The sequence below is a fragment of the Salinivibrio sp. PR6 genome (genome assembly GCF_001995955.1).
GTDB lineage: Bacteria > Pseudomonadota > Gammaproteobacteria > Enterobacterales > Vibrionaceae > Salinivibrio > Salinivibrio siamensis.
The window spans coordinates 170,128-227,798 of record NZ_MUFA01000006.1 but is presented as its reverse complement, the minus strand read 5'-3'; the positions used below and the strand labels follow the sequence as shown (position 1 = coordinate 227,798).

At 52.4% G+C, this 57,671-nt stretch carries 50 protein-coding genes and 1 pseudogene (2 of these 51 only partly in view); 21 read left to right on the top strand and 30 right to left on the bottom strand.

All coding sequences use genetic code 11. The features are described 5' to 3' along the window. Window positions 1-152, bottom strand: partial view of a glutathione-regulated potassium-efflux system ancillary protein KefG gene (kefG, locus tag BZG72_RS07045; RefSeq protein WP_077578268.1) — the 5' end (the start) only. It extends 430 nt beyond the left edge of the window; 152 of the gene's 582 nt are visible here — the first part of the coding sequence; its start codon is at window positions 150-152; its stop codon lies off the left edge, out of view. Window positions 153-349: 197 nt separating this feature from the next. Between kefG and BZG72_RS07040 the strand changes: the two genes are divergently transcribed. From BZG72_RS07040 to BZG72_RS07010, 7 genes are all read left to right on the top strand, one after another. Next, window positions 350-2,278 (top strand): ABC transporter ATP-binding protein, encoded by a 1,929-nt coding sequence (locus BZG72_RS07040; protein WP_077578267.1) that lies wholly within the window; start codon window positions 350-352, stop codon window positions 2,276-2,278. Between the two features lie 8 nt (window positions 2,279-2,286). Next, entirely contained in the window at window positions 2,287-2,763 is a 477-nt protein-coding gene (locus BZG72_RS07035) for a TIGR02444 family protein (protein ID WP_046074776.1), read from the top strand. Beyond that, entirely contained in the window at window positions 2,747-3,763 is a 1,017-nt protein-coding gene (locus BZG72_RS07030) for a hydrolase (protein ID WP_077578265.1), read from the top strand. Before BZG72_RS07035 ends, BZG72_RS07030 begins: the two co-directional genes overlap by 17 nt. Window positions 3,764-3,871: 108 nt before the next feature. After that, on the top strand, window positions 3,872-4,090 hold the full coding sequence (locus tag BZG72_RS07025; RefSeq protein WP_077578264.1) for a YheU family protein: 219 nt from the start codon (window positions 3,872-3,874) through the stop codon (window positions 4,088-4,090). A 56-nt stretch (window positions 4,091-4,146) separates the two neighbouring features. After that, a complete protein-coding gene (locus BZG72_RS07020) occupies window positions 4,147-5,016 on the top strand; it encodes a phosphoribulokinase (RefSeq protein ID WP_046074773.1) in 870 nt (289 codons plus the stop codon). 249 nt (window positions 5,017-5,265) lie between these two features. Beyond that, window positions 5,266-5,898, top strand: a complete 633-nt coding sequence (gene crp / locus BZG72_RS07015; RefSeq protein ID WP_002535199.1) for a cAMP-activated global transcriptional regulator CRP — start codon at window positions 5,266-5,268, stop codon at window positions 5,896-5,898. 130 nt (window positions 5,899-6,028) lie between these two features. Next, complete coding sequence (locus BZG72_RS07010; protein ID WP_077578263.1) at window positions 6,029-6,895, top strand: ABC transporter substrate-binding protein; 867 nt, start codon at window positions 6,029-6,031, stop codon at window positions 6,893-6,895. Between the two features lie 67 nt (window positions 6,896-6,962). Here BZG72_RS07010 and BZG72_RS07005 read toward each other — a convergent pair whose 3' ends face one another. From BZG72_RS07005 to rpe, 9 genes are all read right to left on the bottom strand, one after another. Beyond that, window positions 6,963-7,754 (bottom strand): DUF1338 domain-containing protein, encoded by a 792-nt coding sequence (locus BZG72_RS07005; protein ID WP_046074772.1) that lies wholly within the window; start codon window positions 7,752-7,754, stop codon window positions 6,963-6,965. A 10-nt stretch (window positions 7,755-7,764) separates the two neighbouring features. Further along, window positions 7,765-9,246, bottom strand: a complete 1,482-nt coding sequence (gene astD, locus BZG72_RS07000) for a succinylglutamate-semialdehyde dehydrogenase (protein ID WP_046074771.1) — start codon at window positions 9,244-9,246, stop codon at window positions 7,765-7,767. A 1-nt stretch (window position 9,247) separates the two neighbouring features. Continuing rightward, a complete protein-coding gene (gene astA, locus BZG72_RS06995) occupies window positions 9,248-10,270 on the bottom strand; it encodes an arginine N-succinyltransferase (protein ID WP_046074770.1) in 1,023 nt (340 codons plus the stop codon). Between the two features lie 29 nt (window positions 10,271-10,299). Further along, window positions 10,300-11,517 (bottom strand): aspartate aminotransferase family protein, encoded by a 1,218-nt coding sequence (locus BZG72_RS06990; RefSeq protein ID WP_046074769.1) that lies wholly within the window; start codon window positions 11,515-11,517, stop codon window positions 10,300-10,302. Between the two features lie 369 nt (window positions 11,518-11,886). Next, a complete protein-coding gene (locus BZG72_RS06985) occupies window positions 11,887-12,462 on the bottom strand; it encodes an anthranilate synthase component II (RefSeq protein WP_077666446.1) in 576 nt (191 codons plus the stop codon). A gap of 92 nt (window positions 12,463-12,554) precedes the next feature. Next, window positions 12,555-14,897 (bottom strand): ExeM/NucH family extracellular endonuclease, encoded by a 2,343-nt coding sequence (locus BZG72_RS06980; protein WP_077666445.1) that lies wholly within the window; start codon window positions 14,895-14,897, stop codon window positions 12,555-12,557. Window positions 14,898-15,096: 199 nt separating this feature from the next. Beyond that, entirely contained in the window at window positions 15,097-16,110 is a 1,014-nt protein-coding gene (trpS, locus tag BZG72_RS06975; protein WP_077666444.1) for a tryptophan--tRNA ligase, read from the bottom strand. A 60-nt stretch (window positions 16,111-16,170) separates the two neighbouring features. Beyond that, window positions 16,171-16,851 carry a phosphoglycolate phosphatase gene (locus BZG72_RS06970; RefSeq protein WP_046074765.1) on the bottom strand — a complete coding sequence of 227 codons (681 nt, stop codon included), beginning with the start codon at window positions 16,849-16,851 and terminating at the stop codon, window positions 16,171-16,173. A 10-nt stretch (window positions 16,852-16,861) separates the two neighbouring features. Beyond that, on the bottom strand, window positions 16,862-17,536 hold the full coding sequence (rpe, locus tag BZG72_RS06965; protein ID WP_046074764.1) for a ribulose-phosphate 3-epimerase: 675 nt from the start codon (window positions 17,534-17,536) through the stop codon (window positions 16,862-16,864). A 150-nt stretch (window positions 17,537-17,686) separates the two neighbouring features. Between rpe and BZG72_RS06960 the strand changes: the two genes are divergently transcribed. Further along, window positions 17,687-17,875, top strand: coding sequence for a DUF2970 domain-containing protein (locus tag BZG72_RS06960; RefSeq protein WP_046074763.1), 189 nt, complete (start codon window positions 17,687-17,689; stop codon window positions 17,873-17,875). Window positions 17,876-17,898: 23 nt separating this feature from the next. Here the strand turns inward: BZG72_RS06960 and dam are convergent, their stop codons facing one another. The 9 genes from dam to pilM form a co-directional block, all read right to left on the bottom strand. Continuing rightward, window positions 17,899-18,729: an adenine-specific DNA-methyltransferase gene (dam, locus tag BZG72_RS06955; RefSeq protein ID WP_046074762.1), complete on the bottom strand. Its 831-nt coding sequence runs from the start codon at window positions 18,727-18,729 to the stop codon at window positions 17,899-17,901. Between the two features lie 72 nt (window positions 18,730-18,801). Next, window positions 18,802-20,436: an AAA family ATPase gene (locus BZG72_RS06950; protein WP_077666443.1), complete on the bottom strand. Its 1,635-nt coding sequence runs from the start codon at window positions 20,434-20,436 to the stop codon at window positions 18,802-18,804. 11 nt (window positions 20,437-20,447) lie between these two features. Next, window positions 20,448-21,527 carry a 3-dehydroquinate synthase gene (gene aroB, locus BZG72_RS06945; RefSeq protein ID WP_077666442.1) on the bottom strand — a complete coding sequence of 360 codons (1,080 nt, stop codon included), beginning with the start codon at window positions 21,525-21,527 and terminating at the stop codon, window positions 20,448-20,450. Window positions 21,528-21,546: 19 nt separating this feature from the next. Further along, window positions 21,547-22,065 (bottom strand): shikimate kinase AroK, encoded by a 519-nt coding sequence (aroK, locus tag BZG72_RS06940; protein ID WP_025739049.1) that lies wholly within the window; start codon window positions 22,063-22,065, stop codon window positions 21,547-21,549. Between the two features lie 144 nt (window positions 22,066-22,209). Continuing rightward, window positions 22,210-23,952, bottom strand: coding sequence for a type IV pilus secretin PilQ (locus BZG72_RS06935; protein WP_077666441.1), 1,743 nt, complete (start codon window positions 23,950-23,952; stop codon window positions 22,210-22,212). Between the two features lie 13 nt (window positions 23,953-23,965). Beyond that, window positions 23,966-24,478, bottom strand: a complete 513-nt coding sequence (locus tag BZG72_RS06930; protein WP_077666440.1) for a pilus assembly protein PilP — start codon at window positions 24,476-24,478, stop codon at window positions 23,966-23,968. Next, entirely contained in the window at window positions 24,475-25,086 is a 612-nt protein-coding gene (locus tag BZG72_RS06925; protein WP_077666439.1) for a type 4a pilus biogenesis protein PilO, read from the bottom strand. The genes BZG72_RS06930 and BZG72_RS06925 overlap by 4 nt, the downstream gene beginning before the upstream one ends. Further along, window positions 25,083-25,661: a PilN domain-containing protein gene (locus BZG72_RS06920; protein WP_077666438.1), complete on the bottom strand. Its 579-nt coding sequence runs from the start codon at window positions 25,659-25,661 to the stop codon at window positions 25,083-25,085. The genes BZG72_RS06925 and BZG72_RS06920 overlap by 4 nt, the downstream gene beginning before the upstream one ends. After that, window positions 25,652-26,566: a pilus assembly protein PilM gene (gene pilM, locus BZG72_RS06915; RefSeq protein WP_077666437.1), complete on the bottom strand. Its 915-nt coding sequence runs from the start codon at window positions 26,564-26,566 to the stop codon at window positions 25,652-25,654. The genes BZG72_RS06920 and pilM overlap by 10 nt, the downstream gene beginning before the upstream one ends. A 142-nt stretch (window positions 26,567-26,708) precedes the next feature. Here pilM and BZG72_RS06910 point away from each other — a divergent pair, with 142 nt between their 5' ends. Next, window positions 26,709-29,201 carry a penicillin-binding protein 1A gene (locus tag BZG72_RS06910; RefSeq protein WP_077666436.1) on the top strand — a complete coding sequence of 831 codons (2,493 nt, stop codon included), beginning with the start codon at window positions 26,709-26,711 and terminating at the stop codon, window positions 29,199-29,201. A gap of 87 nt (window positions 29,202-29,288) precedes the next feature. Here the strand turns inward: BZG72_RS06910 and oxyR are convergent, their stop codons facing one another. Then, on the bottom strand, window positions 29,289-30,197 hold the full coding sequence (gene oxyR, locus BZG72_RS06905; protein ID WP_046074753.1) for a DNA-binding transcriptional regulator OxyR: 909 nt from the start codon (window positions 30,195-30,197) through the stop codon (window positions 29,289-29,291). A 150-nt stretch (window positions 30,198-30,347) separates the two neighbouring features. Here oxyR and BZG72_RS06900 point away from each other — a divergent pair, with 150 nt between their 5' ends. From BZG72_RS06900 to BZG72_RS06890, 3 genes are all read left to right on the top strand, one after another. Then, window positions 30,348-31,079 (top strand): glutathione peroxidase, encoded by a 732-nt coding sequence (locus BZG72_RS06900; RefSeq protein ID WP_046074752.1) that lies wholly within the window; start codon window positions 30,348-30,350, stop codon window positions 31,077-31,079. A 52-nt stretch (window positions 31,080-31,131) separates the two neighbouring features. Beyond that, window positions 31,132-32,583: a dihydrolipoyl dehydrogenase gene (locus BZG72_RS06895; protein ID WP_077666435.1), complete on the top strand. Its 1,452-nt coding sequence runs from the start codon at window positions 31,132-31,134 to the stop codon at window positions 32,581-32,583. A gap of 161 nt (window positions 32,584-32,744) precedes the next feature. Beyond that, the gene (locus tag BZG72_RS06890) at window positions 32,745-33,017 is read left to right on the top strand and encodes a DUF3624 domain-containing protein (RefSeq protein WP_077640964.1); all 273 of its coding nucleotides are present in this window, start codon (window positions 32,745-32,747) and stop codon (window positions 33,015-33,017) included. Here the strand turns inward: BZG72_RS06890 and BZG72_RS06885 are convergent. The 5 genes from BZG72_RS06885 to argC form a co-directional block, all read right to left on the bottom strand. Then, window positions 33,014-34,480: an alkaline phosphatase gene (locus BZG72_RS06885; RefSeq protein WP_108743031.1), complete on the bottom strand. Its 1,467-nt coding sequence runs from the start codon at window positions 34,478-34,480 to the stop codon at window positions 33,014-33,016. The genes BZG72_RS06890 and BZG72_RS06885 overlap by 4 nt on opposite strands. A gap of 214 nt (window positions 34,481-34,694) precedes the next feature. Continuing rightward, window positions 34,695-36,575 (bottom strand): argininosuccinate lyase, encoded by a 1,881-nt coding sequence (argH, locus tag BZG72_RS06880; protein WP_046074748.1) that lies wholly within the window; start codon window positions 36,573-36,575, stop codon window positions 34,695-34,697. Window positions 36,576-36,610: 35 nt separating this feature from the next. Continuing rightward, on the bottom strand, window positions 36,611-37,822 hold the full coding sequence (locus BZG72_RS06875) for an argininosuccinate synthase (protein ID WP_077666433.1): 1,212 nt from the start codon (window positions 37,820-37,822) through the stop codon (window positions 36,611-36,613). Window positions 37,823-37,876: 54 nt separating this feature from the next. Continuing rightward, window positions 37,877-38,656, bottom strand: coding sequence for an acetylglutamate kinase (gene argB / locus BZG72_RS06870; protein ID WP_077666432.1), 780 nt, complete (start codon window positions 38,654-38,656; stop codon window positions 37,877-37,879). 9 nt (window positions 38,657-38,665) lie between these two features. Then, on the bottom strand, window positions 38,666-39,676 hold the full coding sequence (gene argC / locus BZG72_RS06865; protein WP_077666431.1) for an N-acetyl-gamma-glutamyl-phosphate reductase: 1,011 nt from the start codon (window positions 39,674-39,676) through the stop codon (window positions 38,666-38,668). A 528-nt stretch (window positions 39,677-40,204) separates the two neighbouring features. Here argC and ppc point away from each other — a divergent pair. From ppc to BZG72_RS06850, 3 genes are all read left to right on the top strand, one after another. After that, window positions 40,205-42,838 carry a phosphoenolpyruvate carboxylase gene (gene ppc / locus BZG72_RS06860; protein ID WP_077666430.1) on the top strand — a complete coding sequence of 878 codons (2,634 nt, stop codon included), beginning with the start codon at window positions 40,205-40,207 and terminating at the stop codon, window positions 42,836-42,838. A gap of 184 nt (window positions 42,839-43,022) precedes the next feature. Continuing rightward, window positions 43,023-44,300, top strand: coding sequence for an O-acetylhomoserine aminocarboxypropyltransferase/cysteine synthase family protein (locus BZG72_RS06855; RefSeq protein ID WP_077666429.1), 1,278 nt, complete (start codon window positions 43,023-43,025; stop codon window positions 44,298-44,300). Window positions 44,301-44,364: 64 nt separating this feature from the next. Further along, window positions 44,365-44,913 (top strand): PadR family transcriptional regulator, encoded by a 549-nt coding sequence (locus BZG72_RS06850; protein ID WP_046074742.1) that lies wholly within the window; start codon window positions 44,365-44,367, stop codon window positions 44,911-44,913. A 60-nt stretch (window positions 44,914-44,973) separates the two neighbouring features. Here BZG72_RS06850 and metF read toward each other — a convergent pair whose 3' ends face one another. The 3 genes from metF to metB form a co-directional block, all read right to left on the bottom strand. Beyond that, on the bottom strand, window positions 44,974-45,873 hold the full coding sequence (gene metF / locus BZG72_RS06845) for a methylenetetrahydrofolate reductase (RefSeq protein ID WP_046074741.1): 900 nt from the start codon (window positions 45,871-45,873) through the stop codon (window positions 44,974-44,976). Between the two features lie 261 nt (window positions 45,874-46,134). Next, window positions 46,135-48,576: a bifunctional aspartate kinase/homoserine dehydrogenase II gene (locus tag BZG72_RS06840; protein ID WP_077666428.1), complete on the bottom strand. Its 2,442-nt coding sequence runs from the start codon at window positions 48,574-48,576 to the stop codon at window positions 46,135-46,137. A gap of 61 nt (window positions 48,577-48,637) precedes the next feature. Continuing rightward, window positions 48,638-49,804: a cystathionine gamma-synthase gene (gene metB / locus BZG72_RS06835; RefSeq protein ID WP_077578248.1), complete on the bottom strand. Its 1,167-nt coding sequence runs from the start codon at window positions 49,802-49,804 to the stop codon at window positions 48,638-48,640. A gap of 186 nt (window positions 49,805-49,990) precedes the next feature. Here metB and metJ point away from each other — a divergent pair, with 186 nt between their 5' ends. Continuing rightward, window positions 49,991-50,308, top strand: coding sequence for a met regulon transcriptional regulator MetJ (gene metJ / locus BZG72_RS06830; protein ID WP_046074738.1), 318 nt, complete (start codon window positions 49,991-49,993; stop codon window positions 50,306-50,308). Between the two features lie 94 nt (window positions 50,309-50,402). On the opposite strand, the gene BZG72_RS06825 is transcribed toward metJ, so the two are convergent. Both BZG72_RS06825 and rpmE read right to left on the bottom strand, forming a co-directional pair. Beyond that, on the bottom strand, window positions 50,403-51,656 hold the full coding sequence (locus BZG72_RS06825) for a malic enzyme-like NAD(P)-binding protein (RefSeq protein WP_077666427.1): 1,254 nt from the start codon (window positions 51,654-51,656) through the stop codon (window positions 50,403-50,405). A 254-nt stretch (window positions 51,657-51,910) separates the two neighbouring features. Further along, window positions 51,911-52,126: a 50S ribosomal protein L31 gene (gene rpmE, locus BZG72_RS06820; RefSeq protein ID WP_046074736.1), complete on the bottom strand. Its 216-nt coding sequence runs from the start codon at window positions 52,124-52,126 to the stop codon at window positions 51,911-51,913. Window positions 52,127-52,342: 216 nt separating this feature from the next. On the opposite strand from rpmE, the gene priA reads away from it, so the two are divergent. The 5 genes and pseudogenes from priA to hslU all read left to right on the top strand — a co-directional run. Beyond that, window positions 52,343-54,544, top strand: a complete 2,202-nt coding sequence (priA, locus tag BZG72_RS06815; protein ID WP_158075453.1) for a primosomal protein N' — start codon at window positions 52,343-52,345, stop codon at window positions 54,542-54,544. Window positions 54,545-54,713: 169 nt separating this feature from the next. Next, a pseudogene (gene cytR, locus BZG72_RS06810) lies at window positions 54,714-55,724 on the top strand (DNA-binding transcriptional regulator CytR); the annotation flags it as partial. A gap of 72 nt (window positions 55,725-55,796) precedes the next feature. Beyond that, window positions 55,797-56,354, top strand: a complete 558-nt coding sequence (locus BZG72_RS06805; protein WP_077666425.1) for an SPOR domain-containing protein — start codon at window positions 55,797-55,799, stop codon at window positions 56,352-56,354. A 150-nt stretch (window positions 56,355-56,504) separates the two neighbouring features. Beyond that, window positions 56,505-57,041, top strand: coding sequence for an ATP-dependent protease subunit HslV (gene hslV, locus BZG72_RS06800; RefSeq protein ID WP_069361883.1), 537 nt, complete (start codon window positions 56,505-56,507; stop codon window positions 57,039-57,041). A gap of 2 nt (window positions 57,042-57,043) precedes the next feature. Continuing rightward, window positions 57,044-57,671 carry the beginning of an HslU--HslV peptidase ATPase subunit gene (hslU, locus tag BZG72_RS06795; protein WP_077606822.1) on the top strand. It continues 704 nt past the right edge of the window, so the window shows 628 of its 1,332 coding nt (coding positions 1-628); the start codon lies at window positions 57,044-57,046; its stop codon lies off the right edge, out of view.

The following is a 57,671-nucleotide window of genomic DNA, read 5'->3' as shown; positions in this document are numbered from 1 at the left end:
TATGCAGCGTAAATATCGTGCACGGTGACATGGGTCAGCGGGGTAATGGCCTCAATTAAACGACGATTAGCAACGGATTCATCGGGGTCGGGGTGAGCAAAAATCACCAGTACCTTGGGAAGAGAGGGGCTTTCAGCCTTATCTCGGGGCATAGGCTTCCTTGTCTTATGATTATGGTCAGAACGCAATCTGTTCATTTATTCCGTGTTTTTAACTTTAACACACAAATATGCCCCGTCTGTGTCTGACCAGTAGGATGACGCGGTAGAATTTGGCAATCCCTGTATCAAGCTGGTATAACGACCGCGCAACAATGCGCATCCATCAACCCGAGACAGACTGAGTAATCATGATTCGCTTCTCCGACATTCAACTGCTTCGTGGTGGTAAGCCCCTGCTTGACCACACTTCAGCCACTATCTCACCAGGCGATAAAGTCGGCTTGGTGGGCAAAAATGGCTGTGGCAAATCTAGCCTGTTTGCCTTGCTCCGCCACCAATTATCCCTGGATGCCGGCCGTTGTGATTACCCAAGCCAATGGCAAGTGGCTTGGGTAGCGCAAGAGACCCCCGCACTTGATAAAAGCGCCCTTGAATATGTCATTGATGGCGACAGCGAATACCGCGAGCTCCAACAAGCCCTACGCGACGCCGAAGCCCGTGATGATGGTAACGCGGTGGCGATGTTACACGACAAATTGGATGCCATTGGTGGCTACACCATTGAAGCTCGCGCCGCGAGTCTGCTCGATGGTTTGGGCTTTAGCCAACCCCAAGTCCACTGGTCGCTCACCCAATTCTCAGGGGGCTGGCGAATGCGACTGAACTTAGCACAAGCGCTATTATGCCGCTCTGATCTATTGTTGCTGGATGAGCCTACCAACCACTTGGATCTCAATGCGGTGATGTGGCTGGAAAAATGGTTACAACAATACCCAGGCACCTTGGTGTTGATCTCCCACGACCGGGACTTTTTGGATCCTGTCGTCAACCGGATTATTCATATTGAGCATCAACAACTTAATGAATACACCGGTAATTATTCTGACTTTGAGCAGATGCGCGCGCAAAAATTGGCCCAACAACAGGCGCAGTACGAAAAGCAACAAAAGCAAATTGCCCACATGCAATCGTACATTGACCGCTTTCGCTACAAAGCGACCAAAGCCCGCCAAGCGCAAAGCCGGATTAAAGCGCTCGAGCGCATGGAGAAAGTATTGCCCGCGCAATACGATAATCCGTTTAGTTTTACCTTCTTCACACCGGATGCCTTACCCACTCCCATTTTAATGATGGACAAGGTGGCGGCCGGTTATGATAAGACGCCCATTATTGAAAACATTCGCCTTAACCTGGTGCCGGGGGCGCGCATTGGCTTACTGGGGCGCAATGGTGCGGGTAAGTCGACCCTGATAAAACTCCTCGCGGGCAGCTTACCCGCCATGGCGGGCGAATTAACCTATTCACAAGGGGTGAAAATTGGCTATTTTGCCCAACACCAACTCGATACGTTACGCATCGACGATACACCACTTCAGCACTTAAACCGGTTGGCTCCCACCACCGCTGAGCAAACCTTGCGTGATTTTCTCGGCCGGTTTGGCTTTCAAGGCGACAAGGCGCTCGAGCCTATCGGCCCCTTCTCTGGCGGAGAAAAAGCCCGCCTTGTGCTCGCCTTACTGGTCTGGCAAAAGCCGAACTTATTGTTACTTGATGAGCCAACCAACCATCTGGACTTGGATATGCGCCAAGCGCTGACACTCGCTTTACAGTCCTACGAGGGCGCGATGGTGATTGTCAGTCACGATCGCTTTTTGCTGCGCGCCACCACCGATGATTTGTACTTGGTCGACAATGGCGCAGTGCTACCCTTTGATGGAGACTTGAACGATTATCATCGCTGGCTGACCGATCAACAGCGCGCCGATCGCGCCGAGACCAAAAAACAAGCGGCCGCGGAGAAAACAGCGCCGCAACAAACACAGATGGATCGCAAAGCGCAAAAACGCCGCGATGCCGAGTTACGCAAGCAAACCGCGCCTTTGCGGAAAAAAATTGACAATCTCGACACACAGATAGAGCAACTCTCTGCCATTATCACTGACGCAGAAAATCAGTTGGCGGACCCTGACATTTATCACACTGATAATAAGGCGCAACTCACGGCGCAATTGCAACGTCAAGCGGATGCCAAATCGACGCTCGAAGAGGTGGAACAAGAATGGATGGAGCGACAAGAAGAGCTGGAAGCCCTGGAGGCGACATTCAATCAAAACTAACCCCTGGGATGGCGAACCCCGCCGACCTATGGCAGTTTTGTTTACATCATTATGGCAAGCCAGAGGTGAAGCAAGCTTGCCTCAGGCTCCAAGACGAGCATCAAGGCAACGTCAACCTTGCCTTATTACTCGCCTGGATTGAACAGCACGGCTATGGTCTTGCGCCCGAGAGCCTCACACAACTGAAGCACGCATTGAGCCGCTCTGAGCACTTACTGATTGCTTACCGTCATTTACGGCGTGACATCAAGCCGCGTGTCGGGAGTGGGCAATATAAAAAAATGCTTAACTTCGAGCTCAGCTTAGAAAAATTCCAACAGCAAGATTTAGTCGATGCCCTGAATCGTCAAACCTGGCTCACGGACACCGCCTCTCCTCTCGCCTACTATTGCCGTCAGTTGTCACCATCAGCACGCAACCTATACACATCACTGAAGGTGACACCCGCCGAGGAACAGGGAAGCAACCATGATGACACCGTTTAAACCCATTCCCAGCGCGCGGAATGCGCACCTGCAAACCTTGTTGCCTCGCTTTCTGCGTCGTGCCCCGCTTTTCACCCCTCGCTGGCAGCAATTTGACCTGCCCGATGGCGATTTTGTTGATCTGGCGTGGACGCATCAGCCGCAACCTGGACAGCCGATTGTTGTTTTATTCCATGGCTTAGCAGGCAGTTTTGACAGCCCGTATGCCAACGGCTTGCTCGCGGCCTTCCAACGCCAAGGTTGGTGCGGCGTGGTGATGCACTTTCGCAGCTGCAGTGGCCGCCTCAATCGTGCCGCGCGGACCTATCACTCGGGAGAAACCCAGGACGCACGCGCCTTCTTAACCCATTTGCGTCAAACCTATCCAGAGAGTCAAATTGGCGCAGTCGGGGTCTCTTTGGGGGGAAATATGCTGGTGCGCTACCTGGCGGACTATCACGATGATCCCATCGTGGCCTGTGGCTGCGCCGTGTCGCCGCCACTTGACCTTGCCGCCTGCTCGATGCGTATCCAGCAAGGCTTTTCCCGTATTTATCAAGCCTATTTATTGCGCTCGATGCGACAAATCCTAGCGGAAAAGCTCACACGGCATCAGCAAGTAGGCCGATGGCACGCGGGGGAGCGCCCGGCGATAAACACTCTGTTCGAGTTCGACCAAACCGTCACCGCTCCGCTTCATGGCTTTGACGATGCCCTCCACTATTATCGCGCCTGCAGTGGTTTATCGGTGCTCGACACCATCAAGGCCCCACTGGCGATTATTCATGCCAAAGACGATCCTTTTATGACCGACGCGGTGATCCCTACGTCCCCGTTACCCGCAAACATTGATTACCAACTCACTGAACATGGCGGCCATGTTGGCTTTGTCGCCGGTAGTTGGCGACAGCCACAGTTTTGGCTTGAGCACGCCGTCCCCCACTGGCTTGCCACTTATCTACCCGTACCATCACCTCATTCGGATCGTGTGAGTGACACGCGCACGATCAAGAAAGCGTAGAGAACCACTGCATTACGCGGAATGATCGGGTAAAATGCGAGCCAATTCACAACATTCACATCAGGCACCCTAGCATGCCATCCTGAGATCGATAAAAGGTGATGTAGTATGATGGTTCCATGGCAATCGATTCCCGACGAGACACTCACAGGTTTAATTGAGCATTTTGTGTTACGGGAAGGAACCGATTATGGTGAGCAAGAAGTCAGCTTTGCACAAAAAGTGGAGGACGTTCGCCAACAACTGCAATCCGGAGAAGCCGTGATTGTGTATTCTGAGTTGCACGAGACAGTGGATATTCGTCGTAAAGCAGCACTCAGATCCTAGCATCGCAGTACTCGCCGTATCGCGATACAAATTCAGACTGAATGACAGGGCGCGTCATGTCGGCTAAACATCCAATTATTGCGGTCACCGGCTCGTCAGGGGCCGGCACCACCACCACCTCGGAAGCCTTCCGAAAGATGTTCCAAATGATGAACATCAAAGCGGCCTGGCTAGAAGGGGACAGCTTTCATCGCTTTACCCGTCCCGAAATGGACGTCGAGATCCGTAAAGCGCGTGAGCAAGGTAAACATATCAGCTATTTTGGCCCCACCGCCAACGACTTCCCTCGGCTGGAACAGTTTTTTCGTGAGTATGGTGACCAAGGCACCGGGAAGTACCGCCGCTACTTACATACCTTTGATGAAGCGGTGCCCTATAACCAAATGCCTGGTACCTTCACGCCATGGCAAGACTTGGCCGACAATACCAATGTATTGTTTTACGAAGGGTTGCACGGCGGCGTGGTCGACGGTGACGTCAACGTTGCGCAGCACGTCGATCTCTTGATTGGTATGGTCCCCATCGTCAACTTAGAGTGGATTCAAAAATTTGTCCGTGATACGCGCGATAGAGGCCATTCTCGTGAAGCGGTGACCGACTCGATTGTGCGCTCAATGGATGATTATCTGCACTATATCACCCCGCAGTTTTCTCGCACCCATATCAACTTTCAGCGCGTTCCCACGGTAGATACCTCAAACCCATTAAATGCCAAAGGGATTCCGTCTTTGGATGAAAGCTTTGTGGTGATCCGCTTTCGTGGCATGAAAAACGTCGACTTCCCTTATCTGTTGCAAATGATCACCGGGTCGTTTATGTCGCGCCATAACACCTTAGTGGTGCCGGGAGGAAAAATGGGCTTTGCAATGGAATTGATCATACGTCCATTGATCCAGCAATTGATAGAAAAAGGCAAGATTGGCTGAGGCGTAGCGCATTCATGATGTATTACTTCTCAAGCCGTGATCTTAGCCACGTTTTTGCCAGTTTTTTAGGCGGTTGGCCTAGATCAAAATCAAGAAATCACCAACAAAAAAAGATACACTCTTGTTAACATACAGTGAGCTTGTAGCCCGCGTTCAGACTTCGTATTCTGTGCAATGATCTGATGGGTTACCCCTCAGACAAAGATAGGACGTTGTTGCCGGGCAACACATGCAGAGGAAATAAGTTATATGGTTCCAGGAAAACCTCAAACAGACCCTACACTCGAGTGGTTCCTTTCACATTGTCATATTCATAAGTATCCGTCGAAAAGCACGCTTATCCATGCTGGTGAAAAGGCGGAGACCTTGTATTACATCGTGAAAGGGTCTGTGGCCGTACTGATCAAAGATGAAGAAGGCAAGGAAATGATCCTGTCTTACCTTAACCAAGGTGACTTCATCGGTGAGCTCGGGCTTTTCGAAGAAGACCAAGAGCGCACTGCTTGGGTACGCGCCAAATCACCGTGTGAAGTGGCAGAAATTTCATTCAAAAAGTTCCGCCAGCTTATCCAAGTGAATCCTGATATCTTGATGCGCTTGTCCTCACAAATGGCGCGCCGCTTGCAGGTAACGAGCCAAAAGGTGGGGGATCTTGCCTTCCTGGACGTCACAGGGCGCATTGCGCAAACCCTATTGAACTTGGCGAAGCAGCCTGATGCCATGACGCATCCTGATGGTATGCAGATTAAGATCACCCGTCAGGAAATTGGCCAAATCGTTGGCTGCTCACGCGAAACAGTGGGACGTATCCTTAAAATGCTGGAAGAGCAAAACCTCATTTCCGCACACGGTAAAACCATCGTGGTATACGGCACACGCTAATCGCGCCGCTCTCTGTATCACCAACCGACGCCCTGGCGTCGGTTTTTTTATCTCCATTATCTGGCAAGCACGCGGATTGCTTCTACACTCAAAACGACATGGTTAACATAAAATTAACAAGGTGTCGTTTATGAAAAAACTCATGATTACCCTCACCGCCTTCGCGCTCTCTGTGTTTTCAGTCCATGCTGCGTCCAATACGACGATTGTCCACCCCGAGCCACGCGCCGGCTCGGCGCTTGATCTCTATGCCATTGAGCTCATCGAGTTTCTTGCCGAAAAGTCGGGAGAATCTGTTACCTTACAAGCCTTTGACGGCCAAATTGGCTCTCAATCTCGTAAGGTGGAAATGCTCAAGCAAGGCAAGCTCACCGTCGACTGGCTTGGTGCCGACCGTACACTGGAAGCTGAATTGATCCCCGTTCGCTATCCCGTGTTTCGTGGCTTACTCGGCCACCGCCTGTTTATTACCAACCAAGCCACCGAGCCCCAACTTGCTCAGATAAGTAGCGCGAGTGACTTGCAGTCTCTTACTATGATTCAGGGACAAGGTTGGGCCGACGTCAAGGTGCTTAACTCAGCGGGATTTCGCGTACGTGAAATATCGAGCTTTGAAAACATTTTCAAAGTGGTTGATACGGGCCGGGCCGATCTCTTCCCTCGTGCCTTGATTGAGCCTTTTAGTGAATTAGCCGAGCGGCCGCAATACGGTAACCTGTTAGTTGACCCACACCTGATGCTGATCTATCGCTTCCCAATGTTCCTGTTTGTGTCTCCGCAACATGCTGACGTCGCCGAGATGTTAAATGGCGCTTTTGAAGCGGCGTATCAAGACGGATCATTTATCGAGTTTTTCAATAATGCGCCTTTAGTTAAGGAAACCTTTGAAAAGGCGAACATTGGTGAGCGTACTGTCATCCGAGTCGACAACCCGCATTTAAGCAACGAAACACAAGCGATTCCAGACACGTTTTGGCTCGACATCGAGGCTCAATAGACGATAAAAAAGGGAGCGTATCACACGCTCCCTTTTCCCATGATGTCGATAAGCAATGTGTGACGCACTAATGGGTGCTTTCAAAGATTTTGTCTGCCGAAGCAGCCACAAAACCTTGGTAGAGTTCACCATTGGGCAACACATACCGCTTAGCAAACTCGTAAAAGCCACCCGGGATGGTTTGCGTGCAATCGGAGAAAGTAACGGGCACGCGGTCAGCCATGGTGGAGGATTGCTCCAGATACACAGATGCATCCCCTTTGACTTCCCCACCTGACTCGTTAATCGCAAAGCCATTATCACGCAATCGGTTGTTCACCGAGAGGCAATCATCATGCGCATTCAGCTGATTCACACTCACGGTAAAATGGTTCGCACCATAACCGTGTGCCGCCACCCAAGACGCATATTCACTCTCTTCGGCAAGCGTTTGATAGGTTGCCCAATCAATATCCCATAGGCGGCCCTGATGGAGAAAATCGCTGCCTGTAAGTGACGACGCATCAACTTGTGCCACCAGCTTCTCAACAATCGCCTGAAGCGCGGGCGAGCATTGCTCGACCATCAACTCACTGATAAAGACTTTCGGCATCAAGGGATCGGGGTGCTCAAAATGGCAAGCATTGAGCTTTTTCGCTTCAAAGGTATAGTCACCTTTTTGCTGATACCCCAAGGCGAGAAATGGACGCGCGAGTACCTTTAGTCCAACCTTAGGCAAACCAAATGTCCGTAAGGCAATATGGTCATTGATCAAAGGTTGCCCTTCCTCTAATAAGGCATGCACCTTATGTGCCGAAGGGCACAGGCGGTTGATGTAGTCCTGCCACAGTTTGTCGAATAACGCTTGGCCACTGTCCATGTTGCTCTCCTTAGTCCTGTTGAGTCGGTATACCGGGGGCGAACGTCTCGGGAAGCATCACCTGCTCGCCCTCCATGGATGCCATGGGATAAGCACAATAATCTGCCGCGTAATACGCGCTAGGGCGTAAGTTCCCCGAAGCACCTGGCCCACCAAATGGCGCATCGCCACTGGCTCCGGTCAGTTGACGATTGCGGTTAACAATCCCTGCACGAATATGGTCAAGGAAATACTGCCATTCACCATCGTCTTCACTGATAAGCCCGGCAGACAATCCATAACGGGTGTCATTGGCTTTGGTGACCGCATCGGCCATATCCTGGTAACGCTGCACTTGCAACAACGGGCCAAAATACTCTTCATCCGGTAAGTCTTGGATACCACTGACATCCAAGATCCCTGGCGAGATCACCGCATCATGCTGATGTTCACACTCAATCACTGGCTTCGCGCCCAGATCAACAAGCTTTTGTTGTGTCGCCAGGATGCCTTCCGCTGCCGCCACTGAGATCTGTGCGCCCATAAACGGAGCCGGATCATCAAACTGACCGCCTACACGCACGGTTTTTGTCCATTGAGCTAGGCGAGTCAAGATCTTGTCACCCACTTCCCCCTCAGGCAACAGCAAGCGGCGCGCACAGGTACAGCGTTGGCCGGCGCTAAGATACGCTGACTGAATGATGGTATACACGGTGGCCTCTAAATCACCAAACTGATCACTGACCACCAAGGGGTTATTTCCCCCCATTTCAAGTGCGAGCATCTTATCAGGCTGACCGGCAAACTGGCGGTGGAGAATATGGCCAGTATTGGCGCTACCGGTAAATAGCAGTCCGTCGATGCCGCGCGCTTGCGCGAGTGCCTCACCGGTATTACGGCCACCTTGCACCAAATTGATAAGGCCATGTGGCAGCCCCGCCTCTAGCCAATACGCCAGTGTTTTCTCCGCCACTTTCGGCGTCAACTCTGACGGCTTGAATACCACACTGTTACCGGCCAGTAACGCGGGAACAATGTGACCATTGGGCAGATGACCCGGGAAGTTGTAAGGACCAAAGACCGCCATCACACCTAACGGGCGGTGGCGCAACACCGCTTGCGTGCCATTGACGTCCTTCTCGCGTGAGCCCGTTCTCTCGTGGTAAGCGCGTAATGAGATCGCCACTTTTCCGACCATGGCACCGACTTCGGTTTTGGTTTCCCAGAATGGTTTGCCCGTCTCTTCCGCAATGGTGCGCGCTAAATCATCCGTATTCGCTTTCACTATCTCGGCAAAGCGCTCAACCAGCGCTTGGCGCTCGGCAAATTCAGTATTACGCCAACGAAGAAAGGCTTCACGTGCGGCGCTAACCGCTTGTTCAACCTGGGGGCGCGTCGCTTCTTCACCTTGCCAAATACACTGACTATCAAAGGGATTTTGCGAGGTCATCACCTCGCCCTCGCCTTTCACCCATTCACCGTTAATCAGATGGCCTGCTGATTGCTTTGTCATCTTATCCCTCCATGGCAATCAAACGCAGCTGATCGCCTTCTTTTACATTCAATGCATCTGCTACCGCGGGGCTGATCACCACCTGATTGGTTTCATGATCCACCGCCGCTTTCGCCGCCGTGGCGCGGAAACCGGCAAAGTCCGTGTTCGATATCAAATAGTCCTGCGCGCTGCTGTGCTCTCTTACGCTTGCCGAGGCGTTAAAAGAATGACGCACGGATTCGATATTGTGACGTAAGCATTCCACCGTGGGGCCGGCATCAAAGATGTCGACATAACCACGGCACGAAAAGCCTTCTTTTTCCAACAAGCGCAACGCTGGGCGGGTATTTGGGTGCACTTGCCCGATAACCGCTCGCGCCTCCTCACTAAGCAGGCTCACGTAAATCGGCAGTTTTGGCATCAGGTCAGCAATGAAGCCTTTCGCCCCAATCCCAGTGAGGTAGTCAGCCAACGTGAAGTCAATGTTAAAGAAGTTATCCTTCAACCATTGCCAAAACGGCGAGTTTCCCTCGTCGTCAGACACACCACGCATTTCAGCAAAGACCACGTCTGCGAAACGCTCTGGAAATTGTGCCAACATTAAAAATCGACACTTGGACAAGAGCTTGCCGTTTAGGCCGCCACGAAACTCAGGGCGCATAAACAAGGTGCAGATCTCTGTCGTGCCGGTGTAGTTGTTGCCAAACGTCAGCACTTCCACGATGTTATGCACATTCAGTTTGCGCGACGAGTGCACCACCTTCGTCAGGTGGTAACTGTAAAATGGGTTGTCGAGGCCAATCGCGGCCTCGATGCCTGTTGTCCCAGCAATCTCACCCGTTTCTACATCTTCAGCGACCATCAAGTAGCCTTCCGGGCCAGGCTCTGTCACCTTTTTGGCAAAACTTTCTAGCGAATTATCAATTCGCCCTTGTAGCAAATCGGCATCCACCGGCAACGAGGTAAACCCATGGCCGGACGCTTCCGCACACAACATCAGTGCATCAAAATCTGATGCACGGATAGGCCGAATAACTAACATCTCAAATCCCTCCGAGTGTATGAGGTCGCTTATCCTGCAACGACCTTCGCAATCGCGCGCTCTAGGCGTGCCATCCCTTCTTCAATATCAGCTTTGGTAATCACCAATGAGGGGGTAAAACGCACCACATTTGGGCCGGCGACTAATACCAACAGGCCTTCTTCACCCGCGGCAACCAAAATATCGCGGGCACGGCCTTCCCAGTCTTGGTTCAGTGCCGCACCGAGTAGCAAGCCTTTGCCACGGACTTCACTGAAGATACCGTACTTATCGTTAATCGCTTCTAAACCGTCACGGAACCATTGCTCTCGCTCAATCACACCGTCTAAGACTTCAGGTTTGGTCACTTCATTGACCACCGCTTCTGCCACGGCACATGCCAGTGGGTTGCCGCCATAGGTAGAGCCGTGAACGCCAGGTTTCATATGTGCCGCGAGACGTTCGGTGGTAAGCATGGCACCAATGGGGATCCCGCCACCTAATGATTTGGCTGTCGCCAGAATGTCCGGCTCGACCCCTGATTCTTGATAGGCATAGAAGGTGCCAGTACGGCCATTGCCGGTTTGGACTTCGTCGAAAATCAACAACGCATTGTGCTTATCACACAGCTCGCGCACGGCCTGCAAAAAGCCTGCCTCCGGTGGCACGATGCCGCCCTCACCTTGCAATGGCTCCATCATCACCGCACAGGTGCGATCGGAGATATGGTCAGCCAATGCGGCGATGTCGTTGTAGGGAAGGTGGGTCACATCGCCAGGCTTGGGGCCAAAGCCATCGGAATAAGCGGGCTGTCCCCCTACCGTGACGGTAAAGAAGGTACGACCGTGGAAACCTTTGGTGAACGCGATGATTTCACTTTTGTGCTCGCCGTGCTCTTCTTTTGCCCAGCGACGCGCCAGTTTCAGTGCGGCTTCGTTCGCCTCGGCGCCTGAGTTCGCGTAAAAAACACGATCGGCAAAAGACAGCTCGGTGAGGCGTTTAGCAAGGCGCAACGCAGGGGCATTGGTCATCACATTACTCAGGTGCCACAGCTTCTGTGCTTGTTCGGTCAGTGCATCCACCATTACCGGATGACAATGGCCTAAACAGCTCACCGCGATACCACCGGCAAAATCGATATACTCTCGACCTTCCTGATCCCAGATGCGCGACCCTTTACCATGATCTGGGATCATCGGCATTGGGTTGTAACATGGCACCATGACTTCATCGAAGAGTTTACGTTCTACTTTGTGCTCCATTGTCATCACTCAATCCTTCTGTGTTTTATCTATGACGCATAGTATTTACATTATTTTAACCGCGGCAATAGCAGATTATGTTTTGTTTTCAGCAGGGTAACCGATCTCATGCAGTTTACAGAGATAGTTATGCATAAACTGTGAGCAGAGAGAAGCGCAGAGCGAGCAAGGCTATGATGCCAAATAGGCAAGACTGAAGGGAGACAACACCCAGGCTGCATAAGGTTGCAGCCATTGATAAGACAGTCAAAAATAGCGAAATGTAAAATTAGTGATAAAGATCGCCATTTTGTGCAATAGTGTGTAATAGTGGGCGCGACTGGGATGCTCCGAGGTAATGGCGCTTAAAACTATCGCGCCTTTATCCCGTCGGCTTTATTGCTGGAGAAAGTTGGCCAGTAACGCATGTCCCTCTTGGGTGAGGATGCTTTCTGGATGAAATTGTACCCCTTCCACCGCGAGCTCTCGGTGTTTTAACCCCATGATGATCTCACGTCCATCCGCCTCCGTGGTGGTCGCTGTTACCATCAAACAAGCAGGTAAGCTGTGTGGATCCACCACTAAGGAGTGATATCGCGTGACGGTAAGCGGGCTTGGCAAATGCGCAAAGACACCTTGTCCTTCGTGATCAACGGGCGAGGTTTTACCATGCATCACTGCCTTCGCGCGTATCACCTTAGCCCCAAATACTTGCGCTAGGGCTTGGTAGCCCAGACAGACACCTAACAAGGGGATCTTTCCCGCAAAGTGCTCAATCACCGCCAGCGAGATCCCAGCCTCATCTGGGGTACACGGGCCTGGCGAAACCACGATATGCGTGGGTGCCATCGCCTCTATCTCCGCCAAGCTAATCGCATCATTGCGTTTGACGCAAACAGACGCGCCCAATTCACAAAAGTATTGATACAGGTTGTAGGTAAACGAGTCGTAGTTATCGATGATAAGAAGCACTGTGCGCGGCCATGCGATTGAAAACCGGCATGATGCTAACACAGTGCTTATAGGGCGTCATCCTAGCGTGAGTTAGGGACGACGCTTATTGGTTAACGATTTAACTGACAGCGAAAGCCAGTGTATGTCACTGTCATCGGTGTATCAGCGGGGGCACTGCCACAGTATACAGGGAACAACCCCAAGGCTTTCACCGCAACCGTAATACGATCATCTGCGCTTAACGCCAAGGATTGCACCAAAGGGCTGGCTTGGTTGAACGTGCGCGTCGCGCGCCATTTCATCCACGCATGAGCCGGGCTTTTCTGTCCGTTAAGCAGCGGCACAATCGGTAAAATGCTGCGATTGTTCACGGTCACAGAAACAGGCACCACAGGCTCTGGGTAGTCAAGCGAGATCAAGACAGGATCGTGATCGGAGGATGAGAACGCATTGTCCGATTTCACCAAATCACCCGTATACTGGCGGCTATATTCAAACAGCGTACTTTCTACCGAGTTAATGTGCCACTCTTCTACGCCAACCACTTTGCTTGCCAAGCTGGCATTGGCCAAAGCATGATCTAACGCACCCAGCTCTCCAGAGAACGAATACGAATAGGCTTTGTCCCCTAACCAGTCGGTGGCCAAATTGGTATACCCCAATCCTTCTTCCACGGGTTGGCCGGTCGCATGCATAGGCACACCACGAATTTCCGTGCCCGCAGCGGTGAGAATATCGCGCTGACCCTCGCGACGCTGATAGTCCGTCAGCACACGAACAGGATCTTCTTGCGCGTACGCATTCAAGTCACCTAAGATCAGGACATCACCCTCTACGGTGTTTAATCGGTCACGTAATGCCACCGCCGCCGAGACGCGGAACTCATTACAACGGCCCTGCAGGTCAGCCGTTTCACTATCAAACTCGCCGGCAACCCAATCTTCATAACAGCCCGAGCCTTTTGATTTGAAGTGATTCACCACCACACTAAGAGGCTGATCATTAATCATAAAGCGTTGGATCAAGCTATCACGCTGGTATTTGTCGAGTGCCTTGGTTTCTCCGTCTGGGCTTTCGCCACTGATATGCTGCTCGGGCATTGGGATAGCCTGGGCATTGCCTGCTAATGCCACTGTCGCAGGACGATAAATCATGCCTACCATGATGGCATCAGAGCCAAAGTAAGCGCCTTGATTTTTCTCCGCCTCACTCGGTTCAACAAATTGGTAGTGATCACGGGGGTCAGCAAACTGGGCGTTGAGTTGAGTCACTAGATCATCAATGGCACTACCCGCTGCAAAGCCGTTGTTTTCAATCTCCATCAATCCAACGATATCAGCATCCATTGCCGTCAATGCGTTAACGATTTTCGAGCGTTGCAGTTCAAACTCAGCCGCGGTTTTTGCGCCACGGTTACAGCCACGGCTCGCATCCGCGTCGGCTTGATCTTCACAGGTCACATTGAGTGGGCCACCGACCGCACTGGCGCTAGTAAAGTAGTTAAGCACATTAAAGCTCGCGACCTTAATATCTGTGTCTGGTACCGTCTTAGGCGCCGGTTGACGGTCATTGCGATGCACAATATCCCCAGCGGTGATCGTGTTAGTCGCCACCAGCCGATACTGGCTGTAGCTATAGCCCAGCACACCACTCAACCGTTCGATGCGATCGCCAATCCGCAAATAGCCTTGCTCAGCATCAAGGCCAGGGAAGTACGGGATCTCGCCATCTTTCGCTTTCTGGTCGGTTTCAATATAAAGCTGGTTTTGGGCATTTTTCTCTGCCAACGCCTCAGCGCCTGGTGTTAATGCTGGATACAATTGTGTCGGTTTATACAAAGGTGCCTGATGTGATAACACCATGTTGTTACGGAACGCATCGTAGTCAAAACCAAAGTTACGGGTGATCACTAATTCACTGTCAGCGTCCATGGTCACCTTCATGCCTTCATAGCGCTCCAGTGCCTGATCAAGGGTTTCCTCTGCCCCCACACGGATGGCAGTAGGTAGCACATCACCTTGGTAAGGCCCTTTTGCCACCTGTCCATCCGTGACGCCTAGCTGGGTATGCCCGTAGTACTCTTTAATTTTACCGCTGGCACAAAGAGTATCGCCGGGCGCCAACGCTAAGTGTTGCGCGTCACGCAAATAGACAAACAACCCGTCAGACGTGGCAGGGTTGCCATCACCTTGCGGATCTTGAATCCAGACCCCTTTATACAAACCCTGAGTGACCGCCGTCACCACCCCTTGCACGGCATAAGTTTTGTCTGAGCTATATTTGCCATCCGGGACAAGCGGGCTCCGCGTCCCATCGCCTTGAATGGCATAAATGGGGGTCGGGGTGGTCACCCCACATTGGTAGCTCTCGGTAAGTGGCGCTTTTGCCGCCGCGGGCAGTGCAATCCCCGCCATTACCAGCGCAAGCGGTGACCACATCATTGGCTTTTTCATACCTGTTCCTTCACGTAATTGAGTGTTTACTCGAAAATCGAGTGTATTATTCATGATAGGTACAGGATATGACGTGATATGAATCGCACCGGAATCAGCGATTATTGATGAAGTAATTAGAAGTGAGAAGCTGGTTCAGTTATGTTAAAAAAAAGCAGCGAGCTTTCACCCGCTGCTTTTGTCATCTTTTAGTGACCCACTACACGCGTGGAACAAAGCCAACCGCGTCATAGACTTTGCGCAGTGTCTCTTGCGCGCGCGCCGAAGCATGGGCTGCCCCTTTTTGCATCACGCTATCAAGCAGTGCGCGATCGGCACGGTACTCGTGATAACGCGCTTGCAACGGCTCAAGCATAGCGACCACCGCATCGGCCGTATCCTTTTTCAAATGCCCGTACATCTTGCCCTCGTAGGCTTGCTCGAGCGCGTCAATCGACTCACCCGTGGCGCCCGACAATAGTCCAAGCAGATTAGACACCCCTGGCTTTTGCGCAATATCGAAACGCACCCGTGGTGGCTCTTCGGAGTCAGTCACCGCACGTTTAATCTTTTTCGCGATCACTTTAGGGTCTTCCAGCAAACCAATCACATTGTTGCGATTATCGTCCGATTTAGACATTTTTTTGGTCGGTTCTTGTAGGCTCATGACCCGCGCATTGACATCAGGCGTGTAGGGCTCTGGAAGCACAAACACATCGCCATAACGGTTGTTAAAGCGGGTCGCCACATCGCGCGCCAACTCCAGGTGTTGCTTTTGGTCATGACCAACGGGCACCTGGTTAGTTTGATACAACAGGATATCTGCTGCCATTAACACCGGATAGCCAAACAGCCCCGCATTAATGTTCTCAGCATGACGCTGCGACTTGTCTTTGAACTGCGTCATCCGGTTTAACTCACCCATTTGGGTGTAACAGTTAAGTACCCAACTCAGTTGCGCGTGTTCAGGCACGTGTGACTGCACAAACAGGTTACTTTTTTCTGGGCTCACCCCCACCGCCAAGCAAAGCGCTAAGGCATCAAGCGTGGCTTCGCGTAACGCGTCAGCATCCTGGTGGACGGTGATCGCATGTAAATCCACCACGCAATATTGGCAGTCATAATCATCTTGCATCTGTTCCCACTGACGCAACGCGCCCAGATAGTTACCAATACTCAGCTCGCCAGAGGGTTGCACACCACTCAATACAATGGGTTTTGAAGGTTGACTCATGATGATTTGATTCCTTTACATATTGCCCGTGGGGGCGGTCTTATTGACTTATTAAACGCGTTATACGGGGTGGTTGGCAACCACAGAAACTAACTCACTAAAGTTGTCCAAGATATAGGTAGGTCGGCTATCACTGATGGGCTCACCATAGTTGTAGCCATAGGTCAGGCCGACGGAGGCGAATCCGGCATTCTGGGCCGCCAAAATATCATTTTTTGAATCACCGACCATCAACATCTGGGCATTGGTTAATCCGTGCTTGTCGCGCAGCAGGTGTAGGCCTTCAGGATCGGGCTTGCTGGTCGACAAACTATCGCCACCGATCACATCGATAAATAATTCGGCCAGGCCTAAATCAGCTAAAATGGCCGGCACAAAGGCGTAGGGCTTATTGGTGACAACCCCCAGTTGATAGCCTTGCTGGTGTAAGTGATTCAAGGTGTCTTTCACCCCAGGGTACAGTACCGTCTTTTCATGCCCATTGTTTTCATAATGGAAATTGAAGCGCTCTCTGGCTTGCGCCACCAAGGCTGGGTCTAAATCGGGATCGTGATTATGCGCACGCGATAATGCACGACGAATCATGATATCGGCACCATTACCAATCCAGCCGGTGACCTCCGCAACGCTCACTGTGGGTCTGTCCAAATCAGCTAACATCATCTGCAGCGCTTGGGTCAAATCTGGCACGCTATCGACTAAGGTGCCGTCTAAATCAAATGCAATATAACGCAGGCTCATACTACTTCAACTACCTTTCTACTTTTGCCAGTTCGGCACGCATTTCATCAATGGCGGCCTTGTAATCTGGCTGACCAAAAATGGCGGAGCCCGCCACAAACATATCTGCGCCTGCCTCAGCAACCTCAGCAATGTTGTTCGCTTTTACGCCACCATCGATTTCGAGACGGATGTCTCGACCGCTGGCATCAATACGCTGTCGAACGGCTCGGAGTTTATCAAGCGTGGTGGGAATGAACGACTGCCCCCCAAAACCTGGGTTGACCGACATCAGCAAGATCATATCCAGCTTATCCATCACGTAATCGAGATAATGCAACGGCGTGCCCGGGTTAAAGACTAAGCCCGCTTGCATGTCATGCTCTTTAATCAACTGCAAGGTACGATCGATGTGCTCACTGGCTTCTGCATGAAAGGTGACCATGCTGGCGCCCGCTTTGGCAAAATCAGGAATAATCCTGTCGACGGGTTTAACCATCAAGTGGACATCAATGGGGGCGGTAATGCCATAGTCACGTAACGCCTGACAAACCGGGGCACCAAAGGTGAGATTGGGGACATAATGATTATCCATCACATCAAAATGGACCACGTCCGCCCCCGCGGCGAGCACCTTGTCCACTTCTTCACCCAGTCGCGCAAAATCAGCAGATAAAATCGATGGCGCGATCAAAAAATCCTTCATAGCACGGTCGCCTCAGTTACCAAAAAGTTGCCGCAATTCTACCCGATTTTGGCCACGAAGTCTTACCCGTTCACGGTTTTCTCCTCGCTAACACTGACAAGTTATCGTGGCTTGACTAGAGTAAACAGAGGCGCCAAAAAAGGAGGCATCATGGACAGCAAACCTAGACTCACTGACGTTATGAAGAGCGTCATCGCGGCATTGTTTGGCGTCCAATCGCAACAAAATCGCGAACGAGATTTTGGCCATGATTCGCCGGCGGCGTATATCATCACCGGTGTGGTGATGATTGGGATCTTTGTCGCTGCCTTGCTGGCGTTAGTCAGTGTGTTGACCTAATGGCCCAAGACGGATGAGAAGCATCACAGAGTAGGCGATGGCGGGTCGAACAGTGCCAGTAGCTCGTCCACTTTATTCCGGCCTTGTCCATTACGGCTAATGGTACGCTTGACTTTCACCACGTTAAACGACGCGCCACGGTATAGCCGACGCGTGTAAGGCGTATCATGGTTGGAGATAAGAACCGGGATCCCTTGGCTGACAGAGGCCTGTTCAGCGTGTTCGGCCAGTAAGGCTTGATCGTCCAGCGTAAAGCCATTGGTAGCATAGGTGGTAAAGTTCGCCGTGGCGGTAAGCGGCGCATAGGGCGGATCACAGTAAATCACGTCGCCTAACTTGGCGCGGGCAAAGCTTTCCGCATACCCTTCACAAACAAACTCTGCCCGTTGCGCTTTTTCGGCAAAAACCGCGAGCTCTTTTTCCGGAAAGTAAGGTTTTTTGTAGGAGCCAAAGGGCACATTAAAGCCACCCTTTTTATTGTAACGACACAAGCCATTGAAGCCGTGACGATTCATATAGAGGAAAAACAACGAGCGTAAGTAGGGATCCGTGGTGAGATTAAACTCACGACGCACATCCAAATAACGCTCTTTTTGGTTGTACTCTTGGCAAAAAAACGCGCGCGCATCAGCCACAAACCGCATCGGGGTTTGCTTGATAATGTTGTATAAGTTGATCAGATCGGGATTGATGTCCGCCAAGATATAGTGGTCATAATCGGTATTGAGAAACACCGATCCGGCGCCAACAAAGGGCTCTATCAGCGTGTTCCCCTCAGGAAGATGACGACGAATGTCATCGACCAGTGAGTACTTACCTCCCGCCCACTTTAGAAACGCGCGATGCTTTCTCATTGCCCCTAGTCTATCTCTGCGGTCTGAAAAGGGGCGGATTGTACCCTATTTTGCTTCATCAATCAGCGGATTTTACTGGCCATTTGCTCGGTTAATTTCGCGATGGATCTGACTGAATGATTTCACAAAAGGCTGCAGTGCACGGACATTATCCGCCAAGTTTAGTTCAGCACGACGAGCCTCAGTCACACTGGCATAGTCACCCAATAGCACCATATACCAAGTCGCATTATTGCGCTGCGTTTGGTACACCTGCACGCGATCAGCCAATTGATAATCCTCAATCAAGGCAACCGCATCTTGCCGAGATTGCAGTGCGGCCAATTGCAGGGCATAACGCTGGGCAGGGATATTGAGCAAAGCTTGTGGCGCTAAAGGCAACCCATTTCGCCCACTCTCATTTTGGCTAAGAATGTCTTGGCTGCGATTGCCTGAGTCGGGATTTGTAGCCGATGCCGTTGCGCCCTCATCGGTTGTTTGACCCGCGTTTGCGACGTCATCCGCAGCGGTTTGTGGTGCCGCAGGCGCAGGCACCGCCTCACTGATTTCGCTGGCTAATGGCTCATCAACGGCGTCAGTGCCGTCTCCTCCAGCATCTTGTTCGTCAATAATCGCATCGACCACATCATCGGGCACCACAACACGCTGCCCTTCATCACTGCGCCCAACAGTCAGCCCTTCACCATTAATATCGTCTGGTAGGGTCGCCTGATCTTCCGTTACCGCACCATTATCGGCTGATGGCGACGTCATCGTCTCGCTCCCCGCATCCGCGTTAGACGCACTAGGTTGTGTGCCTGTTTGGGTCGCGGTTTGCGGATCAGTGATCGCTTGCTCCTCTTGTTCACTGAGCAAATCATCTAAATTCTTGAGCCCTTCAGGAAGCACCGCCTCTGACGCAGCGTCACCTTGCTGGCTTGGAAATACCCACCAAATCACCCCCGCGCCGACGATCATCAATACCACCGCAAGGAGCAGCATTAAGAAGGGTTTGTTGTTTTTAGCGGGCTTTTTCTTATCTTTACTCACAGCGCCTGTCTCCTGATTGTCCTTTCCCATAATGGTGCCGGGGTAAACGGTTTGATTGGCAAGTTTGGCTAACCACTGTTTCTTTTTCTCGCCACCGATGCGCTGGGTGACCGCCAGCACATCAATAAACATCTCAGCTTCTCCCTCGTTGAGGGGAGAGATTTCGAGCTCCAGGGGTTTTTGCTCGTGCCCGTAAGACACCTGGCCTAGCCACTTGTTCAACTTTCCAGGTAGCGAGAAAAGCACCACATTGATACGCCAATTGGCTTGGTGCTGGGCGTGTTGTACCAAGGCCCACAACTCTGACAACAAGCCGGGGGTCAAACGATGCGCATCATCAATCACCAATAAGGCATCACACCCACCACCATCGAGCATCATGGTGAGACTATCAATGAGCGGGTCGGCTTCGTTAAACACCCCATCTTTAACAATTTGCCGCAGCAAGATAGCGCGGCGCTGTGCATCGCTCTGGGCGGTGTGGCACGCCAATAATGCATGAACATGGGCATCTGCCCACTGCTCCATATAGCGCTCACTGAGCCAGGTTTTACCCGCCCCCTCAGGCCCAGTCACTTGGATCAAGTTGGCACTAAAGCGGGTAATAAATTGCAGTCGAGAAAGGAGCTGGGTTTGGCTTTCCAGATCCAAGGTTAAGGTATCAAAAGTGTCTGTCATGCATTCAATGGTTAACCGGCATCAATCACATCAGCAATACACTGATGTGGCACATCTGCAACCACTTGAGCCTGGCCTATCGCTGTCGGCAAAACCAGGCGCAACTGTCCTGAAAGCACTTTTTTATCACGCATCATGTGCTTAATAAAAGCATCGTAGTTCATCTCACTGGGTGCCTGTATGGGAAGATCAGCACTTTCCAGCAAGGCAGTGATGCGTGACACAGTTTTTGGCTCAATCAGACCGTGTTGCTGTGCCGTTTTAGCCGCCAACACCGTCCCTGCTGAGACCGCTTCACCGTGCAGCCAGTTGCCGTATCCCATTTCTGCCTCAATGGCATGGCCAAACGTATGGCCCAAGTTTAAGAGTGCACGGACACCCGCCTCGGTTTCATCTTGTGCGACCACATCGGCTTTTATCTGGCAACAGCGGCGAATCGCATAACGTAGCGCATCCGGCGAGAGCGCTGTCAGTGCAGCCATTTCGCTATCGAGCCAATCAAAGAAAGGCGCGTCGGCAATAATGCCATACTTAATCACTTCGGCCATGCCCGCGGCAAATTCACGACGCGGTAAAGAGCTAAGCACCTGCGTATCAATCACGACCGCTTGAGGCTGATAGAAAGCCCCAATCATGTTTTTACCCAGTGGATGATTAATGGCGGTTTTGCCACCAACCGACGAGTCCACCTGCGCCAGTAATGTGGTGGGCACTTGGATAAAGTCTACCCCGCGCTGATAACAGGCGCTGGCAAAGCCAACGATGTCACCAATCACGCCGCCGCCCAGTGCAACAAGTACCACATCACGGTTGTAATTGTTTTCTAATAGGAAGGTGTTAATGGTGTTAAATGTCTCTAAAGACTTGTAAGCCTCACCATCGGGTAGGCTCAAGCGAGCGACATCCGCCGCGCCTGCCTGTTTTAAGGTTGAGACCAGTGCGTCGCTGTATAACGGCATCACTGTCTCGTTGCTGATGACAGCAACCCGACGCGAATGGACGCTCCCAAATAGGCTAGCATCAGCTAACAGCCCTTCACCGATCGAGATAGGGTAGCTACGTGCCCCTAGGTTAACGTCTATCCGTTCCATGGTCGGGTCCTGTGTTTGGTTATTGCTGCTCTAACAGAGCCATGATTTGATTGGCCACCACTTTGGCACTTTGATCGTCAGTACGTACAACATAATCAGCAATTTCTTGATAAAGAGGATTACGCTCTTCCGCTAACGACTCAAGCACTTCACGTGGTTGGTCAGTTTGTAATAATGGTCGTTTCTTATCGCGTTGGGTGCGTGCCAGCTGCTTCTCGATGGTGGTTTCTAAATACACCACAACACCACGAGCAGAGAGACGGTTGCGGCTTTCTTTGCTCATGATCGAGCCACCGCCAGTCGCGAGAACGATACCTTGCTCTTCAGTGAGGTCGTTTATCACGTTTTCTTCGCGTTTACGGAAACCTTCTTCACCCTCAACGTCAAATACCCATGCAATGTCTGCTCCAGTACGATCTTCAATCACTGAATCAGAATCATAGAATTCCATATGAAGTTGCTGAGCGAGATGACGACCAATTGTGCTTTTACCAGCCCCCATAGGGCCTACCAAAAAGATGTTTCGTTTTTCAGCCATTTTAAGCAATTTTACGCGCGGTTAAATAAGACAACACCGCCCGCAGGCTTAATGAAAAAAGCCCGAGGCGCCAATTCCTCACAGATATTTCGTGATCAGATTAAAAATTATCTCAGGACAGTGACCCCTTTGGCAACACCTAACCTAGTCTGTGACGATTTTAGGGGTCACAAAGATCAGAAGTTCGCGTTTTGCATGGTCTTTTAATTGGTGCTTGAACAAGTTGCCAACCAAGGGAATATCCCCCAGCAGCGGCACTTGGGTCTCTTTATTGATCATGGTTTGCTGAAAGATCCCCCCTAAGACCACGGTTTCACCATTTTCCGCCAGCACTTGGGTATTAATGCGCTTGGTACTGATCGACATCGCTTCGCCTTTCCCGGCCACCACGGCTTTTTCGGGCATGTCTTGGGTTAATTTTAAATCCAAAACCAGCGTATTGTTGGGCGTGATTTGTGGGGTCACCGATAAACTCAGCACTGCTTTTTTAAAAGACACCGCCACCGCACCGCTTGAAGACGCCTCAAGGTAAGGTAGCTCAGTCCCTTGTTCAATATAGGCCGCTTTTTTATTGGTGGTGATAAGTCGAGGGCTCGATACCACTTCTGCTTTCCTTTCGCTTTCAAGCGCAGATAGCTCCAAGTCGAGCAGAAGATCATTGCCAAGCTTCGCCACTTGCAAGGCCATGCTCGAGGCCGAGGGGTTAGCAGCGGCCAGGTTCACGCTGAGGAAGTCGCCAATATTTGCGCCGTCTGTCGCCGCATCGTTTAAGCTTTCAGGTCCTTGCCCGGTGACAGTGCTATCCCACATCAAATTACCTTCCACAGACGGGCCAACCGTGGTTGAGCCATTTCGATTCAACAGTCCCCAACGCACGCCTAATTCGTCCACTGAACCTTGCTCGACCGTCACAATACGTGCCTCAATTTCGACTTGCTTAACGGGCACATCCAAGTGACGAACCAAGGTGCGAATGCGGGCTAGATTCTTTTGATTATCTTTAATGATCAACGCATTGGTTCGCTCATCAAGCGATACCGCCCCTCTGGGCGACAGTAAACTGACCCCTTCACCTTGTCCTTTAATCAGTGCGGCGATATCGCTCGCTTTGGCATAGTTCACCGTGAGCACTTCTGAGCTCAGTGGTAGTAAGGCGTCCGCTTGCTGACGCATTTCAAGCGCTTGCTTTTCTTGTGCCATGAGCTCTCGGCGAGGGGCAACGAGCATCACTTGCCCCCGTTGGCGTTTATCTAGCCCCTTTACGCGCAAAATCACATCCAATACATCTTGCCAAGGCACACCATCAATACGCATGGTGATATTGCCTTGCACCGAGTCCGAGGTCACCAGGTTAAAATCATTCTGCTCAGCAATCAGCTGCAACACGGTACGGACCGGAATATCTTGGAAGTTAATCGAGATCGCCGCTCCTTTTTGCGCTAAGGCCTTCACAGAAGGCGCTTTTTTTGCCGCAGAGACGCGAATGGTCAACACCTTTCCTTGCTGCTGGTAATCAAACTCCACGGCCTGCTCAGCACGCAGTACGATGCGGGCACGCTCAGGTGCCTGAAAGGTTTCAATCTCAGTCACGGGCGTCTGACGACGGCGAGTATCGAGGACCGCCAGCAGTGCCGGTTTAAGCTGCACGTTCGGTAGGCGTAACGTGACTTGCTGAGGCGTCGGTTGGCGAAAGTCAGCCGCTACCGCGGCGTCAGAAAACGTCAGCGAGACGCTAGCATCACCATTGTCGAGGCGCTTCACCGCGATATCGGTCAGCGTACTCTTTGCGGCAACCTGCGCCGAGCCAACGCTTAGTATCAGTAGTATGAGCCAGACTGAGCGAACGCTTGGCGTAAACGTGCGGGAAAGGTAAGGGCGTATTATCATATTGGTATCCTAACTACGGCAAAGTTGCTTCCATCGACAAGGTGACAGTGCGAAGCTGCCAACACCCCAACCCATCCGGCAGGGCTTCTTCAATCGCGATCTGATTTGCATTCACGGCCACCACACGGCCACGGTTTTCGCCTAAATGCGCACCTTCACTGACTTGAGTGATGGTGCCATCAGGACGGGCAATTAAGGCTTGTTGCTGTGCGCCTTTGGTTAAGCTGCCTTTCATGGCAAGGCTTGCCAGTGGAAATTGCTCAAGCGGCTCTAAAGGCCGTTGTAAATTGGGCTGCCAACAGTCGCCTGTTGAAGCCTGTCCACCAACATTGATTGCGGGTAGCACAAAGGGATCTCGCTGATCGGTGACAAAGACTATCGATTGGTAATTCGGCGAAGGGGGAATGCGGGTGGCATTGACTTGCGCACTGGCTTGAGTTTGTTGCATAAACTGTTCGATATCACTGTGGTATCTATCACAGCCCACCAAGCTCAACCCAAATAACAACACCAAAAGACGCTTCACTGTACGAACTCCTTATCAGTGGCAATACCTTCACCGGTATAGCGATATGTGGTCGCCGACACCGACAGCAGCAAGGGCGCATGAATGTCATCGTCCTCAGTACGGGTTAAGACAAAATCTTGCAGCGACACCAAGCGAGTCATGGCGGCAATATCCGCGCTAAATGCACCAATAGAGGCATAATCCCCGGTCAAGACAACCGTCATCGGGATCGCATCAAGCCAACTACCATGCTTTCTTGGCTGCCACTTCAGTGTGTTGAAACCTAACTGATGACGGATCCCAACTTCATTAACCCCGGCGAGTAATCCCGAAAGCTCTTCTTCTTCCGGCAGTTGGGCAATCAAGGTGGCATATTGCTGATTTAACGCGCGCATTTGTGCCTCCACATCGGGCAGAGCGGCGACGCGATTGGCCAACAACCGATACTCGGCTTTGAGTTGTGCTTCGCGCTGAGTCGCTGCCTCCAGCGCCTCTTGGTTGGGCTGCAAAATCAGCAAAGCTGCGAGCATCGATAGCGCGATCGCGCCCACCGCCCAAACAATGGCGCGGGTGGCGAGTGGCGCACTGGGGAGTTTTTGCCAATCCCATGCAAAGGCGCTAATCATGACTGCACTCCTTGGGGCTTGGGTAACTGCGGTGTGACGTAGTCGGTCAAACGAAAGCTTAACGTGAAGCGTTTGTTGGCGCGTTGCGATCCTGATTCGGTGATCACAGTGTCAATATCAACGTCGGTGGCCAACGCACTTTGCTCTAACGCTGCCAATAAACTTGCCATCTCCGCATTGGATGTGACCCAGCCTTCGACCGTGACACGCCCCTGTTGCTGCGCCAAGCGACTTAAATACGCCCCTTCAGGCATCACGGTTGGAATGAAATTCAGCAATGCGGTGACATTATTGCGCTGTTGCTGTAAGGCGTTGACCAGTTGTAAGCGCGATTGTAGCGCTTCACGCTTTTTATCTTCGCGCTTAAAGGTTTGTAAGGTGGCACGAAAATCGTTCACCCCTGCGGTTAAGCGTTGATTGCGTGCCTGTTGCTCAGTCAGCCAGTGCTGCTGGACCGCGTTCACGGCACTGACCATCAGCACCACACCCAGCAGTACCAAACCACTATGGACCATAAACGTTTGACGCTGCGCGCGGCGCGCTTTTTCTCGCCAAGGGAGTAGATTTATACGCATGAATATTCTCCCCGCAGCGCTAACCCCAAGGCAATAGACGCATCATCGCTGATGTTCGGCGCCGTTTGATCCAACATCGCCACTGGATTGAATCGCGTGATGGTAAGGTGCTCAGACGCTAGCGTGGCCGGCCAAGCGCCGCTAATCCAAACCGTGCTCAAGGGCAAGAGTCGATTATGCTCACGCGCTCGATGACAAGCCTGATCAAAGTGCTGCTGCACCAAGGCGTTGGCAGCTGACTCACGGTATTCATAGCGCTCTCCCTCCCCCAAACGGCAGCGATGCTGATAAACTTGCCCATCAGGATAAAGACGAATCGCAGTCAGCAAGCCGCTGTGATAGTGCAGCCACAGTGGCCAGTGGTTCGCCTGCGCAACAGGGCGGAGTGCTTGATAAACGCCGACTAAGGCTTGGCTGTTGATGTCTGCCACCGTAGGCGATAACCCGACCCGCTTGAGCGCGTCTAGGGCCGGAGTGAGCGCAAGACGCCGGCATGCCACCACTTGATAACAGACTTGTCCCGGCTGAACAGTCACGCCGCTCATAACCGCAAAGTCGTAATATAATGTATCCATGTCCATATTGAGGGCGGCACTCAGCTTTTGGCCGATCAAAGCTTCTTGCTCAATCTCGTCGTCAATCAGTGGCGCCGTCATTTGCTTGGTGATCACAGCCTCTTCATCGACCCCCACCACCACAGAGATGTGTAGGCGCTGATACCAAGGTACACACGCGAGTAATCGTTTTTTTATCTCGGTAAGCGGGACACAGAGATCGTCAGTCGCGCGATACGGCACCCGATGATGGCCTGCCACCTGAATACCTTGTCGATGTGCACGAACCACAATGGCGTGAATGATATCTCGGCCGATATCGATACCTAAAACTGCCGAACTTCGCATCATTTCGTGTTAGGCTCCCAACGTCAGCGTGAAGTCAGTATTTACAAAACTGGCCTCATCACGGGTTATTTTTAATGCTGGTGCCTTTATACTACTCACGTATGATTATTGAACGGCTCAACGGCAACAGAACGGGAAATCTCAGGTGAAGTTCATAAAGCGTTTGCTTATCTTTGCACTGGTTTGCACAGTGCTTGGAGTCACTACAATCTTTGGGTTTTACCTGTATGTAAAACCTGACCTCCCCGATGTAGCGACACTAAAAAGTGTCGAACTGCAGACTCCGATGCAGGTCTATAGCGCCGATGGTGAGTTGATCTCCCAGTTCGGTGAGAAGCGTCGCATCCCAGTCATGCTCGAGGACATCCCTCAGCCTATGATTGATGCATTGATTGCCACAGAAGACAGTCGCTTTTACCAACACCCAGGGATTGACCCTATCGGCATTGTCCGCGCCGCGGTGGTGGTGGCGATGTCAGGTACGGCCAAGCAAGGGGCCAGTACTATCACGCAGCAGCTGGCAAGGAACTTCTTCCTCTCTAACGAAAAACGCATTATGCGCAAGATAAAAGAAATTTTTATCGCCGTGCATATCGAACAGCTGTTGAATAAAGAAGAGATCCTTGAACTCTATTTCAACAAAGTATTCTTAGGCTATCGTGCTTACGGGGTTGGCGCTGCTGCCCAGGTGTACTTTGGCAAAACCCTCGATCAACTGACCTTGAGTGAGATGGCGGTGATTGTCGGATTACCCAAAGCCCCCTCCACCATGAATCCTTTGTATTCGCTGTCGCGCGCCACCGATCGCCGGAATGTGGTGCTGGGGCGCATGCTTAAAGAGGGATATATTTCCAACGCCGAGTACCAACAAGCGAAGAACGAGCCGATCGTAGCCCGCTATCATGGGGCTGAAATTGAACTGTCCGCACCTTATGTAGCAGAAATGGCACGCGCATGGGCCGTTGAGCAGTTTGGCGAAGACGCTTATACCTCGGGTGTGCGTATTTTCACCAGCGTCGATGCCGATATGCAACGCGCCGCAAATGAGGCGGCAGTAGAAAACGTTCTCGCCTACGACCGTCGCCATGGGTTCCGTGGGCCAGTTGCCACGCTATGGCAAGCCCCTAGCCAACGTTGGCAACACCAGCGCATCGTTGATCACTTGGCCAAGCAACCCAGCTACGGCCCGCTAGAGCCCGCCGTCGTGATTGATGTCCAAGCTAAATCGGCGCAGGTTGTCGGACCCAATGGCCGTGAAATCGAACTGCCTTGGGAAGGACTTGACTGGGCGCGCCCTTATATCACCGATAGCCGTCAAGGTCCGGCCCCTCAACGCGCTGATGAATTCCTTGCCAGTGGCCAACAGGTGTTTATTCGCCAAGTGGATAACAGCTGGCATTTAGCCCAAGTCCCGACGACCAATACCGCGCTGGTTTCCATGTCCCCCTCAACCGGAGCAATCAAAGCACTGGTGGGCGGATTTAATTTTGTCCATAGCAAATTTAACCGTGCCACACAGTCAGTACGTCAGGTGGGCTCGAGCATCAAGCCGTTTATTTATTCCGCGGCAGTGAATGAGGGCATGACACTCGCCACCCTGATTAACGACGCCCCCATTAATCGCTGGGATCGCAGTCAAGGCGTGGCATGGCGGCCGAAAAACTCGCCACCACGTTATGAAGGGCCACTGCGGGCGCGACTGGGTCTGGCACAGTCGAAAAACGTCATGGCCGTACGTGTCCTGCGTCGGGTGGGATTGGATGACGCTCTCGATTACCTCACCCGCTTTGGCTTTAAACGAGATGATTTACCGCGTGCAGAAGCCATTGCGCTTGGTGCGGGAAGCTTGACGCCGGTTGAGATGGCACAGGGCTTTAGCGTGTTTGCCAATGGCGGCTATTTTATGGAGCCCTTTATCATTGATCGGGTCGAAACCCCCTTTGGCGAGGAAATATATCGCGCCAATCCACCCATCATTTGTGATAACTGCGAACAAAAAGCAGAACAGGCCGATCCGTTTAATGAGCAGAATTTGCTAGAGAACAACGACACCACCACACAGCGTCATGCCAAACAAGTCATTGATGAGCAAAATGCATTTTTGGTACGCGAAATGATGCAAAGCAACATCTGGGGTGGCGGTGATTGGCGCTACGGGACAGGCTGGAATGGCACGGGCTGGCGCGCACAAGCGCTCAAGCGACGCGATATCGGCGGAAAAACGGGGACCACCAATGACTCCAAAGATACCTGGTACACCGGCTATGGCCCAGGGATTGTGACCACTGTGTGGGTGGGCTTTGATGATCACTCCCGTAAACTGGGTCGCACGACCCGTAATGCAAACTTAGGCGACGAGCGTCAGCCTATCCGCGGCGCGGAGTCGGGGGCCAAAACGGCGGAGCCAGCATGGATTAATTTTATGCAGCATGCACTCGCGGACGTACCTGAGCAGAATAAAACCGTGCCACCGGGGATCGTCAAAGTGCGCATTGACCGCGAAACAGGGCTGTTAACCAGAAAAACCGATCATACTTCGATGTTCGAGTACTTTATAAAAGGCACCGAGCCAACCGAGTATGTGTCGTCGCAATCAGATGGCAACATTTATGAGTCAGGCACAGAGTCGCTGTTTTAACTCTGTTACATCGTCAATAGCCGCATAAAATCAAGACGCCCGCATTCACGATGCGGGCGTCTTTTTATCTACGCGTCACGCGCCGCTCTAGTGACGAGTTCGATCATTCATCACGGCAGTCATTTGTTCATGGATGGCGTCAGCCAACTGCTCATAACGGCCACGTAATGGCGAGCCAGGACGGTAGTCGAGGGTGATTTGTCGCGACGGCGTCGGCGAGGTCGTCGGAATATACACCACACCATCTCGCTTATCAGCAGGTACAGACAATTGAGGCAACAAGGTGATCCCACTCCCCGCCGCAACCATGTTGCGCAAGGTCTCTAAGCTAGTGGCACGAAAGCGCTGATCTTCGCGCGCCCCCACTTTAAAGCAAAAACCCATCGCTTGGTCACGTAAGCAATGGCCATCGCCGAGCATTAACAAGGTTTCGCCTTGCAATACATCTAACGCCACCTCGGCACAATCGGCGAGGCGATGCTTTTCATTGACCGCGAGCAACATCGGCTCACTGTAAAGTGGGAGCTCTTTTAAATGCTGGGTTTCTTCTACAGAGGCCAAAATGATGCAATCGAGTTTGCCCTCTTCCAGTTGCTGCACTAACTGCTGCGTCTGTCCTTCGTGAATAAACAGCTCCAGCTCAGGGAAACGATCACGCAGTAGCGGGATAATTTTAGGCAGCAGGTAAGGCCCGACCGTAGGGATCAGACCGATATGCAAAGGGCCGGTCATACTTTCCCCTTGCTCACTGGCCAATTCGGTCAAAATTGTGACTTCCCGCAAGACGTTACGTGCCTGTTGTACTAACCTCATACCGGCATCGGTGAACAACACACGACGGCTGGTTCGCTCTAACAAACTCACACCCAGCTCATCTTCCAACTTGCGAATTTGCCCGCTTAAGGTGGGCTGGCTAACAAAGCAGGCTTCGGCCGCTTTACGAAAATGTCGATGTTCGGCCAAGGCGACCAAGTACTCCAAGTCACGAATGTTCATCTTTGTCTCTTCTATAGAGGATAACTATCAAAACCATAGCATTAAGCGATTAGAGCTATCAATTGCAATCGGTAATACTGATCCCATCAAAACGCGGCGAAGCACTCGCCCATTCACTTGAATCAATACTTGAATAAAAAGGACATCACCATGACAGCAACAAAAGAAGGTCAGCCAGTACCACAAGTTACTTTCCGTACTCGCGAAGGCGATCAATGGAAAGACGTCACCACCGATGACATTTTTGCCAACAAAACCGTGATTGTATTCAGCTTGCCAGGTGCGTTTACCCCAACCTGTTCATCCTCGCACCTGCCACGCTATAACGAGCTATATCCAGTGTTCCAACAGTACGGCGTCGATGACATTGTCTGTGTGTCCGTCAACGATACCTTTGTGATGAATGCATGGAAAGCCGACCAAGACGCTGACAACATTCATGTCCTTCCTGACGGCAACGGTGAGTTCACTGATGGCATGGGGATGCTGGTCGACAAAAACGATCTTGGCTTTGGCAAACGCTCATGGCGCTACAGCATGCTGGTGAAAAACGGCGTGGTCGAGAAAATGTTTATCGAACCTAACGAACCAGGCGACCCGTTCAAGGTCTCTGATGCCGACACCATGCTGGGCTACATCGCCCCTGAGCACAAACTGCAAGACTCGATCACCGTGTTTAGTAAGCCAGGCTGCCCATTCTGTGCCAAGGCCAAACAAGCACTGATCGATGAAGGCCTTCAGTTTGAAGAAATCATCCTCGGTAAAGACGCCACCACGGTTTCTCTGCGTGCGGTGAGCGGTCGCGCCACCGTGCCACAAGTATTTATCGGTGGCCGTCATATCGGTGGCAGTGAAGAGCTCGACACCTATCTAAATCAGTAATCCGCTGTTTGGGCGGCCTCTTTGCCGCCCGTTATTTTCCCAGGAGAAAGCAATGAAAACATTAACGGTTGATGTGGCTGTGATTGGTGGCGGAACTGCCGGACTTGGTGCTTATCGCGCAGCCAAAGCACATACGGATAACGTGGTGATGATTGAAGGCGGTCCCTATGGCACCACGTGTGCGCGAGTTGGCTGCATGCCTTCCAAACTGTTAATTGCGGCGGCTGAAGCGGCGCATCATATCGACAAAGCGCCCGGCTTCGGTGTGTACCCCGGCGGCACCACGGAAATTAATGGCCGTGAGGTGATGGATCGGGTGAAACGCGAGCGTGACCGTTTTGTCGGCTTTGTACTGGAAAGTGTCGATGACATTCCCGCCCAAGACAAAATTGATGGCTATGCGCGCTTTGTGGATGATCACACTTTAATGGTTGACGATCACACCACCATCCATGCTGATCGCATCGTGATCGCGACAGGTTCGCGTCCAAGCTGGCCGTCTGCTTGGGATCACCTTGGTGATCGTTTAGTGGTCAATGATGATATTTTCGAATGGGACGATCTGCCTGACTCGGTTGCGGTATTTGGCCCGGGCGTGATTGGCCTTGAGCTAGGACAAGCGCTGCATCGCCTCGGGGTCGAGATGACCATGTTTGGCGTCGGCGGCCAAGTAGGCCCGCTGACCGACCCAGAGATCATGGCCTATGCGGATAAAACCTTCAGTGAGGAGTTTTATCTCGACGCCGATGCCAAGGTGGAAGAGATGATGCGTGAAGGCGATAAGGTGCAAATCCGTTATCGTGATAAAGAGGGCGAAAGCCAACTGCGCTGGGTCGACTATGTAGTTGCCGCCACCGGTCGTCGCCCCAATGTCGACAAGCTAAACCTCGATGCGACCAGCATCAAAGTGGATGCCCGCGGCGTGCCGGTTGCCGATAGCTACACCTTGCAAACCACGGCACCGCACATTTTTATTGCCGGTGACGCCAGTAACCAAATTCCGTTGCTGCACGAAGCGGCTGACCAAGCGCGCATCGCCGGTGACAACGCCGGACGCGGCAAAGATATCCGTGCCGGATTACGCCGCAGCAAGCTCTCCGCAGTCTTCTCCGACCCACAAATCGCAATGGTGGGCGAAAGCTACAAAGCGATTACCGACCGTCTCGGCCCCTGTGGCTGCTTTGAAACCGGCGTAGTGTCGTTTGAAAACCAAGGCCGCTCACGGGTGATGCTGCGCAATAAAGGCTTGTTGCACGTTTATGCCGAACAAGGCACAGGCCGTTTCCTTGGCGCCGAAATGATAGGACCGAACGCCGAACACTTGGCCCACTTGTTGGCATGGGCACATCAAAACCAAATGACCATTTCGCAAATGCTAGATATGCCCTTCTATCACCCAGTGATTGAGGAGGGAGTACGTACCGCGCTGCGGGATGTGAATGCCAAGCTCAAACTCGGCCCTGAAATGATCAAACACTGCATGGACTGCGGCCCAGGCTGCTAATCCACTGCCCCTTTCGCCGACACTCGGCGCTTTACAGGCGCTGCCTGTTGCTTCTCCAAGCACTTGCTTACCTTTTGCCCTCCTCATTGGAGGGCTTTTTTGTATCCGGCAGCCCACTGCGCCACAATAAGCTATCGCCATTACCGACCAAGAGAAACCGCATGGCTTGCAAATACTGTCAGTCCGCGATTTGGCAACAAAAACTGGGACGCTGTACCCGTTGTATGAAACAACTGGCCGCCATGTGCGCGCTACTTTGGCCACTCTGGTGGTGGGGCTATGCCGACACGCCACGGCAAGTGGAGTCAATTGCCTTGTTATTCGCCGCCGGCAGTGCCAGTGTGCTACTCACACTACATGTGGTGATTTATCCGTTTCGGCGCAATAAAAAACCCGCGCCAGAGCGCGGGTCGTCAGACATACCAGACGATTAATCGGCCAGATCCGTGGCTTCGTTAATCACGTGGAAAATGTAGTTTTGCTCCACGGCCCCTTGGAACAACCACGCCATCGGCCCACGCGCCATGATGGCCACATCTTCACCGGAGTGGGTTTCCGAACCGAGCTTAATCAAGGATTGCTGTTTGTAATCCAGCTTACGCACCTGCCCTTCTTGCAAGTTTTCACGCTCACCTTTCACCGCACCCGGGCCGTTGCCATAAGTAATCGTGGTATAGGTTTTACCAAAATCATCCTGATTTAAGCGCCCTTTTTGACGTGACAAGCCTAGAATGGGGTTGCCCCGCTCCGCATAGCCGTTCATCACCATAGTGTGAGCATGGTCGGCGGTGACAATGATCAGGGTATCTTCTGGGTTGGTTTTCGCTAATGCCACTTTAATGGCATCGTCGTAAGCCAGCGTATCTTCTAACGCTCGCGCGGCGTTACCCGCATGGTGAGCATGGTCGATACGTCCGGCTTCCACCATCATTACATAGCCGTCTTTGTTGCGGCTAAGCATATCAATCGCCTTGCTAGTCATGTCCGCCAATGATGGCTCATCTTGGCTTTCACGGCGATCCGCTTCATATTTCATGTGGCTACTTTCAAACAAACCAAACACGCGTGAAGTGGTCGCCGGATCGATGGCATCAAAACCGGATTTATCGAAAATGTATTGGCCATCGGGGTGGCGGGTTTGCCATGCCTCAATCAAGTTGCGTCCATCTTTACGCTTGCCCTTTTTGCCCTCAGGATCGACGCTATCGGCAGGAATAAATTCACGCCGTCCGCCGCCGAACGCCACCTGAAATCCTTCACCAGCGTCAAAGTCGACAAACTGGCTGGCAATGTCGGTGCAGCCTTGGTTTTTGGCAATGTTGGGCAACTTGCTATCGTTTTCCCAATTGCGATCCGCACTGTGCGCATAAGTGGTGGCTGGGGTGGCGTGGGTTAAACGGGCGGTTGAGATTAACCCTAATGCTTTGCCCTTCTCGCCCGCCATTTCAAATAAGGTTTTCGCTTCGTTACCTTTGGCGGTGCTGCAAAAACCACGCTGAACGTTATCGTCAACACTGATGATCCCGGCTTTGGTTTTCACCCCAGTGACCATCGCCGTCGCGGTCCCGGCCGAGTCAGGGGTTTGCATGTCGGTGTTATAGGTTTTGGCTAGCGCAACATGCGGCAGGCTTTCCATGCCAAGGCGGTTTTCCTCACCAGTTTGTCCTTGCTGCTGCCCCTGATAAATCCGCGCCGCGGTGATTGTCCCCACGCTCATGCCGTCGCCGACAAAGAGGATCACATTTTTGGCTTTGCCCGTGATAGGTGGGTTAGCTTTAGCGGCCGCCAATGCCGCTTGCGCGTCTTGATACCAGACATCGTTTTGCTGAGGCACTGCCGCGTGTGCAGTTGCCGCTAATAAGGCTGAGGCCACCGCGGCCGTAAGGATTGTCTTCACCACAAAATCTCCATTATTAACGAGAAAACGCGGGCATGATGGTCATTGCGCGTGACGCTTCTGTGACAAACCGTACAATGTAACAATTTGTAAGCAGCTAATTTTGATGAATTTTTTATGACGAGGACACAAAAAAGCTGCGACTTAGTCAGCACGCAGCCTTAAGAAGGGATAACGACGACGCTGATATCGTCAGGCAATAGACGATGTCACCCTACTCCAGCGTAGAGAAGGTCGAGATCGTGGCTGGCCCGGCAATGTTATAGGTCAGTGCCACTTCGTCACAGGCGTGGAAGCGCGGACAGATTTCACAATCTTTCATCACTTTCTCAGGCAGTTGCGATTTCGACACCGGGGTAAAACCCAATTGAGTGAAAAACTCGGGCACCCGGGTGAGGACAAAGACTTGCTCAATCGCCATTTGCTTGGCTTTTTTAATCAAGTGCATCATCAGCGCCGTACCGTGACCTTGGCGCTGCCAGCCGGCTTCAACCCCTAAGGAGCGAATTTCTGCCAGCCCTGAGTCGTAAATATAGAGCGAGCCGCAGCCGGTGAGATCCCCTTGGTGCTCGGATACCGCAAATAGGCCGATATTACGCACCAATTCATGGCGATCACGAGGTAAGTTCTCCCCCAACTTCGCCCAATACACCACCATGCCTTCGATGGTATCGAGGTCGGTGAGCCTTGCCGAGCGCACAGTGACTTTGGGGGTAAAGCGCTTATCTAAACGCTTTTGCGCCTCTTGAATGGCAAAGCTGACCTGTTCAGGTGCCACGCCACCCAGCGCCCGACGTTGGGCCAAGCAGGATTCGATCGTGAGCATGGCATACACATCGTCTTCAATCACCGGTGAGAATTGCTGCAAGGTGGCAAGCGGTAAATCTTCCAGTCCACAACCTTGCTCAATGGCAGACACCACCGCCACGCCCACTATGTGGTGCGCTTCACGGAACGGGATCCCTTTGCTCACCAAATAATCCGCGAGCTCGGTGGCGTTGGCATGACCTTGCTGCGCCGCCTGCAAGGTTTTGTCGTTGTGAATGGTGATACCTTCAAAACACAAGGCGGCCATATCCAAGCAATCATGCCAAGTGTCCATGGCATCGAAGAGCCCTTCCTTGTCTTCTTGCATATCCTTGTTATAGGCCAGTGGCAAGGCTTTCACCGTCATCATCATCGCCGACAAGGTGCCATAGACACGGCCGGTTTTGCCGCGGATAAGCTCTAACGCATCAGGGTTTTTCTTTTGTGGCATCAGCGAGGAGCCTGATGTCACCGTATCGGCCAGCTCGATAAACCCGGATTCGCCCGAGTTATAGAAAATCATATCTTCGGCCATCCGTGATAAATGCAGCATTGATATCGACGCCGCAGACAGCATTTCCATCACATGATCACGGTCCGAGACTGAGTCAAGGCTGTTACGGGTGGCCCGTTCAAAGCCCAGTTGTTGTGCCAAGGCATCGCGATCAATCGGATACGCCGTGCCTGCCAGCGCCCCAGATCCTAACGGACAGGTATCAAGACGATTAAGCGCATCTTGTAAGCGGGTGGTGTCGCGCTCAAACATCTCCAGATAGGCCAAACACCAATGGGCAAAGGTCACTGGCTGCGCACGTTGCAAGTGGGTGTAGCCGGGCAGCACGGTATCATGGTGTTGGCTGGCCACATCCACCAGCTGCTGCTGAAGCTTGTCGAGAGACAGCAAGATTTGCTGGCCTTGTTGGCGACACCAGAGCTTGAGATCCGTGGCGACCTGATCGTTACGCGAGCGTCCGGTGTGCAGCTTTTTGCCCAAATCCCCAACTTTGTCGATCAGTTGCTGCTCAACCCAGCTGTGAATGTCTTCGGCCTCTGAGCGTAAGATTTGCTTCGGGTTTTCCATCACCGACAGCTTGAGCTCATTGAGCGCGAGCTCCAATTGCTGTTGCTCGTCATCACTCAGCACGCCCACCGAACGCAAGGCTTTGGACCAAGCAATGGAGCCCACAATGTCTTGCTCTGCTAAGCGATAGTCAAAGCGCAGTGAATCATTAAACGCTTGAAACCGTTTGTCTGCTGCCTGACTAAAGCGTCCGCCCCATAATGCCATGCTGTCTCTCCTTACTGCTCACGATGCTTTTTTAATTAGGATTGTTTTTGTTTGTTCAGCGTCCGAATCCGGCTCGACAGCGAATACAAACGGATAAAGCCTTCGGCATGGCTGTGATCGTAGACATCATCATCACCAAAGGTGGCAAAGTCTTCCGAGTACAGGCTGTTGGTCGAGCGTTTTTGTACCACAGTCGCTTGCCCTTTATAGAGTTTGATCACCACCTCGCCCGTTACCGGTGCGGCAAGGGAATTAGCCGCGGCAACAATCGACTGGCAAAGCGGCGTAAACCAACGCCCATCATAAATCAGGTGAGACGCTTTTAAACCGAGCTCCTCACGGAACTGATAACTCTCTTTATCCAGCACCAATTGCTCAACGCCACGCAGCGCTTCCATGATGATGGTGCCACCCGGGGTTTCATAGCAGCCGCGGGATTTCATCCCCACCAAACGGTTCTCAACAATATCAATCCGTCCCACGCCATGCTGGGCGCCTTTGTCGTTCAGCAGCGTCAGCACGTCATAAGGCGACATGGACTCACCATCGACCGAGACCACTTCCCCGCTTTGTACTCCCAAGGTGACAAACTCGGGCGTATTGGGCGCCTCTTCCGGTGCCACTGTCCATACCCAGCAATCTTGGTTGGCCGCGGTCCAGGTATCTTCCAGCACACCGCCTTCGGTTGAGACGTGCCAAGCATTGGCATCACGTGAATAAATTTTCTCAAGGCTCGCCGTACAGGGAATGTCGCGGGCGGCCAAGTAATCGAGCAAGGCTTCACGACTGGTGAGATCCCACTCCCGCCACGGCGCAATCACTTTCAGTTGCGGCGCCAGCGCGGAGAAGGTGCTCTCAAAACGAACCTGATCGTTCCCCTTGCCGGTACAGCCGTGGCAAAGTGCATCCGCTCCAACCTCTAGGGCGCACTCGACCTGCGCTTTGGCAATGATAGGGCGCGCCATCGAGGTACCCAGAAGATACTTGCCTTCATACACCGCACCGGTTTTCAGGCTGGGGTAAATATACTCCGCCACCATTTCGTGTTTCAGATCGGCGATAAAACACTGTGATGCCCCCGAGGCAAGTGCTTTTTGCTCAATGCCATCGAGCTCTTGTTCGCCTTGACCCACGTCAGCGACAAAGGCCACCACTTCACAGTCATAGTTTTCTTTTAGCCATGGAATGATGGCCGAAGTATCCAATCCACCCGAATAGGCCAGTACAACTTTATTTACCTTGCTCATCTTGCTCTCCTTAAATCCTAAATCGACGGTTTCGTCGCGTCGTTATACGTCTAATTAACTGGCGCTAAACCGGGTGCCGATTTGCTGGCCATCGAATAATTGCGTGAGTTTTTCTGGGTAACGCCAGGTGGCAATCTCAACCGGTTTACCCAGTTCACGGGCAGCGGCAAACGCCGCGTTGACCTTGACCACCATGCCATCGGTGATCACCCCTTTTTCCATTAAGTGCTGCGCATCTAACTCGGTGAGGCAAGGCAGCAAGTGTCCTTTGCCGTCTAATACGCCGCTGACATCCGACAGCAATACCAGCTCCGCGCCAAGAGTGGTTGCCACCGCTACCGCCGCTTGGTCGGCATTGACGTTCATCAGCTCACCTTGGTCACTGATGCCAATCGAGCTAATAATAGGAACACAATCCGCGGCCAGTACCGCTTGCAGCAGACTCGGATCACCGGCGCTGGCTTCCCCCACTGCCCCCAGTTCAGGGTCCAGCTGGCTGACCTGACACAAGCCACCATCGGCCAAGCTCAAGCCGCAGCTTTTAATCTTCGCCTTACGCGCCTCAGCTAACAGCAGCTTATTGGCCGTGCCGGCGAGGGCACCGGTGACATAATCAATCTGGTCGACTGGCGTGACCCGTAAGCCTTGTTTTTTTACACTGGTGAGGGCGAGTTTTTTCAACAGTTCATCAACCAAGTAGCCGCCACCGTGCACCAGCACTAACGGACGCTCAGCCTCACTGCGGTAGGTGTTGATCGCGCCGAAAACTTTGGCGAGAGTCTCGCTGCAGCTCAGTGCTGCGCCGCCTAATTTAATCACTAATGGCGTTTTCATCCGTTTCTCCTAGACAATCGCTGTGGTTTCGGCAAAGCCAAACTTAAGGTTTAAACACTGCACGGCTTGACTGGCCGCGCCTTTAAGTAAGTTATCGATCGCACTGGTAAGGATCAGATGCCCATGCGCGGCCTGATAGCCAATATCGCAAAAGCCGGTATATTGCACCGCTTGCAGCTTGGCCACCTCACCGGCAGGAAGTACCCGTACCAGCGGCGCATCCTGATAAGCCTGGTTCAGTACCTGCCCCACCTCGGCCTCACTAGCACCTGGCGCTAATTTGGCGGTAATGGTGGCAAGAATGCCGCGTTTGTAACTGCCAAGATGCGGGGTGAAAATCACCGGCGTATCTAGGTGTGTGGCAATCTCTGGCTGATGACGGTGAGAAAACACCCCGTAGGCATGCAGGCTCACTTCACAAAAACTATTGGTCAGGCTCGCTTTGCGCCCCGCACCCGTTACGCCACTGGTGGCATTGATCACCGGCCACATTTGTTTATCCAACAAGTCTGCATCCAGCAAAGGTTTGAGCGCTAATTGACTGGCGGTGGGATAACATCCCGGCACGGCGACCAGCTGCGCCGCAGATAATGCTTCCTGTTGCCACTCCGCCAAGCCATACACGGCTTGAGCCAGCCATGCCGGTGACTGGTGCGAAAAGCCGTAATGGGTAGGATAAAAATCCGCTTGATTGACCCGATACGCCCCCGACAAATCAAACACCACGCAACCTTGAGCCAGAAAAATCGGCGCCAATTCATGACTAACCGCATGCGCAGTGGCTAAAAACACCACATCGGCTTGCTTGGCCACATCCTGTGGCGAGGTCAAAGGCATCAGTGGCATATCCACTACACCACGCAATTGGCCGTGCAACGCGCTCACGGGGCGGTTGGCGTCTTCACTGCCTGCCGAGACATATAAACCAGCCAAGTGCAGTTGTGGATGGCGATGGACAAGGGCGACAAGCTCGGCTCCTGTGTAGCCACTGGCACCGACAATAATGGTGTTAAGTGTCATGGGTGTCTCTCTTTATGGGTGTTTATGGTGTGCTGCGGGGCAGCAGAGTATCGAGGGCGTAGCCAATAGCCACGCAAGGCAGGCTAGCGTCGTCGAGCAGAAAGGGCGTTGTATTTGGTAGCGAGTGGCATCATGGTCAACTCTCAAAAATATTTTTATTCATAAATAGTGAATGGTTATTTTTTATCGCATTCCCGTTTGGCCGTCAACCCCAAAAAGCGTAAAAAATCACTTTTAATGTCTATTCATTCATATTAGAGCAATAATTCCATCTAACCATGCAAATAATACTGCTGCTATTCACGAGAAAGTCGCGATACGGCGGGCGCGGAGAAGCCCTCGGAAGGCTGGCAAACCTAAAAGCTGAAACTTTTTTTCAGCTTTTGGGGTGGTGCTATGATAAGCATCAAATCCGCTGGCCAGTTTTCGCGCTAATTTGCGGTTAAGTTGACCCGATCGCGCAATATTCGCTAGATTGGTTCTTTACAGTCACAGTAGGATGTAACTTTGTTACAGAATGGATACGCTATGAACGAAAAGTACTCTGCCTTAAAAAGCAATGTCAGTATGCTTGGCCGTCTGCTGGGTAACACCATCCAAGATGCCCATGGTCCAGCACTCTTAGAAAAAGTTGAGGAAATTCGTCAGCTCTCAAAATCGGCTGCCGCTGGCAATCAGGACGATCATGCTAAGCTGAAAACCGTGCTGCAAAACTTGCCGGCTGACCAACTGCTTCCGGTCGCCCGCGCCTTTAGCCAATTTTTGAATCTGACTAATATCGCCGAGCAATATCACACCGTCTCGCGTCAATGCGACGCGTTGGAGTGCAGCCCGGACGCTATCGACGATTTACTCCGCCGTGTCAGCCAAGGTGAAATAAATGCCAATGACGCGCAACAAGCGATCGCCGATTTAAAAATTGAGTTAGTGCTGACCGCTCACCCGACCGAAATCGCACGCCGCACCACCATTCATAACTTGGTGCAAATAAATAAATGTTTATCGAAATTAGAGCTCAGTGAACATTTGGGGGCGGCAGAGCGTGCCAAAACTGAGAAACGTCTTGAGCAGTTGATTGCACAAGCGTGGCACACCGATGTTATTCGCCAAGAGCGCCCTACCCCGCTTGATGAAGCCAAATGGGGCTTCGCGGTAATTGAAAATTCATTGTGGCAAGCAGTACCGGCGTTTTTACGCCAATTTGATCAGCAGCTTGAAAGCCACCTCGACATCAACTTACCCATTGATGCCAAACCGGTACAAATTTCCTCTTGGATGGGCGGCGACCGTGACGGTAACCCCTATGTCACCAGCGAGGTTACCCGTGAAGTGATGCTGTTATCACGCTGGAAAGCAGCGGATTTGTATTTGCGCGATGTGCAGGATTTGGTCAGTGAACTGTCAATGACACAGTGTGATGACACGGTGCGTGAAATGGCCGGCGAGGCGCACGAACCGTATCGCGCCATCCTCAAAACCATGCGCAGTCAGCTAACTCACACCTTGAACTACTTGGATGCCAAACTGAAAGGCGAACGCGCCTCATCACAAGGGATCCTGACCGACACCCAGCAATTGTGGCAACCATTACTGGCGTGTTACCAGTCTCTCCATCAATGTGGCATGGGCATTATTGCCGACGGCAAGTTGCTTGACCTACTTCGCTGCGTGCAATGTTTTGGCGTGCACTTGATCAAGCTCGATATTCGCCAAGAAAGTACCCGTCATGCCGATGTACTCTCAGAAGTGACTCGTTATTTGGGGATGGGCGATTACGCCCAATGGAGCGAGCAAGACAAGCAAGCCTTCCTGACTCGCGAGCTGGCGTCTAAGCGTCCGTTGTTGCCACGTGATTGGTCACCCTCGCCTGACGTCCAAGAGGTGATCGACACTTGCCGAGTGATCGCCGAACAGCCGCGTGAAGCCTTGGGCGCCTATGTCATTTCGATGGCTCGCACCGCTTCCGACGTGCTGGCCGTGCATTTATTGCTAAAAGAAGCCGGCTGTCCATTCCGCATGGATGTGTGTCCATTATTCGAAACCCTGGACGATCTGAACAATGCCGAGGCGGTGATTGGTGAGCTGCTGGCCATTGATTGGTACCGAGGCTTTACCCAGAACGTTCAAATGGTGATGATCGGTTACTCGGACTCCGCCAAAGATGCTGGAGTCATGTCCGCGGGTTGGGCGCAATATCGCGCCATGGAAGCCTTGGTCAATTTGTGTGATGAACAAGGGGTTAATCTCACCCTTTTCCATGGCCGTGGCGGGACGGTTGGCCGGGGAGGTGCCCCTGCCCACGCCGCCTTGCTCTCACAGCCACCTCGCAGCCTAAAAGGTGGCCTACGCGTGACCGAACAAGGCGAGATGATCCGCTTTAAATTGGGGCTGCCTGGTGTCGCCGTTAACAGCTTAAACCTGTATACCAGCGCGATTTTGGAAGCAAACTTGCTGCCACCGCCGGAGCCTAAGCAGGAATGGCGACAGCTGATGGACACCTTGAGTGACATCTCCTGCCAAGCCTACCGTGATGTAGTGCGGGGGCATGAGCAGTTTGTCCCTTACTTCCGCTCCACCACCCCTGAGCTTGAATTAGGCAAACTACCACTGGGATCGCGCCCTTCTAAACGCAACCCCAACGGCGGTGTGGAAAGCTTGCGCGCGATTCCTTGGATTTTCGCCTGGAGTCAAAACCGTTTATTGCTACCGGCTTGGCTGGGGGCTGGACAAGCAATCGATCACGCCATTGCAAAGGGCCACAAAGCCCAGCTGGAAGAAATGTGCCGCGAATGGCCGTTTTTCTCCACCCGTCTCGGGATGCTGGAAATGGTGTTTACCAAAACCAACCTAGACATTGCTAAGTACTATGATCAGCGTTTGGTCGACGAAAGCCTCTGGCCGTTAGGCGAATCATTGCGTGAGCAATTGCGCCAAGATATTCAGGTGGTGCTGGCGGTGGAAAACAGCGATAACCTGATGGAGCAAAACCCGTGGGGGGCTGAAGCGATTCGCTTACGTAATATTTATGTCGAGCCGCTCAACATGCTGCAAGCCGAACTGTTATACCGCACGCGTCAGCAAGAGGATCCGGACCAATCACTCGACGATGCCTTGATGATTTCCATCGCGGGGATTGCCGCCGGCCTACGTAATACCGGTTAAATCACCGAGTACCAAGCCGTACCTCAGGGTACGGCTTTTTTGTTTCCGTATCGATTTGTCGTGTCACGGCAACCGCTGCTCGTTTTTTTTAGCTAAAGCGTCAGCGAATGCTTGCTGTTGCATTGATAATATTATTACTATTGAAGGTCGCACTGACGCGACCCAACAACGCAAAGGAATTGCCATGAAAGACGAAACCCTCTCGATTCATCACGGCTACCAGACCGACCCCACCACCAAATCGGTGGCGACACCTATCTATCAAACCGTCGCTTACGAGTTTGATAATGCCCAACACGGCGCTGATCTATTTAACCTCGATGTGCCAGGCAATATCTACTCACGGATCATGAACCCGACCAACGACGTGTTGGAACAACGGGTGGCGGCATTAGAGGGGGGGATCGCAGGGCTTTGCGTCAGTGCCGGTGCAGCCGCCATCACCTATGCGATTCAAACACTTGCCAAGGCCGGTGATAACATCGTCGCCACGCCACAGCTTTATGGTGGCACCTATACCTTGTTTGCCCACATGCTTCCCGAGCAAGGCATCGAGGTGCGTTTTGCCGCGAGTGACGACGCCAGTGCGATTGAGGCGCTGATCGATGACAACACCAAAGCGGTCTATTGCGAGTCGATTGGCAACCCTGCTGGCAATATCGCGGATATACCGGGTTTTGCCAAAATCGCACACGCGCATGGTATCCCTTTGGTGGTCGACAATACCGTGGCTACGCCCGTTTTGTGTAAACCCATTGAGCATGGCGCCGATATCGTGGTGCACTCGCTGACTAAATACATTGGCGGCCATGGCACCACCCTTGGCGGCATGATTGTCGATGGCGGTACCTTTGACTGGGTGGCACATCAAGCCCGCTTCCCGCAATTCTCACAACCGGAACCGGCCTATCATGGCGTGGTTTACAGTGAGACCTTTGGTCCTGCGGCGTTTATTGCCCGCGCACGTACGGTACCGCTGCGTAACAGTGGCGCAGCCCTCTCGCCGATGAATGCTTTTATGTTGATGCAAGGCTTAGAAACCTTAAGTCTGCGGATGGAGCGCCACTGCGAAAACGCCAAAGCCGTAGCCGATTACCTTGCCCAACACCCCGCCGTCGCGTGGGTGAACTATGCGGGTCAGTCCGCTCACCCACATTATACCCGCGCCCAGTCACTGATACGCGGCGGGCTGCCTGCGTCATTGCTGTCATTCGGCTTAAAGGGCGGCTTTGATGAAGGGGTGAAATTTTATGATGCGCTTAATCTGTTTAAACGTTTAGTGAATATCGGTGATGCTAAATCGCTGGCTTGTCACCCCGCCTCGACGACCCACCGCCAACTGAATGAGCAGGAGCAAGCCAAAGCCGGGGTAACGCCAGAGATGATCCGTCTTTGTGTCGGCATTGAGCATATCGATGACATCATTGCCGACTTGGAACAAGCCTTGGCGACGGTGAAATAGCCCAAAGAAGGCTAGCCGCTGCCAGGAAACAATCGTTGTACAAACAAAACTGTGGATATAAGAGATGTCACTCCCCCATGTAATACTGACAGTGCTAAGCAACTGCGAGGCCACGGGTTATGATATTACCAAGGCGTTTTCCACCACCATCAGCAATGTGTGGAAAGCCAGCCATCAACAGGTATATCGTGAACTCAATAAGCTCGCCGATCGAGGTGCTGTCACCTATCGCCTAGAGCCGCAAGTCGGTAAACCCGATAGGAAGGTCTACGCCATCACACCTGTCGGCACTGAGATGCTTGAGGCGTGGTTTATTCAAACACCCAAGTTAGCCCCACCACGTGACGAGTATGTCGCCAGACTACTCAGTTGTGATGTACTCGACCCAGCTCCCATGCTGGATCATGTGAATAACTTGATTGCCGAGTCTCAGCAGCTGCTTAATCACTATACGCTACTGGAACAGCGTGAATATGGCCAAGTCACTCTGCTCACGTCACAACAACGTTTAATGCGCCTCGCACTGCGACGCAGCATCCATCAACGTCGTGCATGGATGGCATGGGCGCAGGAAGTGCGCGACGAGCTCACTATGCTCGCGGCCAGTGCTTAATCACTACAACAAACACAACACGCAACCTAATACGCCCCGACATAACTGGGGCGTATTTTTTTAAGGCGTGACCGCAAGCGGACGAACCCCTAAGGTATGGCACAGGGCATAGGTTAATTCCGCACGGTTAAGGGTATAAAAGTGAAAATCTTTCACGCCTTCACGGCTTAGCACTCGCACCATATCAAGCGCAATAGAGGCGCCAACCATCTGACGCGTGACAGGATCATCCTCCAGCCCTTGATACTGTTTGTGCATCCACTGCGGCACACGCACATTGGTCATCTTGGCAAAGCGCGACGCCTGCTTAAAGTTAGAGACGGGCAATATCCCTGGGACAATTTCCACATCAATCCCAGCGGCAACACAGCGGTCACGAAAGCGTAGATAGCTTTCGACATCGAAGAAAAACTGCGTAATCGCCCGGCTAGCACCAGCATCCACTTTGCGCTTGAGGTTAATCAAATCCGCCTGCGCGCTTTTCGCTTCTGGATGCACCTCAGGGTAAGCGGCAACCGAGATATCAAAGTCATGCTCTTCTTTGAGCAAACGGACTAAATCGACCGCGTACATATCCGGCTTCTTCTCCGGCGATGGCAAGTCGCCACGCAACGCCACAATGTCACGGATGCCATTTTGCCAATAATCACGGGCAATATGACGGAGCTCATCTTCAGTGGCATCAATGCAGGTTAGATGGGGTGCTGCCGCGATACCAGTCTGGTCATGAATGCTTTTCACGATGTCATGGGTGCGATCACGCTCACCGGAGTTGGCGCCATAGGTTACCGACATAAACTTAGGTTTGAGTGCTTTTAAGCGATGTACTGAGTTCCAGAGGGTTTCTTCCATACTTGGGGTGCTGGGAGGAAAAAACTCAAATGAGACGTTAATATCGCCATCTAAGTCAGCAATGTTCTGATTGAGTGCATCAATGTGGCCTGCGTGTGTGTAGCTCATATCCTCTCCCTGACACCGAACGACGCTGTTCAGTCTGCCTGTTTCTGCTCTGCTTTTGATTTATACGTTTAGACGTCCATATGTCTAAAGATTGTCGTGATTCGGCTAAAATGTCAACGATGCAAGCCATGAAAAAAACTCATGGTGTTATGAAGATAGACGACACAGCCATCAATGCACACCTCACAACGCGGGTAACGGCACAAAAAAAGCTGCCTACGCAGCGCGCAGACAGCTTGATCACGGTTATCCATCAGCGAGTTAGTGAAGGCGACTTATCAAGCGATTTAAATCGGATTGAATGGCGCCTGCGGTGACATCGCGTCCCGCCCCTGGCCCACGAATGACCAAAGGATTCTCGCGATACCATTGGCTTTCAATCGCAAACACATTGTCACACGGTAATAGATGCGCAAGTGGATGCTCGCTGGGTAAGGTTTCTAGGCTCACATGGGCGTGACCGTTAACCTCCAAGCGCGCCACATAACGTAGCACTGACCGATTTTTATGCGCTTTGTCTAATCGCTCTTGTAGCGGTTCATCCATTTGGTGTGCATTATCAAGAAAGGCATCCAAAGATAGATCAGCCAGTGACTTAGGCACCAAGGACTCAACCTTTACCTGCTCAGGCTCGAGGGACATGCCCGCTTCACGTGCCAAAATCACCAATTTACGCACCACGTCAGCCCCAGAAAGATCATCCCGTGGGTCAGGCTCGGTTAGGCCTTGCTGCCAAGCCTGCTCAAGCAGGACGCTAAAGGGGACCTCACCACTGAATTGCAAAAACAGCCATGACAAGGTGCCAGAAAAGATCCCAGACAGTGCAACAATCGTGTCACCACTTTCACGCAGATCTTGCACCGCGTAGTTAATCGGTAACCCGGCGCCCACGGTCGCATTGTAGAGCCAATGGCGCCCGGTTTTGCTAAACGCCTGCTGAATCGCGTGGTACTGCTCGGCGGGTGCGGCGCCCGCCTCTTTGTTGGCGGAGATTAAGTGAAAGCCATGCTCGGCAAGTCGCGGATACAAGTACGCTAATGACTCACTGGCGGTGACATCCAACACAATCACATCGTCATACGGGTGATTCAGTAGACGGGTGAGCCACTCATCATCAAAATAAGGCTCGCAACGCTCGTCAAACCCATCCAACACACGCGTGGCATCAATACCGGCAAAATCAAGCCATTGGTTGCGGCTGTCCACCACTGAAATCAGTGAGACTTCCTTACCATGACGCTTTTCCAAGTGTGCTTTTTGCTCGGCAAAAAGGCTTAGCCAACGGGTACCAATATTGCCTTTGCCCACCAACACCAAGCCGATACGGCGCTGAGCTTGAAACAAGGCATCATGCAAACTGGCAACCAGTGCCTGAGTGTGGACGTGACGTAGGATAGCAACCAGGCTCAGCCCAGAGGCCGACTCACTGATAAATTCCACCGGCTGTGATTTGAGTTGCTGATAGAAGCCATGGCAGTGTACGGGATTGTTCACCACGCCTGCCCCAACCGCCGCCACCATGGTAAAGCCTTCGCGCAGTTTGAGTTCAGCTGGGAGGCCGGCGTCTTGAATTTGCGCCATTACCAATGCCACCACTTCCGTGGTAAACGCTAACAAAATACGGTACTGGTCGTCTTGGTAATCCGTTGCTAATGGCTGTACTTTTAGCTGCGACAAAATCCGGCTGAGCTCTTGTTTTATCGCTTGAAAATCTTGTCCTCGCGCGACATCAAACTGGAGCAAGCTCACCTCATCCAACGCCGTAATGATTTTTGCCCCGCGCCCGGTGGCTAACACGCGTTCAATACGTGTTGATCCGCTATCCGGCGCTTGGGTGCAGCGCAACGTGAGATCGGTCGCACTTTGCGCCACCGGCTGTAAGGTTCGGCTATGCAGCACGGGAGCGGCGAGTCGCGCCAGCTCGCCCGCCTCGTCAAGACGAATTAAAGGCAGCAAACAGGCATTATCAACATGGCGTGGGTCCGCGCTATAGACCCCCGCGACATCACTCCAAATGGTCACACGGCTCACGCCTGCAAGCGCCCCCAAGACAGTAGCCGAGTAATCGGAGCCATTGCGCCCTAACAGAACCGTTTCTCCCGCTTGATTTTGTGCCATAAAGCCGGTGATCACCACATGCGTATCGCCATGCTGTGAAAGCTGATTTTGCAATAAAGGCCAAGACGCCCCGCGATCCACTTCCGGCTGAGCGGCGCGCTCGGCGCGCAAACATTGGCGTGAGTCTAACATCACCGCGGCACGTCGATGCTGCTTCAATAACTGGGCCAACAGACGCGCCGACCAGACCTCTCCAAAACCTTGCACGTACGCTTTGTCGCTCTCGTTCACGCCCTGATCGCCCAACGACGCAATGGTTGCGATATCGGCATAAAGCGCATCCACCAGCTTCTGCTTGGGTTCACCATCAATCAAGTTCTCAATCAAGTCTTGCTGAAAGGCGCGCACCGCTTGCAAGGTCTCATGCGCCACTCGTCCATCCTTGTCTAACTGTGCTAACCACATGATCAGCTGGTTAGTGGTTTTTCCTGCCGCGGACACCACGATTAAGTCTTGCTGGCTCGCATGCGCGGTCAATACATCGACCACGCGACGATAGCAATCAGGGCTCGCAAGGCTACTGCCACCAAACTTGTGCAATTGGCGTGGTGACTCGGGGGACGTTTCCGTCGGTTGCGCATGCATGGCAAGGTCTCTCTTAATGTCTATCGATCTCGGTAAAGCGGCGCGCACTGAAGCGCAGCCTCTATGGGGTGTCACCCTCTAAACGGGCAAAGGCGTTCGCCAAATCGGCAACCAAATCTTGCGCATCTTCTAATCCAATGGAAAAACGCAACAAGGTCGGTGCGATGCCCGCCTCCGCTTGCGCGGCGTCACTCATGGCTCTGTGTGTCATCGAACCAGGGTGCGTCACTAAGCTTTCTACCCCCCCGAGAGACTCGGCGAGGGCAAATAACGTGAGGCCATCAATAAATCGCGCCACACCGGCTTGGTCTGTATCCAATTCTAAGCTCAGCATGCTACCAAACCCCGCTTGCTGGCGCGCAGCAATTTGGTGGCCAGGGTGAGAGGCCAATCCGGGGTAGTAGATTTTCCGCACTGCCGACACCGTTTGCAGGTAACTGAGTACCGCTTCAGTGTTGTGTTGGTGTTGTTTAACGCGTGCACCCAATGTGCGCAACCCTCGCAGTGTCATATAACTGTCAAATGCATTGCCCGTCGCCCCTAAGCAATTTCCCCACCAAGCCAATGTCTCGGCAAGTTCACTGGTCGCGGCGATCACCGCGCCACCGACAATATCAGAATGGCCATTAATAAATTTGGTGGTCGAATGCACCACCATATCCGCGCCCAGCGCAAAAGGCGTTTGCAAAGCTGGCGATAAAAACGTGTTGTCGACCACTACCCAAGCCCCCACTTGATGGGCTTTTTGGCATATTTCTGCGATATCGACCACGCGTAAGAGTGGATTGGATGGGGTTTCCACCAGCACGAGCTTGGGCTGTTTAGCCAATGCTTGGTCCAACGCATCATGGTCCGATTGATCGACAAAACTTACCTGCCAGATCCCTTGTTTGGCACGCGATTCGAGCAAGCGATAGGTGCCGCCATAACAATCATGTGGGGCGACAATATGCTCACCAGCTTCCAACAGAGATAGCACCAAGTTTATCGCCGACATCCCGCAGTTGGTCACCACCGCACCTGCGCCCCCTTCTAAGTCAGTCAGCGCTTGTTCGAGCTGCGCACGCGTTGGGTTGCCGCCTCGCGCGTAGTCGTAAGTAGGCACATCACCCAGTGCCGGGAAACGGTAATTGGTCGATAAGTACAGGGGAGGCACCACCGCATGGTGCTGGGTGTCAGTCCCAATCCCGGTCCGAACGGCGATAGTGTCGGTTTTTTTCTCAGTCATGATCTATCCTTGCTAGTCTGGTTTGCGCATGGTGGGCGTGATCCAGGTTTCATACTGCCACCTTACCCTGCGCTTTTTGGGACGTCAACACTTCTAGACGTCTATACTCCTTTGCATGTGGCGGTTAATATAGCTAAAATCTCCGCAGCATCATTCTGGGTATTCCATAATCAAGATAGGTGAGACATGGCGCAGTGGAACGGCGACTACATTAATCCGTATGCCGAACATGGTAAAAAGAAAGAGCAGGTAAAGAAGATCACCGTCTCTATCCCATTAAAAGTACTAAAAATTCTTACCGACGAGCGTACTCGTCGTCAGGTGCAAAACCTCCGTCATGCGACCAACAGTGAGTTGTTGTGTGAGGCATTTCTTCATGCCTACACCGGCCAACCACTACCAACCGATGACGATATCCGTAAGGATAAACCCGACAGCATTCCCGCTGAAGCACGTCGGATCATGGAAGAGCTTGGTATCGAGTTCGACGATAGCGAATACTAAAAAAACCCGCCGATTGGCGGGTTTTCTGTAATGATAGGTGCTCAGCACAGCCTTTTCGGGCTCTATTCCACCGCGCTTTCCTCACGCTCAAGCATTACGCCTTATCGAGCATATAGTTTTCTGGCATCTCGATACGAGCCACGCCGGTTTCCACGGCGGCCAGCGCTACCGCGCGGGCGACCTTAGGTAATAAACGCGCGTCCATTGGCTTGGGAATAATGTAATCTGGGCCAAAGCTTAGCGAAGACAAACCGGCGGCGTTTAATACCGTTTGTGGGACAGGCTCTTTGGCTAGGCTGCGAATGGCTTCTACCGCTGCCAACTTCATCGCATCGTTAATTTCACTGGCACGTACATCCAATGCGCCACGGAAAATAAACGGGAAGCAGAGCACGTTATTGACCTGATTCGGGTAATCCGAACGCCCGGTTCCCATTATCAGATCATCGCGCACTTGATGCGCCACATCCGGATGAATTTCAGGATCTGGGTTCGAGCAGGCAAATACCACGGGTTTATCTGCCATCAGCTTCAAGGCGTCGGGTGAGAGCAAGTCTGGACCGGAGACGCCAACGAACATATCCGCGCCCTCAATCACATCTTCGAGGGTACGCTTATCCGTGTTATTGGCAAACAGCTGCTTGTATTTGTTGATGTCGTCACGACGCGTATGAATCACGCCTTTACGATCCAACATATAGATTTTTTCCCGCTGAGCGCCACATTTTATTAATAGCTCCATACAGGCAACAGCCGCTGCGCCTGCGCCCATGCACACCACCGTCGCCTCGCGGATATCTTTGCCTTGCAGCTCAAGCGCGTTAAGCATGCCGGCAGCGGTGACGATGGCCGTGCCGTGTTGATCATCATGAAATACAGGCACTTCGCAACGTGCAATCAATTGTTTTTCAATCTCAAAACAATCTGGGGCTTTGATATCCTCGAGATTGATACCGCCAAAGGTATCCGCGATGTTCGCCACGGTATCCACGAATTCATCGATAGTACGGTGTTTGACTTCAATGTCGATCGAGTCCAAGCCAGCAAAACGCTTGAACAATAAAGCTTTACCTTCCATGACAGGCTTAGAAGCCATGGGGCCTAAATTTCCTAGCCCCAAAATCGCGGTGCCGTTTGAGACCACCGCCACCATGTTGCCTTTACCCGTATAGCGGTAAACCGCATCCGCATCTTGCGCTATCTCACGCACAGGCTCAGCAACGCCAGGACTATACGCCAACGCGAGATCCGCGGCCGAGTCAGCAGGTTTGCTCAATTCAACAGAAATTTTTCCGGGAGTAGGGTATGCATGATAATCCAGCGCTTGCTGGCGTTTATCGTCCGACATCTAGTGTTCCTAATTATTATCGTGAAGGGGAAACTAATATCGACAGGGAAGCGTCACCGATATTAGTCAGACACTCTACAAACCACACAGGGAAGGTTTGTATAATAAAAAAGATGGTAACGCAGGGAGCAAACGTCCACCAGTACTAACAGCGCATTCGCGATGATGCTCGGACCTGTTGTCCGATGACAGGGACGATACGATCAAAAAAGGGACGCTGATGCGTCCCTTCTCTGTATTCGGTCAATAGCGGCTTATTTTTTGCTGCTAAGGGCACCGAAACGCTTCTTAAAGCGGTCAACACGGCCACCGGTATCAAGGATACGCTGCTTACCAGTGTAGAATGGGTGACACTTGTCACACACGTCTAGGTAAATGTCTTTGCCTAGGGTTGTGCTGAACGCGAATTCGTTACCGCAAGAGCATTTTGCTGTGACGGCTTTGTACTCTGGATGGATACCAGCTTTCATAGGGATAACCTCATCTTAAAGGCCGTGTCGCTCTCCCGATCCTAAGCCGGGCACCACACGTCGTTAACAAACATTTTCTAAGGCGCGCAATTCTAATCAAGCGCCCTCTTTTTCGCAACTTTTTTGTGCAATCCGCGTGTCTCTTACGGTGCAACAAGGCTTTGCCAACGTGTGGCTAACCGTTACACTGACATTCCTTCTGGCCAATAAGATGTTGTGATGGAACAGTTTGCTCAGGTGGCTTTGCCTGTCCCTTTGCCGAAAACCTTTGATTACCGTATTGCTGACGATCAGCATCCGATCATCGGAGGGCGCGTCAAGGTGCCGTTTGGACGCCAGCATAAAGTTGGCATCGTTACCGGCTTGTCGCCAACGGCCAGTGTGGAAGCCAGCCAACTCAAAGCGATTGATACCGTACTCGACACGCAGCCCGTTTGGACCCCCGCGGTATACAATCTCCTGCAATGGGCGAGCCGTTTTTACCATCATCCGCTAGGGGATGCGATGGGGGCGGTGATGCCAACCTCGCTGCGCAAAGGACGCCCTGCGACATTGCAGCAACAAAAATGGTGGCAAATCACCGAGTCAGGACAAAACCAACCTCTATCAGGTCTGAGCCGCGCCCCCAAACAAGCCCGAGTGTTGCAGCTTCTCACTCACGGCCCAGCCACTCAAGCCGACTTAATCGAACAAGATATCGGCACGCCGGTGCTAAAAACGGTGGCAGAAAAAGGCTGGATCGCGCCCTACTCGCCCCCTTCTCAGGCCAATGCTTGGGTAAAAGACTTTGCGGTGACCGAAGAAAAGCCGACGTTAAATCACGAGCAAGCGATGGCGGTTGCCACCCTCAATGCTGGCGATGGTTTTACCTGCGCGCTATTAGAGGGGATCACTGGCTCAGGCAAAACCGAGGTGTATCTCAATGTGCTTGAGCCGGTGCTCGCACGTGGCCAGCAAGCGCTCATCCTGGTGCCAGAAATTGGCCTGACACCACAAACCATTCGCCGTTTTGAGCGCCGCTTTGCTGTTCCTGTGACCGTGATGCATTCAGGGCTCAGCGATACCGACCGTCTCAACGCCTGGCTGGCCGCACGGGAAAATCAAGCCGCGATAGTGATTGGCACACGCTCAGCGCTTTTTACCCCCATGGCAAAGCTTGGCATCATCATTATAGATGAGGAGCACGACCCTTCCTATAAGCAGCAAGATAGCTTTCGCTATCACGCCCGCGATCTGGCTGTCATGCGGGGGCATGAAGAACAAGTGCCGGTGATCTTGGGCTCGGCAACGCCATCACTGGAGAGCTTACACAACGCAAAAACCGGAAAATACCAGTACCTTAAGCTCACGCAACGTCCTGGTAACGCGGTCACCGCCCGGCAAGGGATACTCGATATCAAAGGCCATCACCTCGAAGCTGGCTTGTCGGCGCCGCTGATTGCTGAAATGCGTCAGCACCTGCAACAAGGTAACCAGGTGATGCTGTTTTTAAATCGCCGCGGTTATGCGCCCGCGATGATGTGTCACGAATGCGGCTGGCTAGCGAACTGCCAACGCTGTGATGCCTACTATACCCTTCATCAACAACACCAAGAGTTGCGTTGTCATCACTGTGGCCACCAAAAACGTGTGCCTCCCCAATGTGGCGACTGTGGTTCTACCCAGCTTATTAGTGTCGGCGTCGGTACCGAGCAGCTCGAATCCCAGCTTGGCACCTTGTTTCCCGAATACAATACCGTTCGCATTGATCGCGATAATACCCGGCGAAAAGGGAGCCTTGAAGGTTACTTGGCCGACATTGAAAAGGGTGAGTATCAAATTCTATTGGGCACACAAATGCTCGCCAAAGGCCATCACTTTCCTAACGTCACCCTGGTCGCCTTAGTCGATGTTGACGGGGCACTATTCAGTAATGACTTTCGTGCCCCTGAGCGTTTGGCCCAATTGATGGTGCAAGTCGCCGGGCGAGCGGGCCGCGCCAGTAAACCGGGTACCGTGTTATTACAAACCCACCATCCAGAGCACACCCTGATCCAATCTTTAGTGCATAAAGGTTATCAAGCCTTTGCCGAATCTGCGTTAAATGAACGGCGTCAGGCGTGGCTGCCGCCTTACACGTTTCTTAGTCTCTTTCGCGCCGACGGGCATGAAGAAAACAGTGTCCAGCAGTTTTTACAACAGGTGCGTCAAACGCTGGCTACCTCACCGATTCAACAGGATGAATGCCATATTATGGGGCCTATGCCCGCCGCCATGGCGAAACGCGCGGGTCGCTATCGGTGGCAACTCCTCATTCAAGCGCCCAGCCGAAAAATCATGCAGCAATGGCTCCAAGTGGCGCTCCCGGCCATCCAACAGCTCCCTCTGTCGCGTAAAGTGAGGTGGTCATTAGATGTCGAGCCGCAAGACCTTTCTTAACATTCCCTTGCAGTAAAGCGACAGCAGTCACACTTTCATTGCAATAAGTGTTAGCTTGTCCGTGTTTAAATCGGACAAGGCTAGGTAGAATAAGGCCGCAATTGGCTAAGAGAACAGGTCAGACGAGCTAATAACTGTCTGATCTCACAATACAGATAACAAGAGGACTGTCATTATGGCGACAATGAAGGACGTTGCCCACATTGCCGGTGTATCCACAGCAACCGTCTCTCGCGCGCTGATGAACCCTGAAAAGGTCTCGGCCACAACCCGTAAAAAGGTTGAGCAAGCGGTCGTAGAAGCTGGCTATTCCCCTAACTCACTTGCACGTAACCTACGCCGCAACGAGTCCAAAACCATCGTCGCGATTGTCCCAGACATCTGCGATCCTTACTTTAGTGAGATCATCCGCGGGATCGAAGAAGCGGCGATGGAGCACGGTTACCTGGTTTTGCTCGGAGATAGTGCCCAACAACACCACCGCGAAAACTCATTCGTCAACTTGGTTTTTACCAAACAGGCAGATGGCATGCTCCTACTGGGCTCCGATGTTCCCTTTGATGTCAGTAAGCCCGAGCAGAAAAATCTCCCTCCGCTTGTGATGGCGTGTGAGTATGCCCCGGATCTTGAATTGCCGACGGTGCATATCGACAACCTGACTGCCGCTTTTGAGGCGGTCAATTACCTCACCCAAGTCGGCCACACCCGTATTGCCAATATTACTGGGGTGCCGGAAACCGCACTGACGCAATTCCGCTCACAAGGCTATCAGCAGGCCCTGCAGCGCGCGGGGATTACAGTCAACCCAGCCTACAGCGTGGTGGGGGATTTCAGTTTTGCCTCTGGAGCGCGGGCAATGACCAATCTATTGTCCCTCCCTGAGCCTCCCACCGCGGTATTCTGTCATTGTGATGTGATGGCCGTCGGTGCCATGCAACAAGCAAAGCGCCTAGGCATGCGCGTGCCGCAAGATATTTCGATTGTAGGGTTTGATGACATCCAATTCGCCGAATATTGTGATCCTCCCCTGACCACTGTCTCCCAACCTCGCTACGACATTGGTCGTCAGGCGATGTTAATGCTGCTCAACACCTTGCAAGGGCGTGAAGTGAATGCAGGATCACGGCTTTTAGATGCCAAATTAGTGATCCGTGAGAGCGTTGCCCCACCGTCTCGGTAGTAAGACTGGTCAGCACGAGTCGAAGCCAGTAACATGAGCGCTTTACTGGCTTTTTGAAATTGAATATTTGCTGTGGCAACTCGTGACTACGTAAAACGTGGTAAAGCACCACGTAAAAAAAATACCCGCCGCCAACCACCTAAAGCGCGTGCTCGTTTCCCATTAAAATGGGCGTTGCTTGCTGTCTGTTTGGTTGGCGCGTTTGGTTATGGCCTGTACCTATTAAGCAATACCGACGCACCCGCGCCTAAACCGGCAACAGACGCACAGCCTCAGCCTTCCACGCAGAGCAAGAAGGCACATCTGCCTAAAAAGCCTGAAGAAAAATGGAGTTACATCGAAGAGCTGGAGAGTAAAGAGGTGGAAGTGAGGGCCAAAGCATTGCCGCAATCCACGCGTCCTTACCTGATGCAATGCGGTGCGTACCGCAGTCAAGAGCAGGCAAATGAACGTAAAGCGATCATCGCTTTTCAAGGGCTAGAAAGCCAAATCAAGATAAGCCAAGGAGAAAAAGGCACCTGGTACCGGGTGGTATTGGGTCCTTACCCACGCAAGCGTCAAGCAGAGCGTGACCGTAATATGCTCCGCCGCGCCGGGGTTGAGCCTTGTGCTATTTGGTACTGGGAATAACAGCGCCACATTTTATCGGCTGGGCCAAGTCTATTCCTTGCCCAGCCTTGATTGAAATCCTTCCTTCTCCCCTTGAAAAGTGAGCGGCAAAGCCCAACCTCTTACATTAATCACCCACCTGGTGTACCAGACACAAAGAAAGAGGTTCCCGTGACTACAATCGTTTCCGTTCGTCGCGAAGGTAAAGTGGTTATTGCTGGCGATGGCCAAGTGTCACTCGGCAATACCGTGATGAAAGGCAATGCCCGAAAAGTCCGTCGTTTGTATAACGGCCAAGTTCTCGCCGGATTTGCTGGTGGCACTGCTGACGCCTTCACCTTATTTGAACGCTTCGAGCGCAAGCTTGAACTGCACCAAGGTCACCTAACCAAAGCGGCGGTTGAACTGGCTAAAGAATGGCGCACTGATCGCGCACTGCGTCGATTAGAGGCCCTACTGGCCGTCGCCGATGAAACCGCCTCATTAATCATTACTGGTAACGGCGATGTGGTTGAACCCGAACGCGATTTGATTGCTATTGGCTCTGGCGGCAACTATGCCCAAGCCGCCGCGGTTGCTATGCTTGAAAACACGGCGTTAGATGCCCGCGAGATCGCAGAGAAAGCGCTAACCATCGCCGGTGATATATGTGTGTTTACTAACCAGCAACACACGGTTGAAGAACTCGAGAGTAAGAAACAGGATTAGTGATGTCTGAAATGACTCCACGCGAAATCGTGCATGAGCTTGACCGTCACATTATCGGTCAAGACAATGCCAAACGTGCGGTGGCGATCGCACTGCGAAACCGCTGGCGCCGAATGCAGCTTGCCGAAGAGCTGCGTGCGGAAGTCACCCCAAAAAACATCTTGATGATTGGTCCAACCGGTGTGGGCAAAACGGAGATCGCTCGCCGGTTGGCACGCCTTGCCAACGCGCCTTTTATCAAGGTGGAAGCTACCAAGTTCACCGAAGTGGGTTATGTTGGGAAAGAGGTGGAAACCATTATTCGCGATCTGGCGGATGTGGCGATGAACATGACCCAGCAGCAAGCGATGGAAAAGGTAAAATTCCGCGCTGAAGAACAAGCTGAAGATCGTATCCTCGATATCTTGCTGCCACCAGCACGCGACGCATGGGGCCAAAATGAGGCCAGCCAAGAGGACTCTTCAACACGGCAAAGCTTCCGTAAAAAATTACGCGAAGGCCAGCTTGATGATAAAGAAGTGGAAGTCGATGTCGCCGCCCCACAAATGGGGGTGGAAATCATGTCGCCGCCAGGCATGGAAGAGATGACCAACCAGCTTCAAAGCATGTTCCAAAACCTCGGTGGCAACA

Excerpts from the sequence above, each read along its gene's own strand:
- BZG72_RS07040 (WP_077578267.1), top strand. The coding sequence starts at position 350 with ATGATTCGCTTCTCCGACATTCAACTGCTTCGTGGTGGTAAGCCCCTG.
- BZG72_RS07035 (WP_046074776.1), top strand. The coding sequence starts at position 2,287 with ATGGCGAACCCCGCCGACCTATGGCAGTTTTGTTTACATCATTATGGC.
- BZG72_RS07030 (WP_077578265.1), top strand. The coding sequence starts at position 2,747 with ATGATGACACCGTTTAAACCCATTCCCAGCGCGCGGAATGCGCACCTG.
- BZG72_RS07025 (WP_077578264.1), top strand. The coding sequence starts at position 3,872 with ATGATGGTTCCATGGCAATCGATTCCCGACGAGACACTCACAGGTTTA.
- BZG72_RS07020 (WP_046074773.1), top strand. The coding sequence starts at position 4,147 with ATGTCGGCTAAACATCCAATTATTGCGGTCACCGGCTCGTCAGGGGCC.
- crp (WP_002535199.1), top strand. The coding sequence starts at position 5,266 with ATGGTTCCAGGAAAACCTCAAACAGACCCTACACTCGAGTGGTTCCTT.
- BZG72_RS07010 (WP_077578263.1), top strand. The coding sequence starts at position 6,029 with ATGAAAAAACTCATGATTACCCTCACCGCCTTCGCGCTCTCTGTGTTT.
- BZG72_RS07005 (WP_046074772.1), bottom strand. The coding sequence starts at position 7,754 with ATGGACAGTGGCCAAGCGTTATTCGACAAACTGTGGCAGGACTACATC.
- astD (WP_046074771.1), bottom strand. The coding sequence starts at position 9,246 with ATGACAAAGCAATCAGCAGGCCATCTGATTAACGGTGAATGGGTGAAA.
- astA (WP_046074770.1), bottom strand. The coding sequence starts at position 10,270 with ATGTTAGTTATTCGGCCTATCCGTGCATCAGATTTTGATGCACTGATG.
- BZG72_RS06990 (WP_046074769.1), bottom strand. The coding sequence starts at position 11,517 with ATGACAATGGAGCACAAAGTAGAACGTAAACTCTTCGATGAAGTCATG.
- BZG72_RS06980 (WP_077666445.1), bottom strand. The coding sequence starts at position 14,897 with ATGAAAAAGCCAATGATGTGGTCACCGCTTGCGCTGGTAATGGCGGGG.
- trpS (WP_077666444.1), bottom strand. The coding sequence starts at position 16,110 with ATGAGTCAACCTTCAAAACCCATTGTATTGAGTGGTGTGCAACCCTCT.
- BZG72_RS06970 (WP_046074765.1), bottom strand. The coding sequence starts at position 16,851 with ATGAGCCTGCGTTATATTGCATTTGATTTAGACGGCACCTTAGTCGAT.
- rpe (WP_046074764.1), bottom strand. The coding sequence starts at position 17,536 with ATGAAGGATTTTTTGATCGCGCCATCGATTTTATCTGCTGATTTTGCG.
- BZG72_RS06960 (WP_046074763.1), top strand. The coding sequence starts at position 17,687 with ATGGACAGCAAACCTAGACTCACTGACGTTATGAAGAGCGTCATCGCG.
- dam (WP_046074762.1), bottom strand. The coding sequence starts at position 18,729 with ATGAGAAAGCATCGCGCGTTTCTAAAGTGGGCGGGAGGTAAGTACTCA.
- BZG72_RS06950 (WP_077666443.1), bottom strand. The coding sequence starts at position 20,436 with ATGACAGACACTTTTGATACCTTAACCTTGGATCTGGAAAGCCAAACC.
- aroB (WP_077666442.1), bottom strand. The coding sequence starts at position 21,527 with ATGGAACGGATAGACGTTAACCTAGGGGCACGTAGCTACCCTATCTCG.
- aroK (WP_025739049.1), bottom strand. The coding sequence starts at position 22,065 with ATGGCTGAAAAACGAAACATCTTTTTGGTAGGCCCTATGGGGGCTGGT.
- BZG72_RS06935 (WP_077666441.1), bottom strand. The coding sequence starts at position 23,952 with ATGATAATACGCCCTTACCTTTCCCGCACGTTTACGCCAAGCGTTCGC.
- BZG72_RS06925 (WP_077666439.1), bottom strand. The coding sequence starts at position 25,086 with ATGATTAGCGCCTTTGCATGGGATTGGCAAAAACTCCCCAGTGCGCCA.
- BZG72_RS06920 (WP_077666438.1), bottom strand. The coding sequence starts at position 25,661 with ATGCGTATAAATCTACTCCCTTGGCGAGAAAAAGCGCGCCGCGCGCAG.
- pilM (WP_077666437.1), bottom strand. The coding sequence starts at position 26,566 with ATGATGCGAAGTTCGGCAGTTTTAGGTATCGATATCGGCCGAGATATC.
- oxyR (WP_046074753.1), bottom strand. The coding sequence starts at position 30,197 with ATGAACATTCGTGACTTGGAGTACTTGGTCGCCTTGGCCGAACATCGA.
- BZG72_RS06900 (WP_046074752.1), top strand. The coding sequence starts at position 30,348 with ATGACAGCAACAAAAGAAGGTCAGCCAGTACCACAAGTTACTTTCCGT.
- BZG72_RS06895 (WP_077666435.1), top strand. The coding sequence starts at position 31,132 with ATGAAAACATTAACGGTTGATGTGGCTGTGATTGGTGGCGGAACTGCC.
- BZG72_RS06890 (WP_077640964.1), top strand. The coding sequence starts at position 32,745 with ATGGCTTGCAAATACTGTCAGTCCGCGATTTGGCAACAAAAACTGGGA.
- argH (WP_046074748.1), bottom strand. The coding sequence starts at position 36,575 with ATGGCATTATGGGGCGGACGCTTTAGTCAGGCAGCAGACAAACGGTTT.
- BZG72_RS06875 (WP_077666433.1), bottom strand. The coding sequence starts at position 37,822 with ATGAGCAAGGTAAATAAAGTTGTACTGGCCTATTCGGGTGGATTGGAT.
- argB (WP_077666432.1), bottom strand. The coding sequence starts at position 38,656 with ATGAAAACGCCATTAGTGATTAAATTAGGCGGCGCAGCACTGAGCTGC.
- argC (WP_077666431.1), bottom strand. The coding sequence starts at position 39,676 with ATGACACTTAACACCATTATTGTCGGTGCCAGTGGCTACACAGGAGCC.
- ppc (WP_077666430.1), top strand. The coding sequence starts at position 40,205 with ATGAACGAAAAGTACTCTGCCTTAAAAAGCAATGTCAGTATGCTTGGC.
- BZG72_RS06855 (WP_077666429.1), top strand. The coding sequence starts at position 43,023 with ATGAAAGACGAAACCCTCTCGATTCATCACGGCTACCAGACCGACCCC.
- BZG72_RS06850 (WP_046074742.1), top strand. The coding sequence starts at position 44,365 with ATGTCACTCCCCCATGTAATACTGACAGTGCTAAGCAACTGCGAGGCC.
- metF (WP_046074741.1), bottom strand. The coding sequence starts at position 45,873 with ATGAGCTACACACACGCAGGCCACATTGATGCACTCAATCAGAACATT.
- BZG72_RS06840 (WP_077666428.1), bottom strand. The coding sequence starts at position 48,576 with ATGCATGCGCAACCGACGGAAACGTCCCCCGAGTCACCACGCCAATTG.
- metB (WP_077578248.1), bottom strand. The coding sequence starts at position 49,804 with ATGACTGAGAAAAAAACCGACACTATCGCCGTTCGGACCGGGATTGGG.
- metJ (WP_046074738.1), top strand. The coding sequence starts at position 49,991 with ATGGCGCAGTGGAACGGCGACTACATTAATCCGTATGCCGAACATGGT.
- BZG72_RS06825 (WP_077666427.1), bottom strand. The coding sequence starts at position 51,656 with ATGTCGGACGATAAACGCCAGCAAGCGCTGGATTATCATGCATACCCT.
- rpmE (WP_046074736.1), bottom strand. The coding sequence starts at position 52,126 with ATGAAAGCTGGTATCCATCCAGAGTACAAAGCCGTCACAGCAAAATGC.